Origin of the sequence: Paenibacillus sp. FSL M7-0134, from assembly GCF_038007865.1 — a bacterium.
Taxonomy (GTDB): domain Bacteria; phylum Bacillota; class Bacilli; order Paenibacillales; family Paenibacillaceae; genus Paenibacillus; species Paenibacillus polymyxa_B.
This window is the reverse complement of the sequence record NZ_JBBOXV010000002.1, coordinates 1,384,115-1,441,785: the sequence shown is the minus strand read 5'-3', so window position 1 is coordinate 1,441,785 and position 57,671 is coordinate 1,384,115. Positions and strand designations below refer to the sequence as shown.

Genomic DNA, 57,671 nt, shown 5'->3' with positions numbered 1-57,671 from the left:
GAAAACCAATCGCCGTGCTATCTGCTCCCAACTGGTTCAGTACACGTGATACATTAATTCCCTTACCACCGGGCAGTTTTAAATCACGTTTCATCCGGTTCAAATCACCAAGCTTCAAATCATCAACTTCCACGATATAATCAATGGAAGGGTTCAGCGTTACTGTATATATCATTGTTATCCCTCGATTATCTTAGTTTTCTGAGCGATGGATCGGCGTGACCGTTCTGGCATCGATTCGGTAATAAGTATAGCTTCCTTGAGCTCGAACAGTTTGGCGAAGGTTACTTCTCCAATTTTGCTGGAATCGGCTAACACATACGTTTTGCCAGACAACTGGTGGGCACGCCGCTTGATCAGCGCCTCTTCGGGATCAGGAGTTGTATACCCCATTTCCATATCCACCCCGTTCGTTCCTAGAAAGCACTTGTCGAATCGAAAATTGTCCAAATTTTGTAGGGCAATACTCCCGATTACGGCTTTGGTATGAATTTTCATCATCCCTCCCAGTAGATAGCTTCTGATTCTTTTGCTTACCAGTGCTTCTACGTGGGATAGTCCATTCGTCACGACCGTCACGTCTTTAGCTTCAATGTAAGGAATCATCGCCATCGTTGTTGTTCCCGCATCCAGATAAATACATTCGCCATCCAAAATTTCTTTGGCTGCTATACGGGCCACTGCATTTTTTTCTTGAACGTTTTTGAATGTTTTTTCTTCCATGCCAGGTTCCTGACTTTTCTGATTCAGCAAGGTTGCCCCGCCATGAATCCGCTTGAGCAACTGACGGCCCTCAAGATCTATCAAATCACGCCGAATCGTTGACTCAGAAGCTCCCAACAGATCAGCCAATTCTTGCAACTTTACAACACCACATTCTTGTAAGCGCTGTATTATTAACTTGTATCTTTCTTCCGTCAGCATCATCATTCCCCCAACTGTTCATATCGTACCACAAACTTGACAAAAAACAATCATTTTTCTTCAAAAAGATTCAAAAAAATTCATTTCTAATTCATTTTTTTACAAAATGGTGAATTCCTGATCCAATCATTATGATTGCGTTTACATTTTAAAGAAAATCCATCTACTTTTATGTAAATTCATTCTTCTTACATAGGAATTCAGCAGTAAACGTTCAAAAACGTTCTAAGGCTTCCATCAGTACTATTTTACCATTATGCGCACAATTCGTCCCCATCTTCTCTACTCAGAAAAAAGCTAAACACGAGGACTGATCCCCTTTGTGTTTAGCCAATCGAGACGCTTAGCGTTCAGCCCTTAACGATTCCAATGACGAAACCGTCATACCCCTTGCTCCCCACGGTTTGGATAGCTGTAGCTGTAATTCTTGATTCTTCAGCCAGCATATCATAAAACTTTCTTACTCCCTGCACCTGAGGGTCTGTGCTCAACTTCCTCCTCTTTCATCTGTGCTAACTGCTCCAAAGCTTCTCCCTCCCGAAGTTCCACCATTCCATCCAACTGAGCCAGCGATATATTCGACCGGGCAATTTTAGCATGGATCGGGTTGGCTTCCAGCGTAACTATTTTTCCATCCTTCAGCAACGCCCTTCCCAACCAGATTGTACTGTAGCCTCCCAAAGTACCGATCTCCAGCACGCGTCGCGCTCCCTGCATTTGAGCAAGGATATTTAATAGCTTTCCCTGATTGGGCAATACTTGTTCCAAGATAGCATCATGCGGAACGAGACTCTCCGAGATATACTGGTCTACTTGATCCCACGTGTTCGTTTGATTCATTCGCTCCACTCTCCTTTGGATTAACTTACAATTTGATTGTAAATGAATTATTAGGGAGTGTGACACGTGCCTCTGAACTTTTAAATATTAGCCAACCTGCGATTACCGCCCAGATTAAAAAATTTGAAAAAGAAATATCTCTCACACTGCTCATGCCGCTAGGAAGAGGGATTGCCTTAACGGATGCTGGTAAAAAGCTTGCTGTACTCGCCAAACGGCTCTTTGCCGTCGAACAGCAAATCGAACAATTATCTCAAGATTATCGTGATGGAGTCCATGGTCATATCCGGCTAGCAGCTACTTATTTACCGGCTCATTTTCTCATTCCAACCTGGATTGCAAAATTCAAACAAGAATATGAATATGAATATGTAGAACGCGGCGAGCTGTGCCGGGTATATGTAGAAGACATCCAGCTTCTCAATTCAATCGCCATCTGTACCCGCAAGAACGAACCCCTATCTACCGCTACCCTAAATCTCATTCAGCTCATACGTAACCATTCCTGATGAGCATTAGGCATCTGTGTACACTAGCGCTGTATTTTAAAATAACAAGAGCCATGACTGCGTGCATACCGCATTCATGGCTCACCTCGTTATGATAAATATTCCCCCTCAATAATCTTCTCCAGATAATCTTCCGGCTGTGCAAGAAACTCGGCAAAGCTGCACACATCCGCATATTCCTGATGCTCCTCGTCATAATAACCCAGGCACTTCTGCCTCGGATTCCACACCAATATAATATCCGAGTAATTATCTACTTTTAGAGACAGACGCAACAGCTTTTGCCGACCTACCTTCATCTCAACCGTATCTATGAATGAGAAGAACTCAACAAATTGAATATCAAGATCATTTTCTGGCAGGTCCACACGGAGCTGATCCCCCATCAGAAAGGCAACAATCTCCTTTGGAAGCTTGTAGCTTTTCAAAGCATGTCGTTTATTTTCCAGATTATGAAATGCTGGAGGCTCTACAGACTTTAAATACTCAGCCATTTCTACGTTTTTATTACTTAGTGCAATTGTATATGCCCGTTCTCCATCTTTTTCTGCCAGCGTCACATCAGCGCCTTGCTGAACCAAATACTTCACCATCGCAAAATCATTGTTGCGTGCCGCCACTGTCAAAGGCGTGGCTTTATAAGGATATACCATATTAGGGGCATTGAAATTAATATCTACGCCATGTTCCAATAGTAATGCTACTGTTTTCAGGTCATGCTTACTAACTGCGTTGCGGAGTGTTGCTCCAGCATGCTGCTTCATATCGAGGCCCAGCTCATGGATAAGCAGCATAATGCTTTTGTTACCGTAGTAGGCTTGCTCATAGGCACCGGATTTGACATGATTTTTCCCGTCCAGCTTGGCGCCATGGGCGACCACATAACGGACAATCTCTTCGGTACCATAGCGAACAGCCGTCAGGAATGCGGGATTATCCTTCACATTAAGTTGAACCCCCTCATCGACCAGTAGCTTCAAGACTTCCATTTGCTCAGTGATGAGTGTAATATCCAATGGACTTAATGTCGTATATTTACTGAGTACGATCCCTTGTTCTATATCCCAGCCTTCGGTCAGAGCTTGGCGTAAAGCGGATATATTGCCTTGAACGATATGCATCGCTATCTCAGGAAGAACCTCGAAATTGCCTACATCTTTTAATTTAATCATCGTTATTACCTCACTCTTTATGTATCTACTATCAAACATGCATATCTATTTTATACCAACCTCCCCTTTACATAAATCCGACAGATTCCCCAAAATTCATTATTCACTCTAGCGCAAACAAGTGAGTAATAGAGGTCAAAATACCTCAGAGAAGCTATAATTGTATTATGATTCTGTATACCCTGTGCAACGAAAAGGAGAACATATGAATAGCATTCAATACCTGTCCCAATTTAATTTGCTTCATAGTCTCTCATTAGAAGATTTAATTGAAATGGACCAAATGACCTCCATTACGACTATAGCGAAAAAAAACTTTATACAAACCCCAGAGACCTTTTCCGAGGGACTTTATTTTGTGAAAAAGGGAAAAGTACGTCTGTATAAGCTAAACGCTGACGGAAAGCAATTTACTTTGGATATCCTCAGCGAAGGAAATGTATTTGGTGAAATGGATATGATTTCACTGGGGACAAGGGATATGTATATAGAAACGATAGAAGAATGCGATATCTGCCGGATGGACAAAGACCGATTCGAGCATTTTTTAATAGAACATCCCCGGTTCATGATGAACATGATCAAGGTGTTAAGTGACCGAATCTCAGGAATGAGCAGTCTGGCCCAGCATTTAGCTTTGGGAAATTTACAGGATAAAATTTTGTATGTTCTTCTGAAATTGTCCGATCAGTTCGCCCTCCAAAGCCGTGAAGAGTATTGCAAAATCAATTTTCCTCTCTCCCATCAGGAAATTGCGAATCTGGTCGGGGCCACCCGTGAGGCTGTAACAACTGCTCTTCAGGAGCTTGTCAAAGAAAAGGTCATTATAACCGGCTTTAAGACGATTTACATCCATCGCGAAAAGCTAATGAAGTTGTAAACTACATTACATCTATACTCCTACCCAAAAAAGTATCGTATACCTATCAGACAATTTACGATATGGAGTGAATGAAATGTTACACCGAAAAGGGGCCCGCAAAGGGTCAGATATTCCTAATGATGTGCTTCAGCTGCTACAGCAGGGGCGGCTTGAGACGGTGAATCTCACCGAATGGCTGGCTGTCGATCATGTTGTACTATTGCAAAATACTCTTGATGAATTTGGCTTGCAGCGATCATCCGATGTCTTCATGACCGAATTGAATCAGCTGAAGGAAAAGAAGATCATGAAAATGATACCCGCAATCGCGCGAGCGTGGCTTCATGTGTTTGAGCAACAAGCGATAGAAGAACGTATTCGCATCTTTGATGCGATGGCCTCCCATCTTTCAGACAGCATTCGCTGCTGGGCTGCCTACATCATCGGGATTGATCCCCGTTTAAGTGTAAAGGAAAAATTGGCTGGCATTCGCCCCTTTGCAGCCGATTCCCATTTCGGAGTACGTGAAATAGCCTGGATGGCCGTGAGAGAATCCATATCCTTGCAACTGCTTGAAGGGCTTGCCCTGTTAGACAGTTGGGTGCGAGATGAGGATGCTAACATACGTCGTTTTGCCATTGAATTAATCCGGCCACAAGGCGTTTGGGCCAAGCACATCCCTGAACTAAAAGAACATCCCGAGCTGGCTCTTCCTCTCTTGGAGGCTGTTCAGTCCGATCCGGCCAAATATGTCCAGGACTCCGTTGGTAATTGGTTGAATGACGCCAGCAAAACCAACCCAGAATGGGTTCTTCAAGTTTGTAATGCATGGCTGATGATTTCGGATACCAAAGAAACGAAGCGAATAGTAACCCGGGCCCAAAGAAGCTTGAACAAAGAGAAATAATTGGAAGACTCCTCCCCCATCCAATCCATATCTAGAATATTCACATAAACTATAATATTTATCTGGAATATTAGGAATGGAGGAATTCCTATGTCTATTATTCGAATCTATCTGGAAGCAGACAGTATCGTATCTGGAAACATTGCTATTACAACAAGTATCAATGTCACTCCAGTGGTTAATCGTTACACAGCTATTGTCGTGCTTGGTAATATATTAGGTGGAGTGACCACTATCCCGGCACAAAATTTCACAAATGATAGTGGTACTTCAGTCGCGGCAAACAGTCTTGTTGTTCCGACCAGTAGCGGATACTACAATGTATTTGTAAATGGGACGTTGCAGCGAGGCGGCTTAACAACGCTTTCTGCTACAAATCTAATTATAAATACAGGCCTGATTGTTGGTGCAACAGTAGTCGTTGAGGTTGTTAATTTCAACTCTAGTGCTTCCTCAACCTCTGTCAACAATGTCACAGTAACGACTACCATAAGCGACTGAGAGAATGCCTTCGTAAAATTACTATAAAAAACCGCCAAACACAGGGTTTATCCTCGTCTTTAGCGGTTTATTTCTCTTTGAACCTCGAATATTTAAATCTTGAAGTTCTCTACAAGCACCTGAAGCTTCTCGGCCAGTGATGAGAGGAGCGCTGCGGAGGATTCCACTTCTTGCATGGCAGCAAGCTGTTGCTCCGAAGAGGCGGACAGGGACTCTGCCCCTTTAACCGTATGGTTAGAGACCATTACGGTATTCTGAATGGCTTCAACGAGCTCTTCAGAGATCAGCGCCAGATCCCGAACTGTGGCTGATATTTGCTCGCTTTGGGAAGACATGTCGGAGATGGAGACTTCAATCTCGGAGAAGGAGCGCCCGGCTGATATGATCAACTCCTTGCCCTGCATCATTTCGTTCGTGGAACGCTTCATAGTTTCTCCTGCCTTGTCCATTTGGGCGATAATCAGACTGATCAGTTCGCTGATTTGTGTGGCAGAATTGGCAGAACGTTCGGCCAATTTGCGGACAGAGCCAGCGACAACGGCAAAGCCCTGACCTTCTTCTCCGGCGCGCGCAGCTTCTATCGCTGCATTCAAAGACAGCAAGTTGGTCTCCTCGGCGATGCTGGCAATGGTGCCGACAATGTTCTCAATCTCCTTGGAGTGGCTGCCAAGCGTATGAATAATGCTTGAGAGATCGCCGATGCTTTCGCTGACAACTCCCATTTGGGAGGTGGTGGAATCCATTGATTCCCGGCCAAGGCGTGCTTTCTGGACATTATCCGCGGCCTTGTTCATTGCGATGTCCGCATTGCCAGCAATATCGCTGATGAAGCGGGACATATCCTGAATAGCTTTATAGCTTCCTTCCAGGTTTTGCAATTGGGTATGCGCCCCATCAGCCAACTCAATCGTAACATTCACGCTATGCTCTCCAGCACGGTTCGTTGCCTGTGCGCTGGCAGACAGCTCTTGAGAGGAAGAAGCGACCAGCATAGAGGTGTCATTGACCTGGGTAATCAGGTTGCGCAGGTTCATTGTCATATCGTTGAAGTCGCGGGCCAGCGTCCCGATTTCATCCTTGTTTTTGAAGAGAAGCGGTTCATGGGTAAGGTCGCCCTTGGTAATGGTGTTCACAGAGGCTGACAGCTTGGTAAGCGGACTTACCATATGGCGAATCAACAGGTAAACAACAAGGATAGCCACCATGAAAATGGAGCCGCCAATAATAAAGGGCTGAACAATAATATCCAACGTCCGTTCCTGAATTAACGAGCCGTCAAAATTGATGGCCATCAGTGCAACAATGGGCTTGGTGGGATCATGGTCCTGATAAATGGGGCCGTATCCAGTTTTGAGCGAGGTTCCTTCATATGTATAAACCTTGGAATATGCTGAATGCTTCATGGTAGTTATCATTTCTTTGTCTTCGTCTGTAAAATAGAAGGAATCGCCAGCTTGATAGCCTCTTTGCTTAAAGTTGGCATCGGCGGCCAAAATTTTTCCATCCAAAGAGATAATAAAAGCCTCCTTAAAAATAGGCTTATGTGCTACAATCCAGCCGATCCGGTCTTCAATGGCAGCAAGTTTGCTGTTATCTCCACTGACCAGAGCCGATATATCCGCAGGATCTATAAGGCCAGTCGTAATATTGGCGCAACCCACCAGCTCGATCCCAGCAGCTTCATCCACTTGATGGTAAGCGGTACGATATCCGAAGTATCCAATGGAGGAGCCTACGAGAAGCAGTATGATGAGCATCATCCAAGTTAATTTTGTTGCCAGCTTCATTATTTGAACCACCAATCCTGACTCTAATAAATTTTTGTGACAATCCGTTTTCACTGCTACGATTATAGCCTATCAACACTTACTATAATATGGCATTCCAGCGTCGGAAGATGTCGTTTTTTGTGAGAATAGTCACTGTTTTTTGTAAACGAGGACGTTGCAGTGAACGGCAGTCATTAATGGCGTGGTGACGACTACAATAAGCGACTGAGGTGAGTGCCTCTGTTGAATTACGACAAAAAAACTGCTAAACACAGAGGTTTACCCTCGTTTTAGCAGTTTTTTTGTCTATGAATCAAGTGTTTCATCGGTAACGTATTTTCGATTTTTATAGCTGTATTCAGCTTTATTTTTTGTAGGCTAATAAGAGATTAACTATGGTATCCAATTGAAGCTCCAATGAATAAGGGTCTTCCATCACAAACTCATCCCCTTTATCGCTAAATGAACCGTACATATAAACCTGTCCTTTTTTTACAGCCGGAAGGCCTTTCCATAGCTCACTATGCAGAATCTGATTAGCCCCTTCATCTTCTGAACCGTATACAAAGATGTGATCTCCCATATACTCGGGTAAAACTTCAAGCGAAATATTTTCAAATCCTTCTTTCATGTTCAATGCCTTTTTGGTAGGTGGCAGCTTTAGCATCTGATAAATGGTCGGACTTCCGTAATTGCCGCCTTTTGCTGCCAAAACATATATCGATTTATTGGCGACTTGTACAATTGAAACCGTCTCTCCGTCTTTAACGATACCTTGAATTTTCGTTCTGGCCTCTGCAGCTTTCTTCTCATATTCAGTAATCCACTGCTCGGCTTCTTTCTGCTTGCCAAAGATTTCGCTAATTCTGCGGAATTTATCCAGCGGTCCCGCTGTAGATTCGCCTTCCCAATACGGCAGGAACACAGTCGTTCCTACCTTTTGGTAGCTGTCGATGTTCTTTTCGATTGAACCGATAATTAAATCCGGTTGCAGAACGGTCAGTTCCTCCAAATCCATAGGAAATTCACCGAGATCCTTGATTCCGGCCAATTTCTCTTTGGGATATCCCGATTGATCAATCCAAGCCTCATTCAGCATAAAGCTTCTGACCCCCACCGGAATAATCCCCAGCTTCAAAAGATGACCCATATACTGATCCGATGCCACTCGTTTCGGGTTTGCAGGTACTTCCACATCGCCTTTTAATGTCTTAACCGTTCTTGTCTGTGCTTGCACTGCCGCTTGTCCATCGCTGTTGGATGATGTCGCTGTATGATTAGCCTTCGTTTGCGAGCTTCCATTTGTATTCGTCGGAGCCGAGCAAGCTCCCAGCATCAATGATAAACACAGCATAATCATCATGGCCGTTATTTTGACTCTTCCGTGCATAAACAAATCTCCTTCCGCGTTATACCGATATTGATAATCAATATCAGTATAACGTGCGAAAGATGTCCGCTGAAGGGCATATTTAAGCATCGTTTGGGGCATATCCTGATCTTGCTTCTGAGCATGATGCTCCCGTTCCTTTTTGAATCGTACGGGAGATAGTCCCTTATATTTCTTGAAGCTGCGACTTAAAGAATGGGCATCTGGATATCCCACACGCTCTGCGATCTCCTGCAAAGTGGCGTCTGTCTGCATTAGCAGTTCTGCCGCTCGATCTGCTCTTACTTGGCCCAAGTAATGAATCGGACTGGTATGCATTTTATTTTTGAACAACCTGGATAAATGTCCAATACTGCATTCTAGCTCCTCTGCAATGGCCTCAAGTGCCATAGGCCGACTAAAATGCTCACGAATATAGGCTACAGCCTGCGATACCAGGTCGGGCTTAAGAGGCTCAATGCCCTGCCGATACAACTGCTGCATCAACTCATATACAAATTGTTGAAATAAGGCTTTGACATGCAGTTTGCCAAGTCCGGAAGCTTCACGCCATTCTTGCTCCAACAGCTTCACTTTATCGTACAGGGGCAGTGGGTAATGAGGTGCGAAAGCATACTGGTTCTGAAAAGGATTTTCCTTTTCCAGCAATTGTGCAATCTCTTTGCGGCTAGGCAGGGCCAACGTTGCCTTGTACAAAATGATGTAATATTCAAGCACCTCTTCCGCCAGGATACTCAGGCACATTCCTTTTCCGCCATGCAGTACATGGAAACGCTCTACCCTGTGAAAACTGTTATCCAACCGTACCCGTGCGTTTCCACGAACGGTATACAAGAACGCACTGGCAGGAAGTAAGTAGGTTCGTAGCTCCTCCCCTTCTTCGATCTTCTTATGACGAACATCCATCACCTGTATAAAAACATGATTCCACAGCAAAATGTGATCATTCAACTTCATTGCTTTTGTTCAGCCCCCGATCCAAACCATCCACGTACCTGCTCAAACTCATATTCAAACTATAATATATTATAGTTGATAATTATTCTCACAGGCAATGAAGTGATTTCATACGGAGCCTCTACTTTGGACGGTCCATTTTTCTGACCGCATTCTCCGCAGCCTCCATGATTACTTCTCCCAATGTAGGATGGGGATGAATGGTTAGAGCTAAGTCTTCTACGGTTGCTCCCATCTCGATAGCCAGAGCAAGCTCGGAAATGAGTGTTGAAGCTTCGACGCCGACGATTTGCGCCCCCAGTACGATCCCCGACCCCTGCTTTGCTACGATTTTGATGTACCCCTCTGCTGCCCTTAGCGCCAATGCTCTGCCGTTAATTGCAAAGGAAGCTCTGCCAATGACAATCGGTAAGGCTTTTTCCTTTGCTTCTGTTTCACTTAGGCCAACACTAGCCAGCTCTGGTTCAGAAAAGACAACCAGCGGCATGGCTTTATAATCCACTTTAGCAGCTTGACCTGCAATCGCTTCTGCCGCAATCTTCGCTTCATAGGAAGCCTTATGGGCAAGGGCTGGACCCTCCGTAATATCTCCAATGGCAAAAATATGCGGAATAGCCGTTCTACACTGCTCGTCTGTCTCGATCAACCCCCTGCTCGTCAGTGGCAAGCCAATGTGCTCCAATCCTAATCTGCCATCCGTATTCGGTTTTCTGCCTACAGTAACTAATACAAACTCAGCGGTGACATGATGCTGCTCTTGATCTTTTGAATAATGCAGCGTAATAGTATCCGTATTATGCACGACTTTTTCGGCTATCGCCCCAGTTACGATGCTTGCACCATCTGTTTTCAATTGCTTAACAACAGGGGCCACAAGGTCCGTCTCAAATCCCGGCAGCACCCGTTCCCCTCCCTCCAGAATCATTACCTTTGTTCCAAATTTGGCATACATTTGTCCAAGCTCAACGCCAATATATCCACCACCTATCACGATCAGGCTGGACGGAACCGCTGGAAGCGAAAGCGCCTCTGTAGAGGACAAAATACGTCCGCCAAACGGAAATGCTTTCAGCTCGATTGGACGGGAGCCGGTTGCCAATATGGCATACTTAAAGGATATCGTTTGTTCCGCTCCATTTTGATTGATGATGGCTGTATGCCCATCAACCAAACTTGCCTCCCCTTCCAGAATGCTCACACCTGCCGTTTTCATTAAAAAGCCAACTCCGCCTGCCTGCTTATTCACAATCCCCTGTTTGAAAGCCTGAGCATTCACGAATGACATCGCTGCATCTGCCTGATTTACCTGCCTGAGTATCTCATAGCGATGTGCTTCGGCAATCAAAGCTTTGGATGGAATGCAGCCCACATTCGTGCACACTCCACCTAGCTGACTGCGTTCAACAATCGCCGTTTTCATTCCAAGCTGAGAAGAACGCAATGCTGCCACATAACCTCCTGGCCCTGATCCAATGACCAGTGTTTCTACAGATTCAAGCTTGCTCATAACTAATACCTCCTGTTAAAATGGCATGATTTAAAATATGATGACTATAATATATTATAGTCATCATATTTTAAAAGCGTCAATAGTCTTGATCAGCCTTTCTGAAGTTGTCGTTATAGGAAGACAAATTGACACGTTTTATTATGATGATTATAATATTTTGAAGTTAGCATTATAAACCCGTGGAGTGATTACAATGCCTTATCCAAAAGGCCATAAGATGAAAGTGCGGAGTAAGATCGTTGAAAGTGCTGCCCAAGCTTTCCGTGCCAACGGTATTCAAGATGTAAGTGTGCCCTTTATTATGAAAGGGGCAGGATTAACTCACGGCGGGTTTTATTCACACTTTGATAACAAAGAACAGCTAGTCGCCGAAGCCTGTCGCTATGCCGTCAGTGATACCCTCGCACTGCTTCAGGAGGCCGTTGACCAAGAAAAGCAAGATCCTAAAATTAATGTTGTCATCGATTACTATTTAAGCACCCATCACCGTGATCGAACAGAAATAGGCTGTATTATTCCTGCCCTTTCCGTAGAAATAGCCCGTTCTTCCGAAGAAATCCGGCAGATATTCACGCAGGAGTTGGAAAGAATGATTACGTTTATCTCCAATTTGGGGGGAATGGATCAGTCCAAGGGCAGTGCATTGTTCAGTAGTATGGTTGGTTCTCTTGTGCTTGCACGTTCTGTTAATGATCCTAAACTGAGTGACAGCCTTCTCTCGGCAGGCAAACAGTATGCCAAAGCGCTGGTTAATAGTTGAATGTAAGTATGTTTTACGTATGCAAAAAATCCGCTAAACACCAAGAAATCCTTGATGTTTAGCGGATTTTTCCTAAGAATCTAAACTCAAAACGGAGGTAACGATTTGTCAGAGATTCGAAGTCTCCACCTGCCAAATCTCCGTTATGTTCCAAATCGTTTGCGGTACCCGCATTTTCGGCATAACTCTTCTACCGCTTCTCTCTTAGAGAACCCGAAGTACAGACGGTTTGCACGCTCCCCTTCCACAATGTCGGAAAAAGATTGCTCATGCACGTTACCTAAATTAATGACACCTTCTCCATCCAGACAGCAAGGGACCACCGTTCCATCCACCAATACCGCCGCTTGGCTACGGAGTGCATGGCAAAAGCCTTTTCCGTCATCTTCGGGGGCACTGAGGCTCGGCCATTCAAATTCATGGTCTTGATTCAAATAAACGTTTGGTGCGATTTTGACCCCACTGCCTGGTATCACCTTTTCCTCAATCCGATAGTCCAGTCCAAATTCTTGCTCCAGTCGTTCAAGTGTTTCCCGGTTGCGCTGACGCTGCACATTAGTCAAATTATCTTCAGTCAAGTTCCAGAGACGGAACGAAATAATGACATTGTGTTTCACCGCTTCTCTTACAAACGTGAAAATATTACCCAAATATCCTTCTCGATCCACGGAGCCTTCATGCCCGTCAAAACTGTGGAGAGAGAAGTTCATCTGACGCAGCGCTGGTTGCCCAAGCAGCTTATGTCCGGTCTTCGGCAGCAAGGTACCATTGGTGGTTATATTGACCTTCAAGCCTTTCTCATGAGCACTTTCCAGCAAAAGATCAATTTTCGGATGGAGCAACGGCTCTCCTTTTACATGCAAATAGATGTAATCCGTATGTGGTTTGACCTGATCAAGCACATTTCGAAAGACTTCCGGATCAATAAATTTTTTGACACGCTGTGTTTGAGGACAAAAACTGCATGCGAGATTGCAAATGCTCGTTATCTCAATGTATACCTTTTTAAAAGTTTTCAACATGATTTCCCCATTCTAACCTTCATCCGGAGCATCTTGTTTATGCTCACTAATCTTATGATTATAACGGGTTATCACCGACAGGTAAACTCTCCAGTCTCCCCCTTGGTGTGGGCATCAAATGCTCGACACATACGCCTATCCAAGATTTGATTTGATATTTTCTATTGACCCTAGGTCTGACCTAAGGTTTATAGTGGAGTTATTCAACTATCAGTAAGGAGTCCTGTCATTGAAAGAACACATTACGATCAGCCAGCTTGCTCAGCTCATGAATGTATCTGTACATCAACTGCGATATTTTGAAGAAAAGGGAGTCCTGTATCCATCACATACAGAAGAAAATCAATATCGAATGTACGGGCTTCATGAGATTTATCAGCTTTCGCATATTTTATTATTACGCAAATTAAATGTCCCTGTCGGTCAGATTCAAGAATGTATGACTTCCTATGCTGCCGATGACTATAACCAGCTTTTAGAGCATTCGTTGCAGAAGGTACAGGCCGAAATAGCTAACTTGAAGATGCATGAACAGTTTATTCACAAAGTGTTAGAAGAACATAATAATCGGACCCAGCAGGACGATGAGTATCAGGTCAAACGATTAGCTCCCCGTCATTTAAAGCTATGGTTTGCATTGGAGAATGGTCAAGAGCTCACTGCCGGTAACCTATTTGAACACCGCCCTGCCCCACCTCGATTATTTGAAAATGACCTGCATTACTTGTCTGATGCTGGACAGGCGAAGCTATGTTATGAAACGGCGGATGTGGCTGACTATATTCTGGAAGAGGGCAACTATCTTTATAAGCATCTTTCCGTCATTGAAGAACCAGAGATTGATTATGAAATTAAACAAATGGAACGATATGTAGCTCATCACCAATATAACTGCCAAAGCAAGATTGTTCTAGTAGAAAAATCTTATCTTTCGATGTTCGACAACAACAAGCTGCAATACGAAATTCAGGTTAAAGTAGAATAAATCTTGGAGGGCGTTACATGAGTGCAAAATCCTTTGACATTGTTGCATACCAGAAACAAGACCATGAAGCTGTTTGCAGTCTTTTAGTCGAATCGTTTAAAGCAAAATTCCAATCTCTTGTTACACTGGAGGAGCAAGATATACAGAAGTTGTTAATGCAGGTTTGGGTTCAAAATCCTTATTCTTCATCTATGAAACAATTTGTAGCCAAAGAGAACGAAGATGTTGTCGGTGTTCTTTCCCTCAAATGGAAGGCCCCCTCCTCTTCACTTCCTGAAACAAATCCCATTTCTTTAGCTCCGCTCCTAAAACAGTTTGGTTGCTTCAATGTATTTAAATTTTTGACAGGTATGCATGCGCTGGAGTATACCCCCGCTGCAAATGAGTGTTACATTGATCATTTGGCGATTCGTTCAAGTAATCGTAACCAGGGAATAGGACGCCGTCTTCTAGCTTTCGCACAGCAATTTACGGTTGAATCTGGGTTTCATGCATTGACGCTTCATGTAGCGCATAAGAACCAAGGGGCTATCCGTTTGTATCACAAACTGGCGTTTGAAGTAGAACAATCCAAGTATAATGGGTTACGGCATTTTTGGTTCAAGGAGCCTGTATGGTATCTGATGAGTTGGAAAGAGAACCTGCATTCGAGGAGAGAGCATCGTTGAAAAAAACATTCAAGCTTACTTTTGGTATTGCGGCAACTCTGGCTGTTGCCTTGATACTAATTGTTCTATATCAAAATTCCTACAAGATGACAGAAGAAAAAATACAAATTAAGACACCTAAAGGGCTGTTAACAGGTACATTAGCTTTGCCTAAGAACTACTCGGGAAAGGTTGGATTGGTTGTTTTTGTCCATGGGGATGGTCCTATTAATGACACATATGATGATGGATACAAACCACTGTGGGAAAAGTTCGCTTCCAAGGGTTATGCCTCCCTGTCACTGAATAAGCCCGGTATTAACAGCGCTCCTGGCAATTGGCTCGACCAAAGCATGGAGGACCGCGCACAGGAGATCCGATATGCAATAGACTGGGCAAGAAGCTTACCGATGATTGATAAGCAAAAAATCGGCCTATGGGGAGCCAGTCAAGCAGGATGGGTCATTCCGAAGATCGTTAAAGAGGAGCATGATATTGCATTCAGCATCCTTGTATCGCCTGCCGTGAACTGGATTTCCCAAGGACAATTTAATACCAGAAAAGAAATGGAACAAGAAGGAGCTACTCCGCAAGAAATTCAAAAGACATTGAACTACGATCAAGAAGTTCTACAGTTACTGAAAAAGCATGCTTCTTATGAAGAATATCTAGGCATAGCCGATCCTGACGATATGATTTCCAAAGAAAGATGGAGCTTTATAGGCAAAAATTTTCTGTCTGATTCCACCGAAGAATTAAGTCACTTCCATTCTCCTGTACTCTTGGTTCTGGCTGGCAAAGATATTAATGTTGATGTAAAGGATACCGAGCGAGTCTATCGCCAGAAAATACCTCCAGAACTGCTGTCCGTGATTCATTTACCTGAAGCCGACCATTCCATGATGGATGAAAAAATCGCGCGTTCAAAATCTCTAACTTTCTTAACAGCCGTATTCGCCCCAAGAAAATTGGTGAATGGTGAGTATCTCAAATCCCTTTCCGATTATGTCAGTCAGCGTTAAACAATGATGTTCTTTTTTGCCATACTTCTTTTGATATGCTAATGAAAAAATGCTAATGAAAACCCCATAACTGTTCTCGGTTAGACTGGGAATAGATCTATAAACAACAAAAAAACGGCATCTCTGCCGTTTTTTCTAAAAGGATGGACTCTCAGGGACTCGAACCCTGGACCAATTGATTAAGAGTCAACTGCTCTACCAACTGAGCTAAGAGTCCATAATAAAAGTTTGGTGGAGCCTAGGGGGATCGAACCCCTGACCTCATCGCTGCCAGCGATGCGCTCTCCCAGCTGAGCTAAGGCCCCATCATAAGTAAGTTAATCAACGTTTCAAGCGACTTCTATATCATATAAAATTTTTATTCCTGTGTCAATACTTTTATAAAAAAAATATAATCATCTTCCCACCTTGACCCAAGAAAGATACAGTCAGCGATCAGTCGCTGGCTGTATCTTTAGATAACAATGTTTTCAGTTCCTTCATAAACATATTGATGTCTTTAAACTGACGATAGACGGACGCAAAACGTACGTAGGCGACTTCATCCACTGGGTAAAGCTGTTCCATGACCAGCTCCCCGATCTGCTGACTATCGACTTCTGTGGCTGCTGTGTTGCGGATAGCGTTCTCCACCTGGGATACGATCATATCCAATTGCTCGACGGATACTGGGCGCTTCTCACAGGCTCGAATGAGACCGCGCAGCATTTTATCACGACTAAACTCTTCACGGCTGCCGTCTTTTTTGATGACCATGAGTGGGGTTTCCTCCACCATTTCAAAGGTGGTAAAACGCCTGGCACACTGCTCACATTCACGGCGGCGACGGATGGACTTGTTATCATTCGCAGGTCGCGAATCCAACACTTTTGTGCCATTGTAGGCACAATACGGACATTTCATAATCTCACCACTTTCTTTTTCCAATAAATTCCCGAAGATTTTTAGTAATAATTTTGTCAAAACGGATCATAATATGTTTACCACATCGCGAGGAGGTGAACAACAATGGCACAAGGAAACAATGGCAACTCCAACAATCTGGTAGTCAGCAGATCCTCCGGCGCTCTGGAGCAAATGAAATATGAGATCGCTCAAGAGCTGGGTATCAGCATTCCTCAAGATGGATACCAAGGTAACATGACTTCCTATGAGAACGGTTCGATCGGGGGCTACATCACAAAACGCCTCGTAACGATCGCCGAACAACAATTGGCAGGTCAATACCAATAATCGCGGTAATAATGCAGAAATAACAAGAAAAAGTGTATGGACGGGCTGCTAAAAACAGCCTGTCCTGCGCTTTTTTTCATTTTAAAGCGAAAAGGCTCATCATGTCATTAACTTGTCTTTTAAAAATCATTATAAATTTTCGTGTATTGCCTGTAGTAATAAATGACCCGCTGTACATAATGTCGTGTCTCACCAAAAGGGATTTGCTTAATGGACTCTTCTTTTCCATCCCACACTCCCTTATCGAGCCACTCTTGAACTTTACCCGGCCCTGCATTGTAAGCAGCTACGATTGCTACAGGATTATCCTGAAACTTCATGGATAGGTTATGCAAATACCAGGTTCCCAGCTCTATATTGGTACCAGGCTCGTGCTTGACACTGTCTAGCGGAACCTTTTGAATCTGGGCGCTGTCCATAATCCAATTTGCTGTATTCGGCATAATCTGCATCAACCCCAGTGCACCCTTATGCGATTGCTTACTGGTTTTAAAATTGGTTTCTACGCGGATAATAGACGCCACCAAAAATGGGTCCACTTCATACGTTTGTGAATACTGCCGAATCTCATCCTTATATTGAATCGGATAGAACCAGGACATCCAATTTGAATTGAGGAACAGAATCAGGACAAACCCGACAAACAAAGTGAGCAGGACTCTTTTCTTTCGCAAAATATTCATGCAAGTCCCTTCCGCTGCCAAAATTGATCAATTTGTCGTTTCGTCTCAGACTGTGTTCCGCTATTATCGATAACGATATCGGCCAAGTTTTTCTTTTGTTCAATATCCATTTGTGCGGACAGCCGAAGTCCAGCTTGTTCCTCCGTCAGACCGTCTCTGAGCATCAGACGCTGGAGCTGAATATCACGTGGTACGTACACAACCATAATTTCCTCGTACAAGCTCTCCAGCCCGGACTCGTACATTAACGGGATATCTGCCAAAACAAGCTTGTCCGGCTGTTCCCGTTCATATGCTTCCATACGCAGTCGCATTTCCTCACGAATAGCAGGATGTGTAATATCGTTAAGTGCCTGCCGCTGGGCAGGGTCTCCGAATACAATCTCACCCAGTTTTTTGCGGTGCAGGGTTCCGTCACTGTTCACTATAGCTTGTCCAAAATGCTGTATGACCGCCGCCAGCACCGGATGCCCCGGAAGCATCACTTCCCGGGCAATGGCATCTGCGTCGATCAGCAGCGCACCTTTGGCGACCAAAAGAGCCGACACGGTGCTTTTTCCGGTAGCAATACCTCCGGTTAATCCGATATTCATGCTCTTTCACCTCATAACAGCTTCAATATGCCCATCATAATCAGTAATAATGCCGGCAATACACCCAGCGCCTTCATAAATCGAAATGCTGATAGAAAGAAGCCTGCCTTCATCCCTGCAATCAAAAATGTTCCACTGAATAACGTAATAGCCAGCGCAGTAGACAGTGGCTGAAAACCAAGCATAGCTGCCCCTAATCCCGCTCCGAACGCATCGACCGATAATGCAATACCCAGCCAAACCGCTTCGGTAGCAGATATACTGCCAGAACGGTCCATATCCGCAGCAGACGGGCTTCGAAGAATCCGAATAACAAGTCCCCATTTGCGGAACTCCAGAGAAAATAGCGTTCGCTCCTGCTGCTCTACAGAAGCTTCTGCCGACAGATCTTTTCTTGAGCTAAGGAAAGCCTCTGTATCAGCATCCTCTATACTCTTCTTCTCTCCAAGAACAGATCTGCTCACTGGATCAGTCTGTTCTGTAAGAAGCAGCCCCCGAGAGGCCTCCGCTGAATCCTCTAGCGAATCCTCTTTGCGGTGCAGAGCTTGAAACAAAGAGTAACAGCCGATACAGATCAGGATGACAGCGCCGAAAACGGTCGTATATACAGGAGACAGGACACGAGATAGTAATGCGCCCAATTGCATGGATATGCCAATCACCAAACCTGAACATACGGAGATGATAGCAATCGACAACAGTGGAATTTTCATTTTGCGCAGACCATATGTAACACCGACTCCGAAACTGTCCAAACTTAGCGCAAATGCCAGTAACAGCAGGGCTCCCCAATGATTAGCCACTCCAATTCCCTCCCATTGCGAAGGCAGGGCCTTATAACAACCGAAACCCTCCGCAGTATTGGTACTTGGAACAATATATGAGAGGGATGGGCTTGGGGTGACTGTGCCTGTTTAGCGCAGAGGCTGGCAGACCGGACAATGATGTGTGCCACGTCCGGCTACGACAGATTTTTCGATCAATGTGCCACAGTTAATGCAAGGCTTCGCGTTACGTCCATAGATTTGCAATTGATGCTGGAAGTCGCCCGTTTTGCCCTGTCCATTAACGAACGATTTAATGGACGAGCCTCCAACCTGAATCGACGCACCCAGCGTGGAGACAATAGCTTCATGCAAGACATGAAATTGGCTATCCGTTAGGCTTTTGGCTGGCTGTGCTGGATGAATCCCCGCCTTAAACAACGATTCATCTACATAAATATTCCCAATGCCCACCACATATGACTGGTTTAACAGCGCTGCCTTGATCGAAGTCGAACGAGTTCCAACAGCGACACGCAGCATTTCGGGTGTAAAGGCCTCGTCCATCGGTTCCAAACCAAGCTTGTTCAGCGGCTTTTCCAGCAAATCCTGTCCTGCCGGAAATAAGTGCATCGTGCCAAACTGGCGCACATCCTGATAACGCAGCTCCGTACCATCTTTAAAATGAAAGATGACATGGGTATGCTTTTCCACAGGATCATGTTGCGAATACAATCCATATCGCCCTTCCATTCGAAGATGGGAGACCAACACCAGCCCGTCCAGCAAAATCCGCAGAAACTTTCCGCGTCTCTCCACCCCTGTAATCCGGTGATCGGCCAATTCCATCGCAAAAGCATGGATATCATCGGGCCGTTGAATGATCCGCGGTAAATTCACGGTGACATGATCTATATGTTTATCAACGATAAGCTCGTTTAGCGTTCGTTTAATTGTTTCTACTTCCGGTAATTCCGGCATGATGTCTTCACCTCACCCTATATTATAACGGAAGCAGCGTCAAATTGGGACTATCTACTCATTGAAATATCTTACTTGGCCTCATACCAATTGCTTCCATAGCTTACTTCGGCTTTGAGCGGCACAGCCAGCTTTAATGCAGCTTCCATGGTAGCCGGGACAAGCTCTTTCATCGTCTCCATTTCCTCAGGCGGAACCTCGAACACAAGCTCATCATGTACTTGGAGCAGCATTCTGCTGCGAAGATTACGTTCACGTAGCGCCTTATCCATCTGTACCATCGCCAACTTGATAATATCGGCAGCGGTACCTTGAATCGGCGTATTCATCGCTGTACGCTCAGCGAATGAACGCAGGTTGAAATTGCTGGCGTTAATCTCCGGCAAATAGCGTCTGCGTTCCAACAGCGTTTTTACGTAGCCGTCCCGCTTCGCATCCTTCACAATATCATCCATGTAACGGCGAACGCCTTGGAACACATCAAAATACTGGTCGATAAAGCGAGCCGCTTCCTTCCGTGTAATATTCAAATTTTGTGACAGACCATAATCACTGATTCCATAGACAATCCCAAAGTTGACTGCCTTCGCAGAACGCCGCATGTTGGAGTCCACATCTTCCGCTGCTACACCAAACACATCGGATGCGGTCTTGGTATGGATGTCCATATCGTGGACAAAGGCTTCCTTCAAACGTTCATCATCCGAAATATCAGCTAGCACCCGCAGCTCAATCTGTGAGTAGTCTGCCGCCAAAATAGACCAGCCCGGTTCGGACGGAACAAACACTTTGCGGATTTTACGACCCTCTTCAAGACGAATCGGAATGTTTTGCAAATTCGGAAATTGACTGCTCAAGCGTCCAGTTGCTGCAACCGTCTGCCGGAAATACGTATGCACCTTACCCGTTTTCTCCGAAATTTCTTTCAGCAATCCTTCGACATACGTCGATTGGAGTTTGGCAATAGTGCGGTACTGCAAAATATTTTGCACAATATCATGATAGGGGGCCAGCTTTTCCAATACCTCCGCATCGGTCGAGTACCCCGTTTTCGTCTTTTTAATGACAGGCAAACCCAGTTTATCAAACAAAATCTCACCCAGCTGTTTAGGTGAATTCAGATTGAACTCTACTCCGGCAATGCTGTAGATTTCACCCACCAACGTTGCAATCTGGGCTTCAAATTCTTTCCCCAAAGCGCGCAGTTCTTCTACGTTCACCAAGATGCCCTGCTTCTCCATATCCGCCAAAATGCGGGACAACGGCATCTCCAGCTCATGAAACAGCTTGTGCATTTCCGTTTTTTCCAGCTCCGCCTGCTGCACAGGCACCAAAGCTTCAATCACCGCTGCCTTACGCGCCACATGATCGGACAGTACATCCACGTCAGGGACTTTATATTTAGCTCCTTTGCCGAACACTTCTTCGTCTGGACGGATCGAAGACAAGCCATATTTGGCTGCCAATCCGCTCAATGTCTGGTTTGCATCGGTTGGGTCCAGCAAGTACCCTGCCAGTTGCACATCAAACTCGGCACCTGCAAACTCAATTCCATGCCAGTGTAAAGCCAAATCCGTTCGATGCAGATCATGACCGCGTTTTTTGCGTTCAGGGTCAGCAAGCCATGCGCGAATAGGTGTAGCTGCATCGCTTTGCAGTGCATCCAGTGTCATAAAAAATTGCTGTCCCGTTGCGGCAAATATCAGACCTACAATGTCAGCATGATGCGGATTATCACCATGCGTCTCAACATGCAGCACATCCACACGATCCAACACTTCTACCAATTCGCTAATCCGCTGCTCATCCAGCACTGTTACGTCAGCCTCGGCTTCCTCTACGTCTACCCCAGTACTTCCAACCTCACCTGAAAAGGATAAACGCTCCAGCAAGGACTTGAACTCCAGCTTCGCCAGAGCTGGCCCGGCCGTTTCTGCTTGCAGCCCGCCGAAGGCCACATCTTCCAGCTGCTTGTCCAACGTTACATCCCGATAAATGGTCGCCAAATCTTTGCTCATTCGCGCATCATCAGCATGTGTCTCTACACGTTCTTTCATTTTGCCCTTCAGCTCATTCGTGTGCGCCAGCACTTCTTCGACTGAACCGTATTGATGCAGCAGCTTGAGCGCTGTTTTTTCTCCCACGCCAGGAATACCAGGAATATTGTCCGACGTATCGCCCATCAGACCCTTAAGATCAATAATTTGCAGCGGCTTCAGGCCATATCGTTCCTGAATTTGCTCAGGTCCATACGTCTCCACCTCAGTAACCCCTTTGCGGGTCAAGCCGACTGTGACATGGTCTGAGGCCAATTGGAGCATATCCTTGTCCCCAGTCACGACCAGCACATTAAAACCGGCTTCGTCCGCTGTCTTGGACAGGGTGCCTATAATATCGTCCGCCTCATAGCCATCCAGTTCAAACTGGGCAATGCCGAAAGCGGTCAATAGCTCTTTCAGCAACGGAAATTGCTGAGACAGCTCTGGCGGTGTTTTCTCCCGTCCACCTTTGTAATCCTCGTATCCTTTATGGCGAAACGTTATTTTGCCGGCATCGAAGGCAACCAGAATATGTGTTGGTTTGTGCTCCTCCAAGAGCCGCAATAACATCGTCGTAAATCCGTACACCGCGTTCGTCTGCTGCCCGCTCGAATTCGTTAACGGTGGCATAGCAAAAAACGCCCGGTAAATGATACTGTTACCATCTATAAGCATGAGTTTATCCATTTAGCACCTCGCAAGTTCATCAATGCATTCGTAACGTTCTTACGTTTTACGCATTCCTCTTCCTATCTTAACATACAAGACTCCTTTTTCAGAAAAAAACGGCTGCTTCCTAACCAAATTTGCCTTTTGCTCAAAGACAAGTCTGGGTCAGAAACAACCGCTATATACCTGAAAGCTCTACTGGTTCAAATCTGGTCTCTCCCCTGTCACGAGATATACAGTACTTTCACCGATATTCGTAGCATGGTCACCAATTCGTTCAATGTATCGTCCTACAAGCAGTTGCAGCATGGCTTGTGAAGCCTCTGCCGGCTTTTCTACCATAAAGGCGTACAGATCGCTGATCATGTGGCTATACATGGAATCCACACGATCATCCTCTTTGGCCATTTTGTAGGCCAGATCTGTATTTTCATCCAAATAGGATTTGATCGCATCATCTATCATTTCTTTAACAATGGAAGCCATGTGCGGAATATCCACCAGAGGCTTAATGATCTGCTGCCCTTCCAAACGAAGTGTCACCTTGGCAATATCAAGTGCCAAATCGCCCATTCGTTCCAGATCACTGGAAATTTTAAATGCAACAATGATCCGGCGCAAATCCTTCGCTACCGGTTGCTGGGTAATAATGAGCTTGGAACCCATATCGAGAATATTCTCTTCCAGCGTATTGAGGGATGCATCATTTTTGACCACCTGCTGAGCCAATTCTATATTTTTGGTCTGCAAACATTCAATGGCCTGATCGAGCGCCTTCGAAACGTGTGCACCCATTTCGCGCAGTACGGCTCTCAGCTCATCTAACCCTTCATCAAAACCTTTTCTACGTATCATTTCGAAGTCACCCCTTCTGGCATATTCATCTGGTAGGCTTTAGCCAAATCGCCCTGAAATATAATCTTCTGTACGTGAATCTTGCGGCGTGGAAAACATCGTCTCTGTATCCGCCGCTTCCACCACAACACCATTTAAAAAGAACGCAGTTCGACCGGACACACGCGCTGCCTGATGCATGTTATGCGTCACCATGACGATGGTATATGTGTCTCGCAATTCCTGAACCAGTTCTTCAATTTTCATCGTGGAGATCGGATCTAGCGCAGATGTCGCCTCGTCCATAAGCAAAATATCTGGCTGTACAGCAAGCGCCCGGGCAATGCACAACCGCTGCTGTTGTCCACCGGACAAGCTCAGAGCTGAACGCTTCAGAAAGTCCTTGACCTCTTCCCAGAGTGCCGCCTGCCGCAGGCTTTGCTCGACCAATTCGTCCAACTTGTCCTTTTGCCGAACTCCATGCAGACGTGGGCCGTAGGCCACGTTATCATAAATCGATTTGGGAAATGGGTTAGGCTGTTGAAAAACCATTCCTACCTGCTTACGCAGAGTTTCTACTTCCATAGTTTCGCCGTATATATCCTGACCTGCGATACTCACGGTGCCTTCAATACGCGTTCCCGGTATCATGTCATTCATCCGGTTCAGCGTACGCAGCAGGGTCGATTTGCCGCAGCCGGACGGGCCGATAAAGGCAGTTACCGTTTTTTCAGGAATATCGAGGTTTATATGTTTCAGCGCGTGAAATTTCTCATAATATAAATTCAGCTTATCAATCCGGATTACGGAATCATTCATGGATTTATGATCTCCTTCGTGTTGCAGTTATGATCCTCAAGCATTGCACCTGATTTGCACAATATGAAGATTATATAAGCTGTGTGTAAATTTAGTGTGGTGGATTTGTTAACGGTATGTAAAATGATCAAGAACTTAGCATGAGTTCAAGCTCCTGTGCAATTTCGGCTGCATTCAAAGCCGCTTCCTCTGCGGAATGGGACATTTCGCTGTTTTTGGCTTCAATTTCATCGACAGCCTGCAATAGTTTGGCAAAAGTTTGTGTTCCAGCAGAAATATATTGAGAGCCTGTATGAATCTGCTGCATACTCGTATCCGTCAGTTCAGCAGTGTCACGCAGCATCTGCTCGATATGGGTGAGTAAGCCTGTAATCTGCGTGGAAAAAGCTTTCGTCTGGAGTGACATATTCCTCACCTCCTGAGACACAATCTGGAAGCCTCGTCCGTGTTCGCCAGCATGCGCCGCTTCAATGGACGCATTGATCGCCAGCAGTCCGCTTTGATCTGCCAGTGCACGAATGGATGAGGCCATGCCCGCAATGTCATTCAGCGATTGGGTCAACGCCGTCATCTGCTCATGCTGGCGCTTCATTTGCTCCGTGACCGCACGATAGGAGAGCAAAACATCCTCCAATTCTACTTTGCCACGGCGGGATAATTCACTCATTGAGCGGGTTAGCCGCACACTGTCATCGGCCTCTTTAGCTGCATCCAGCACAGTCAGCTGAATACGCTGGACTCCGTCATAGCTATGCCGAATCACATCGCCCCGCTCTTCGTCCGCTTCTCTTTGCATTCGCTGCACGACGGACAGGATATCACGAATCGTGAGTACGCCGAGTAATCGTGTGCCTTCCTTAATCAACACACAATCGTAAAAACGCTGTTCTTCACGCAACATCGCCAATTCCACAATGTCCGATGCCCGGCTTTTTAAATCCACAATTAATGTATCGGGGTCGGCAAATATGGCCGCAGGCTTGTCATAGAACAACGCCGCAGCAAATCTGCCCGTAAAATGGCGATTGTACGCATCTCTCATAATAATGCCCAGTGGAAGATCATTTTTATCCACAACAATAACACAAGGTATATCTTCCTGTGTTTTCATAAGTGCTAACAGTTCTTTACAAGACATGTCCGTACCAATGATCGGAACCTCCCGGCATGGCACATAGGTAGTAATCGGCTTGTATGCTTCACGTTCAATCACGGCAGTGGAACTCGGCTGGGTCTTTGGTTCCGTTATCATCGTTCTGAAGTCCCCTTTTTTTAACTACTTGGAGTGACGGGAACATCATATCGGTCATTTGTTGATTCTAGCGACTAGTTTTGTTAATGAAATGTAAAATCACGAAATGGACACAAAAGCGCCGGAAACTGCTTTGGACAAAGAAAAACGCTCCTCATTTATAATAAATGAGAAGCGCTTCTTTTTTTATTTACAACCAGCTTGTACCCCACTCCACGGATCGAATCAATATGAACCGAGTCGGGATCTAGCTCCAGCTTTTTACGTAAGGAACTGACGTGCACATCCACGGTCCGTTGACCGCCAATGTAGTCAAAACCCCAAACAGCATTCATCAGATCATCTCGGGTCAATACCACACCCGGCTTGCGGGACAAATAAAGAAGCACCTCAAATTCCTTTGGTCTGAGGCTGATGGACTGACCTCCAAGAATGACTTCATATTTTTCGGGGTAAATCTCCAGCTCGCCCAATTGAATTTTGGAGCTATCTTTCTGATCAGACAACACTCCTTCATCCCCGCCGGAAGTTCTTCGCAGCACAGCCGTCACGCGGGCCAACAGCTCAGAAACGCCAAAAGGCTTCGTGATGTAATCATCCGCACCCGACTTCAGCCCTTGAACAACCTCTGCTTCACCGTTTTTGGCCGTTAAAATAATGATAGGCGTCGTCAGCCCCTGATGGCGAAGTCTGCTCAGAATGTCCAGTCCGTTCATTCCCGGCAACATCAAATCCAGCAGGATCAAATCGTAGGACTCTCTGGAGGCTTTCTCAAACCCGGCACTGCCATGATCCTCCGTGTCCACTTCGAAGCCTTCTTGTATCAAATTGTAGGATAGCAATCTGGCAAGCGTTGGTTCATCCTCAATAACCAGCAAGCGTTGTCCCATAAATAACTTCATCTCCTGTTTACCTGTTAAAGGCGCATTGGTCAAAATCCTGAAACCTTTTCCATACTCATGCGACACCCGTTTATTTTATCACGGCATTGTTAACAGAATGTAAAAAATGTTCTAGTTCATTCTTCCTGTTGCAATAGTGGTAATTCAACTGTAAACGTGGTACCCAATCCAAGCTCACTTTCCACCGAAAGGGTGCCATGATGCAAATCGACCAAGTGTTTGACGATCGACAATCCCAGCCCCGTTCCGCCAGAGTTGCGCGAGCGTCCTTTGTCCACCCGGTAAAAGCGCTCAAAGATACGTGGCAGGTCCTTCTTCGGAATTCCAATACCTGTATCACTGACTGTAAATACGACCTTTTCCGTGTCATTCTCCCGCTGTATCGTTAGAACCTTAATCTTTACCTTGCCACCATCAAGTGTATAGTTGATGCCATTAGACAAAAGGTTCAAGAAAATCTGCTGAAGCTTATCTTCATCTGCCTCCATAAACAACTCATCCGGGATATCCATGTGTAGCGTAATTCTTTTTTTGGCCGCAACATTGTTCAGTTTTTCCAGCAATGAATCTATGAACGACGAAACGTGCACCGGCGAGCAATCCAGCGGAGAACGCTTGGATTCAATTTTGGATAGCTCCAGAATGTCACCGATCAGCCGATTCAATCGTTCGCTTTCATCATATATAATTTGCAAAAATGAGCGGGCCGTTTCTTCATCTTTAACCCCGCCACCGAGTAACGTCTCGGCAAAGCCCTTGACCGCGGCAATCGGTGTTTTTAGCTCATGAGAAACGTTAGCCACAAATTCACTCCGCATATTTTCCAACCGTCGAATGGCCGTAATATCCTGTAAAAGGAACAGCATCCCGCGGTATCCGCCTTCATCCTCATACATCGGGACACCGTCCAGCAACACGAGTCTCTCCTCGGGATTGTACAAATGAACCTCACCATGCAACCTCTCTCTGCTTTGTATGCTGCCCTCAATTAGCTTTGTGAGCTCATAGTGCTTTTTCAACTCATGATACGGCTTGTCCGTCACCCGTTTACCCACGACACCAAGCATTCGCTCAGACTCACGGTTTACAAGCGCAATACACTCACTTGCATCAATCATTAGAATTCCGCCTGTCATATTACTCATGACGCTCTGGAGTAGATCCTCATTGTCGCGTATCGTTTTCATTTGGTTTTGGAGACTGTCAGCCATACGATTAATGGCTTCACCCAGTTGCCCTACCTCATCCCGGCGCTGTACACCGACTCTTGCGTCATAATCCAGCCCTGATATGCGGTTGGCTACCCCTGTAATATGTTCAATGGGCGAGGTGAGGCTGCGAGCAATACGATAGCTCACCAGTCCAGCAGCAATAAACAGCAACACAAGACCAATCCCGATGGCCGTCCAGCCACGCCGTACTCCCTCCTCCACCGCTTTCAGGCTCATAGACAAACGGATATACCCATCAAAGCCCTTGTCCGATACAACAGGTTCAGCGACGTATAGCATGTTTCGTTGCAGAGTTTCGCTGTAGCGTATTGTCCGACCGATTCCTTCCGCCGTGGCTTGCCGTATTTCATCACGAGATGCGTGGTTTTCCATCTTACGAGGATCACTTAACGAATCGCCAACCACCGTCCCGTCCTTGCGAATGAAGGTCACCCGCGATTCCGTCAGACGAGCAATTTCTTTCGCCTTTTGAGAATAATAAGAGACATAATCCGTACTGGACAGGGCATCTGCATTAACAAAAGGGAATGTAGCCCGAAGAAGGTCAATCTCCCGTCCCATGTTCTCCTCTAGCACCTTCATATTCGAATTTTTAAAAATTTGTCCCATCGTGATTCCAGCAGCAAGGACAGATACGCCAATCAAAATCAGCATGATCAGGGTAAGCCTGAAACGAAACGATTTCATAAAATATGCCCATCCTTTATGTAGGTTAAGTCTCATTCTACAGGCTACTTTCATTATGTTCCACTGTGAAAAGAAAAAAAGGCCAGGGCATAACACGCCCCCAGCCTTTCCTTTATCCTCTTATCCGTTTATAACTTCACCGCCGTTGATATGAATAACCTGCCCGCTTACATATGAAGAATCGTCTGAAGCAAGGTACACATAGGCTGGCGCCAATTCTTCCGGCTGGCCCGGACGCTTCATTGGCTGTGCTCCTCCAAACTCGCTGACCGTCTTGGCATCAAATGTAGACGGGATTAACGGCGTCCAGATTGGCCCTGGTGCTACAGCGTTCACCCGAATACCTTGATCCGCCAAATTGAGTGAAAGGGAACGAGTAAAGGATGTGATTGCCCCTTTCGTCGATGAATAATCAATGAGTGTCTTGTTCCCAGCGTACGCGGTAATCGATGTTGTGTTGACGATAGTGCTTCCTTTCTTCAAATGCGGCAATGCTGCTTGCGTCAGGAAGAACATACCAAAAATATTCGTACGGAAAGTACGCTCCAACTGTTCTTTGGTAATATCCTCCAGCTTTTGCTGTGGATGCTGCTCTGCCGCATTGTTCACAACGATGTCGAGCTTGCCCAGCTCGTGAACCGTCTGTTGAACCGCTTTTTTGGCAAATTGGTCATCTCCGATATCGCCAGGAATCAACACACATTTGCGTCCCTCCTGCTCTACCTGACGTTTTGTTTCTTCCGCGTCCTTGTGTTCATTCAAGTAAATGATAGCTACGTCCGCACCTTCTTTGGCATACGTGACAGCTACAGCCCGTCCAATTCCACTGTCTCCACCAGTAATAAGTGCAACTTTACCTGTTAGCTTGCCAGCAGCTTTGTAAGTTGGTTTTTCAAACTGGGGTGCAGGCGACATTTTGGACTCAATCCCCGGTTGCTGGTCCTGATGCTGTGGGGGCAAGGTTTGCTGAGGTTGGTTACTTTTAGGCATTGTACATTCTCCCTTCAAAATCAGATATTTTTTAGGATGCAACATTTGCATCCACTCTACTCCTGATTTACCACACAAAGTTATTCGTTAAACGAAAAATGTAGTTATTTGAGCGCACAAAAAAACGACCTATGCTTATTCAGCACAGACCGTTTTTTCAATTTAGCATTTGTCATCATTCGATTACAGGCTCTCACCAAATGCATAATTAAATAATATGGCTGTATACCATTAAAAACGTAATTAAAATCAGGAAGACGGCAAGCAGCGTACTGAACATTCGCATTTTGCCAGCGTATTGCGTAATAGGCTGTTGGCTACGAATCGCTTCCAGCGACAGCCGTAACGGCTTACCCATGGCTCCCGCGATACCAGAAATGGCGAGAAACAACAGCAAAACGACAACGATCCATGCTACCGAATAAGAACCCCAGGGAAAAATCATATAGATACCGCTAACAAGCACAAGGATCAGTGCAAATTGAGCCAAACGGTTCAATAGCTGAACAGCCGATATCGTTCCCTCCTGCACGCTAGGAGCCAATTTGTCGATTTTGCCCACAACGAAGGGGAGCAATAAATAAAAACCCATTGCCAGTGATCCAATAATGTGAATAAAAAACATTCTTTACAACCTCCATTTCTTTGTTTTCTTACAAACTTTTTTTCCATAGAACGATCATATTCCAACGAATGACTACCATCTTTTCAGTGTTTTGGGACATGCTTTTCTATGTCAGGATTTTGCAAAATCCTCATGTAACTATCAATACATATGACTCTATTATACCGGGGAAGTGGGTCAAAGCAAAGGAATACAGAAGAAAACGAATAGATTACTTAAAAGTAAAAGAGGTGTCCAGCGGCCATGACTATGGCTTGGGGACACCTCTTCAAGTAAAAGTATACCGTCTTAGTAGAAAATTGAATCTATACGGTAACTATTTTAATCACACTGCGGACCGATTCGGCGGATTGATTGAGCGCTGCTTTTTCTTCGGCTGTCAATTCCAACTCGAACACTTTTTCGATGCCATTGCCGCCAAGAAGTGTCGGTACGCCAAGGAATAAATCCTGATAGCCGTACTCTCCCTCCAGGTAGGCAATGACCGGAATAATCCGTTTTTTATCTTTTACAATCGCTTCTGTCATTTGTGCAAGCGAAGCTGCCGGAGCATAATATGCGCTACCATTACCCAACAGATTAACGATCTCTCCGCCACCGCCGCGTGTACGTTGTACGATTGCTTCGATACGTTCCTGCGAAATCAGGGTTTCGATAGGTATACCTCCAACGCTGGAATAGCGTACCAGGGGCACCATATCATCACCGTGACCACCCATAACGAAGCCGCGCACGTCTTCGACAGAAACGTTCAGTTCTTGTGCAATAAAGGTACAATATCGCGCTGTATCCAGCACACCTGATTGGCCAATAACCCGATTTTTCGGGAACCCAAGCGTTTGATAGGCAGTATAGGTCATAGCATCTACCGGATTACTCAGAATAATGACGATAGAATCCGGCGCATACTTCTTCACGTTCTCACAAACGGATTTTACAATTCCTGCGTTCGTATTTACCAAATCATCACGGCTCATACCCGGCTTGCGTGCAATCCCGGCTGTAATAATGACGATATCCGAGTTAGCTGCATCCTCGTAATTGGAAGTGCCCGTGATCTGGCTGTCAAATCCCTGTACCGGACCGGCCTCCAAAATATCAAGCGCCTTGCCTTTGGTCGGATTCTCTAGTTGCGGAATATCGATGAGTACGATATCACCTAGCTCCTTTTGAGCCAGCAGCAATGCGGTAGTGGCACCGGTAAAACCGGCGCCAACAATGGATATTTTTTTACGTTGAATGGACAAGTGGTATTCCCCTTCCTTACAGGTTACTAATAATGGTATCTGCGAACTCGGAGCATTTCACTTGTGTAGCACCATCCATCAGACGAGCAAAGTCATAAGTTACAATCTTCTTATTAATGGACGTCTCCAGCCCTTTGTAAATCAGGTCAGCCGCTTCTTGCCAACCCAAGTGTTCAAGCAACATTACGCCCGACAGAATTACGGAACCAGGGTTCACTACGTCTTTGTCGGCGTATTTTGGAGCTGTACCATGTGTAGCTTCAAAGATAGCATGCCCTGTTACATAGTTAATGTTCGCACCTGGCGCAATACCAATTCCACCAACTTGGGCAGCAAGAGCATCGGACAGATAGTCCCCGTTCAGGTTGAGCGTAGCAATCACATCAAATTCAGAAGGACGAGTCAGTACTTGCTGAAGTGCAATATCAGCAATCGCATCCTTGATAATGATTTTGCCTGCATCTTCAGCTGCTTTTTGAGCTGCATTCGCCGCATCCTCACCGTCTTTTTCCTTGATTACATCATATTGGGCCCAAGTAAATACTTTATCTGCAAATTCTTCCTCAGCCACTTCATAACCCCAGTTTTTGAAGGCACCCTCGGTAAATTTCATAATGTTACCTTTGTGTACGAGCGTTACACTCTTGCGTCCGTGGTCAACAGCATACTGAATGGCAGCCCGCACCAGACGCTTTGAACCCTCGGAAGAAACTGGCTTAATGCCAATACCAGAGGTTTCAGGGAAACGGATTTTGTTCACACCCAGCTCTTGTTGGAGGAACTGAATAACCTTTTTCACGTCTTCAGACCCTTCAGCATACTCGATCCCCGCGTAAATATCTTCTGTGTTCTCACGGAAAATAACCATGTCTACCAATTCAGGACGTTTCACTGGAGAAGGAACACCGTTAAAATAACGAACAGGACGCAGACATACGTATAAATCCAGTTCTTGACGCAATGCCACATTCAACGAACGGATACCACCGCCAATAGGTGTCGTAAGTGGTCCTTTGATGGCTACAATATACTCACGGATGGCTTCCAAAGTATCGTTAGGGAGCCATTCGCCGTATGTATTGAAAGCTTTCTCACCAGCGAATACTTCATACCAGGCAATCTTTTTGCTGCCGTTATATGCTTTTTCTACAGCTGCGTCCAGTACGCGTTTGGAAGCTTTCCAGATGTCGCGACCCGTGCCGTCACCTTCGATAAACGGAATTACCGGATGGTTCGGAACCTGTAGTTGACCGTTATCAATCGTAATTTTTTCGCCTTCAGTTGGGAGCTCAAACTTTTCAAATTTCGCCATAAGTTCCTTTTCCTCCTCAGATATGAATGGGTACAGGACGAAAGACATGATCTTTATCACTGACAAAAACGTACATCTCTCGTCGTCCCCTCTATTGTACCTTATTTTTTAAATTCAGGGTATACAACCTCAATCTTCCTTCGACAAGGGGCTAGCGCAACTCTGGTGATACATATTTTTGATCCATTGGACCTGTATATTCGGCGCGAGGACGAATCAGGCGGTTATTTTCATACTGCTCTAAAATGTGTGCGGTCCATCCAGATACACGACTCACAGCAAAAATAGGTGTAAACAGGTCTCTCTTGATACCCAGTTGGGTATACACAGAGGCAGAATAAAAATCCACATTGGGCTTCAAGCCTTTTTGCCCTGTTACAATTCCTTCAATTCGAACTGACATATCAAACAACGTTGTGTCACCGTTCATTTCCCCCAACTCGCGGGACATTTTGTGCAAGTGCTTGGCACGCGGATCACCGTTTTTATAGACTCGGTGTCCAAAGCCCATAATTTTTTCGCGGTTATCCAGTTTCGCCTGAATATAGGAGTCCACCTGATCTAAACCACCAATCTCCTCCAGCGTTTTGGCCACAGCCTCATTGGCCCCACCATGCAGTGGTCCTTTTAAAGCTCCAATTGCAGACGTGATTCCAGAATAAATATCCGACAATGTGGCTACCGTTACACGCGCAGCAAAGGTAGAAGCATTTAATTCATGATCGGCGTGCAGCACGAGAGCCTGATTGAACGCTTTAATAGCCGTCTCCTCTGGATCCTTGCCAGTCAGCTGATACAAAAAGTTTTCAGCGATGGAAATACCTTTTTTAGGCGCAATCGGCTCCAAGCCCTCGCGTATACGTGCTATCGCTGCCACAATGGTGGGCAATTGCGCCTGAAGCTTGACGGTTTTAGTCACATTAGACTCTCTCGACATATCATCCGCCTCTGGGTCATACAAAGCGAGAGACGATACGGCTGACCTCAAGGCAGCCATCGTGCTCAAATTTTTCGGGTATAACTTTAATTGAGTAACAATTTCATCCGGAATAGCAGCGTATTCGCTTAACTGGTTGCGAAGCTCCTGCAATTGCTCTTTATCAGGTAATTTTCCAAACCACAACAAATAAGCTACCTCTTCAAAATCGGCGTTAACAGCCAAATCATCAATGTTATAACCCCGGTACGTGAGAACGCCATCTACGATAGAGCTTATGGAGGAAGTGGTCGCTACGATCCCTTCCAGACCTTTAGTCGCTGTCATCGTTACATCTCTCCTTTGTAAAAACATTGTGAACGGACTTGCAATGTAAACATTTTCAAAAGTAAGATATGTCTTTTAAATAGCTGAGTAATGTTAACGCCATATGTCAATATTTAAACCTTCTTTCACTATACTGGATTTTGTCGTTTATGTGAACATTGAGGGCTATTCCAACACATTCAAATGTTTTATCGCTTCCATAAATAAATTTTTGAAACCCCTTACAAAAAATATTGATTTATTTGCACTTTTTTACACAGGTCTTGTCTCCCCCCTTTCCCGCATATGTATAGTAGAGCATTTATTTTATGAAAAACTATCGCAAAAGAAAGGAGCCGTGAGAGCTTGAGCCGATTAATCCTGAATCGCATATTTCGTGCTATATGGGTGGCAATCGTGATTGTAGCTCTGTTACTGGGCATATATGCGCTTTTCCCTCTCATCTATCCTTTCCTATTCGCCTGGCTTGTGGCTTATGCCATGAATCCACTGGTTAGTTTTCTGCGTAACAAAGCCCGTATGCCACGTTGGACGGCTGTCACGGTCTCATTATTTGTATATTTAGGTGGAATTGCAATTATCCTTTCTGCGGCAATCACCCGCATGGTCCGAGAAGTTATAAAGTTGGCCATGACTTTCGACGGACATATTGAGCGTTTTAAAAGTCTGTTTATCGATTGGACACAAAGCGATTTGATTCAAAATGTAATTATTGAAATTAACCATTTTATCCGGGATAATCCGGATTACCAACATACCATTAACAGTAATATTGATAAGACAACTCAAACCGTGAGTTCGGCTGTCACTACGCTAGTCGCTCAATTTTTTAATGGAGTTTTGAACTTGCTAACCTCTCTGCCTAATATGGGAGCAGTTCTAATGGTTATTGTATTAGCAGCCTTTTTTATTAGTAAGGACTGGGACCGACATAGTCGGATGCTCTCAAATACGGTTCCTGATACGATTCGCAAACCATTGTCAGATATATGGCACGATCTGCGTAAAGCACTGTACGGCTATTTGCGTGCACAGTTTATTATCATCTCCATTACGGCATTAACAGTCATTGTTGGGCTGTTCATATTGCGTGTGGAATCCGCCTTTACCATCGGTTTGATGATCGGGCTAGTGGACTTGCTACCTTATTTGGGGGTTGGCATTGTGATGATTCCGTGGATACTGTATGCGTATATGTCCGGTAATTTGGCACTAGGGGTAGGATTGTCGATCCTTTATATCATCCTGTTGATTGGACGACAGATCGTGGAGCCTAAGGTGCTGGCCAGCAGCGTGGGCTTGAACCCGCTTCCCACCCTCATCGGTATGTTCATCGGGCTCAAGCTGTTTGGCGTTTTAGGATTAATTATCGGACCTGTATCACTAATTGTCGTTGATGCACTGAATCGTGCGAATGTCATTCAGGACTTGCGCAACTATATTCTCGCTGGAAGAGTCCGATAGATCATGGATAGGAAAAACGGCAGCTCACGTCAAAACCGCCGAAACGTAATACTGCCGTTTTTCATTTTTTTCTCCAGCCACTTCAATAAAAAGCGTCGGTACAACGCTCGTGTTAAAGGGAATACCAACGTAAAACCAATAATATCTGTTAAAAATCCGGGGATAAGCAGCAAGCTCCCACCGAAAAAGACACATAATCCATCCAGCATTTTACGGCCGGGCATTTGTCCCCGGTTCATTTCGTTTTTCGCATCGGCAATCACCTTACGACCTTCAAATTGCATCATGGCAGCCCCGATTAGGGTCGTCAGAATGATGAGTAAAATCGTTTTGCCCGCTCCAATCCAATGACTTACCCATATAAACCCGTACAGCTCCGCCAAAGGAATGAGCAGCAGCAACAGCCATAGACGTTTACGCATCATCATGACTTCTGCCCCTCCCCGCCTGTAAAAGCAAACCTTAATGCAGTGTACAGCTCAGGTAGCGCCTGATCTAGTCGAACAGGCTTCCATTCGGTGTTCAACCATACATGACGTGTCATCCCTGTGACAAGCAGTTCTCCCGGTAGCGTGTCTGCCTGGGTCCATACCTTTCCCAGATACCTTTGATGCTCATCGTCCGTTACCCGTCGAACCTCATAGGTATAGTTTAGACGTAGTCTAGAGAAGTCCGTAATTGCCGTATAAATGGTAATTAAATCATCATATCGAGCAGGACTCGCATATTTCGCATTGATTTCAATAACTGGCAGCAAGACTCCTCGTTCCTCCATGCTCCGATAGTTAAAGCCCGCCTGCCGGATCATTTCGGTACGCCCGATCTCAAACCAGTTCAAATAATTTGCATGATATACGACCCCCATCTGGTCGCTTTCCTGATAACGGACACGTAGCGGTGCGCCATACCAGCGTAATTCCGTTTGTTTCTCCTCTTGAGTCATACAAGCTCTCCTATCTTTGTGCATCTTTATCTCTATTTTGCCCTCTCTCCATTAAACCATATTTACAGCCCAGGAACAAAAAGAGGGCAGACCGACCGGTCCACCCTCGCAAATCATATATAATAATGCCTTTATTATTGTGGCAACGGCTTGGACAGTTTATAATATCCGCTATCCGAAGCCAGCTTAAGCAAACTCTTAGCCTGGCTTCCCGCCCAGGCGTAACCAAGTCGTCTTTCCTCACTAATTTTCATGATGTCGGTATACTTTTTGCCATCCCGGTCTGAAAAGAAATACTTATTGTCTTCCACATTATAGAAACGATACCACATTACGCTCGATGCATCCTTTTGGAAAAACTCCGGACCTTGACGATTGTATTTGATACCGTCGATTCGGTTCGCGTCGAACCATTTCAAAGCGCTCTGAGCCGCTTTTTTCACTTCAGCGGTTTGCGGCTGGGACATGAGAAAAGCAGTAATGCCTACTGATTCCGTAGTTGTTTTGGAAGGTAGCTCAAATGCCCGGGCTTCAACAGATGCATAAGTAGCCGGATCGTGCTGTGCACCCCAGATTGTCGGTGTACCATTATTTACAATTTGAGACTTAATTGTGTACTGGATACCTTTGTTTAGCGCTTGCTGAAGTCTGGAGCGAGATGCATCGTCCAAAATATCGCTATCAAACGGCTGCTTCTTGTTCACAATATCGTCAGCCAAAACCATAACTCTAACCATCGCATCATCATTATAAGTTACAGCATCGGAATAATTACCACGTTTAGGGTATACTTGCGGCCAGCCACCGGAGGAATACTGAGAGGTTAAAACGAAGTCAATTGCTTTTTGTACACTGTTCTTAATGTCTTTATTTTTTGTTTTTTTGTATACATCCGCCAAAAAGCGAATCTCGGTTGTCGTGGCCTCGTTATCGAACGTTCCGAGCTCAACACCATCCTTGCTCTTCCATGTGGAGCGTGCAGTTTTGCCATCCCATTTGGATTTATAATTCTTTTCCATAGCTTTGAAGAATCCGCCATGTGGTAATTGCCAGGATACAATATTTAAGGCAAGTGTAGTATCCTTGGATGTATTCCCCGTAGAGAACTTGCTAAAGTCGCGCATTTTGTTCAGGAGGCTGTCTGTATTCACAACAGCGGTTGGCTTCGTCACAGCCGACAGCCCAAATAATTGCTCACGATCCAAAACACCTGAATTTACACCGTCACCATAAACGTCCCGTCCCACAGCTGAATCTGTGGTAAGCTCATAAGAAGCAGTCGCCGATTCACGTCCTGAATCATATGTAGCCGGCACCATCTCCTGTGCCGCAGCCCATGAGGGACTTAGGAGTCCTGACGTTACTGTAATCGCCAAACTTGAGAGCGCTATCATCTTTACGGTTGGACACATCTTCTTCTTCATTTGAACCTCTCCCTTATTTTGAGTTGGGTAATTGCGTTCAGTTTAACCCTATATATTCTTGCTGAAGATTCTTTTTGATAGCGAAGGGAACTGAACCACTATTTATGCATGATAAATAGTTAGTTGTATTATATGAAAATATATCCAAACGATCAATATATTTTAATTTACTAATAGATTAAAAAAGTTACAAAACGTTGAAAACAATAAAAATCCTCTTACTAATGCTGGATTAGTAAGAGGATTTTACGTGCAGCTAATATATAGTAGGTCGATGAGCAACATCGCTTAACCAAATCGACCCATGATGTACTCCTGAGTCAGCTCATTTTCAGGATTCGTGAAAATATCGTTCGTTTTCCCATGTTCAACCAGACTTCCGATATAAAAATAAGCAGTATAATCGGAAATTCGTGCAGCCTGCTGCATATTGTGCGTCACAATAACGATGCGCAGTTCTTTTTTTAATTCGGTAATGAGCTCTTCTACCTTGCCTGTAGACACAGGGTCCAGCGCGGAGGCTGGCTCGTCAAGCAATAGAATTTTCGGTTGAACGGATAGTGCACGTGCAATGCAAAGCCGCTGCTGTTGCCCGCCAGACAGCGCCAGAGCGGAGTCATGAAGGCGATCCTTGACCTCATCCCATAATGCTGCTTTACGCAGGCTGCTTTCGACGATTTCATCAAGCTGTTTCTTCTTGCGCACCCCACGGTATTTGGGACCGAAGGCGATATTATTGTAAATAGATTTGTAAAAAGGGTTGGGACGCTGCCACACCATGCCAATTTGCTGACGCAGCTTGATCACGTCCGTTTCCGGTGCTGTCAAATCCTGTCCATCCATCCAGATGTGACCCGTTGTAGAGGAAGATGCAATCTCATCATTCATTCGATTAAGGGAGCGCAAAAAGGTCGATTTACCGCAGCCGGAAGGCCCGATCAGGGCAGTCACAGTCTGCTCGGGAAAGGCCAGATTCACTTTTTTCACAGCCTCAAAGCTGCCATAATAAATACTCAAATCCTCAGTACTGAACGGATGCGGCGGTTGCCCCGCAAGCTGTTCCGAACGCGTAGACTGAACGGATGTTGCTGGTGCGGCGGTTTTTGCCGTTCGCGTAATCACATGTTCCATTGTTCTCCATCCCCTTTCTAATCCATACGTTTGGCAGCTGTCAGACGGCGGTATACAACTCTTCCGAACCATCTTGCACTCAAGTTGAATGCAAGCACAAGCAGCACCAGTACGGCAGAAGCGCCTGCAGCAATATCTTTGGAGTCAGGAGCAATCCCCTCACTGTTGACCTTCCAAATATGAACAGCCAATGTTTCAGCAGGTCGCATCGGGTTAATAGGCGATCTGGCATGCAATGGATTCCAATCGGTAAAATCAAGCGGCGGCGTACTCATCCCTGCTGTAAACAGCAGTGCGGCGGCTTCCCCGAAAATACGGCCTGCGGCCAAAATCGTACCCGTAATCAAGCTTGGCAGCGCAGCTGGCAACAAAATGGAGGTGATGATTTTCCACTTGGATAATCCAAGCGCGAGTCCAGCTTCCTTTTGCTCCTTCGGCACAGCTCGGAAAGCCTGCTCAGTTGTGCGAACCATCAGCGGCAGGTTGAATACGGCCAAAGCCAAGGCTCCTGATAAGAGGGAAAAGCCAAAATCAAACGTATTTACGATAAGTAGTAGTCCAAACAATCCGATGACGATAGACGGGAAGGAGGACAATACTTCGACGACAAGTCGTATAAAGTCCGTAATTTTCCCCGGCTTTGCATACTGCGCCATGTAAATACCTGCGCCCCAGCCAATCGGAATGGTGATAATCAAAGTTAAGATTAACAAAAATACGGAATTAAATAGTTGTGGGCCAATGCCACCGCCTGCACGTAATGTTTGGGGAGCACTGGTTAAAAAGTCAAAAGAAATATGACTGACTCCGCGGGCCAAAATGAAGCCCAGTAATCCCACCAAAAGTGCAACAATGAACAAGGCGAAGAAACAGATTACAAATGTAGCGATCTTGTCGGTCGTTTTAGCTTTCATCAAACCCGGTTTCTCCTTTCAAGCAGCCTTACCAGCAGCACGAAAATGAATGTCATGAGCAGAAGAACAAGCGCCATGCTCCAGAGAGCATTGTTATGAACGGAGCCCATCGCTGTATTCCCCATGCTAAGTGTAATGACGCTGGTCAAGGTCGAAGCGGATTCCAGCAAGGAATGCGGTATGTGCGGAGCATTCCCGATTACCATCTGTACAGCCAACGCTTCTCCGAAGGCACGAGCCATACCGAGAATAATTCCTGTTAAAAGAGCAGGCAGCAGCGTCGGAATAATAACACGGGCAATTGTCTGCCAGCGGGTAGCACCCAAAGCATAAGAGGATTCACGCAGCCCCCCCGGTAAGGAAGACAATGCATCCGCCATAATACTCGTAATCGTCGGCAAAATCATGACTGACAACACTAGGCAGCCTGCCAGAATGCCAATGCCTTGTCCTCCAAACACGTTCCGCAGCAGCGGGACGATGACGGTCAAGCCGACAAAGCCATATACAACCGACGGAATACCAGATAATAATTCAATCGCGGGTTGAAGGATACGTTTACCCGATTTCGGCACGATTTCCGTCATAAATAAAGCCGCACATAAGCTGAGCGGACTGGCAATTAAAGCCGCCAGTATGGTTACTGCAAAAGAACCCGTAATAAACGGAAGCGCTCCGAAGGACTTAGGCTCGCCATCCGGGCTCCATTTGGTTCCAAAGAAAAACTCTCGCAGACTGACTCCATTCACCGCAAATGTAGCTACACCTTTGGAGGCAACAAAATATACGATGGAGACAATGACTGCAACTAAAAAAACGACACAAACCGACGTATATATGCGGCCGGTCCATTCTTCCCAGTAATGTCTTTCTTTCATAACTCGGGATCGTTTATTCTGTTCCATGTATGCCTTCCCTTCAATTGGTTCCATACTGTAACTCCTTTAACCGAAGAATAGAGGCAGGACGCTAGTCCGCCTCTTCTTCGTGAATATACTCGCGTTAGCTGCGTTCATCGAACAGGAGGTGTGGCTCTCCTTATTTCGTGATATTACCGTCAGCATCACGTTTCACTTGCATACCTGCTACTGGAATGTATCCCAAGTCTACGACATCCGTTTTTTGGATTTCATCTGACAGAATGTAGTCAAGGAATGCTTTTACATGCTCTTTTGGCTCACCTTTAGTGTACATATGCTCGTAAGCCCATACTGGATATTTACCTTGTTCTACATTTTCAACGTTAGCTTCAACGCCATCATATTTCAAAGTAGTTACTGTGTTGTCGATGTAGGACAGAGCCAGATAACCAATCGCACCCGGTGTTTCAGCAATCAGTTTTTTCACAGTACCGGAGGAATCTTCTTGAATGGAGCCCGGCAGATCTTCCGTTTTTTGTCCCAATGCGTATTTTTCAAATGTTGCACGAGTACCGGAGCTGCTTGGACGGTTTACGATAACGATTTTTTGATCTGCACCGCCAACTTCTTTCCAGTTCGTGATTTTACCTGTAAAGATTTGTACCAATTGATCTTTTTTCAGGTCTGTAACGCCTACTTTAGGATTCGCTACCGCTGACATGGCTACAACAGCTACTTGGTGATCGACCAGTTCATCTGCGCCGCTCTCCAGTTTTTCTTTTGCAAACACGTCGGAGTTACCGATGTCCGCTTGTCCGCCGGAAACTTGAGTCAAGCCAGTACCGCTACCGCCGCCCTGTACTTGAACTGCAATGCCTTTATATTTATCGACAGCCATAAATTTTTGTCCCGCTTGCTCTACCAATGGTTGAAGTGCAGTGGAGCCAACAGCCAGAATATTTCCTGTCAGTTCAGCAGCTGCTTTATTGTCTGTTCCTGTAGCAGCTTCTCCTTGTGGTGCAGCATTGTTACCTGATCCGCAAGCTGCAAGTGCAAATACCATGGTGAGAGTCATCAGAATGAACGGCCATTTTTTCAACATTTTTTATTGTCCTCCCCTTAGTTAAGTGACGGTTTTTTATTTATGACCATCAACACTTTTACATTGTAGGCCTGGAATGTTAGACGAACGACGTGGTTTTGTAAAACAAATATAAAATATTGATAGATAAATTATTTTTCGGTATATAATTAATCTATAGTTTGAAATTCACATATGAACGACATATAAGGAGAGCTGCTGGATTCCATGAATATTCTAAAATTGCGTATCTTGATGCTGATCGACAAATTCCATAAGGCAACGGATGTGGCCGAAGCTTTGCAAGTCAAACAACCTACCGTCAGCTTTCATATGAAAAGCTTGGAAAAGGAAATGGGTGTTTCCCTATTCTCTCTTCAACAAGGCAGGATTATGCTAACGGAAGCTGGAAAAAAATTATTACCTTACGCAAAACAGATCATCTCTCTGGAGCAAGAAGCTAGACAAGCTGTAGATGAACTGACAGAAGAGTCACAGAGTCAATTACATCTGAGTGCAGAGTCGATATCAGGTACCTATCTCCTCCCCACCTTGATGGCTAAGTTTGCTCAACGATATCCAGATTGTCGTATTCAGTTGGAGATTCAATCCCCGGATGCCATTAAGCAGCTACTGAAACAGGGAGAAATTGATTTTGCTTTTCTCGACGATAGAGATTCTCTTCCAGAGTATACGGTGGCAGAGCCAGTGGCTTCAGATCAAGTAGGAGTTATCCGTTCTGCATCTGCACTTGCACCTGCATCCATATCAGAGGAGTTCGATGGACCCGATATGCTGGACAAGCACAAATGGGTAAAATATAGCGGTTCATCAGTTGTAGATCAGTATTCCTCGCTAGTTAAGCCTCATCTGGAAATCAACTCTTGGGAAGCGGTAAAGCAAGTCGTAAGCGGCGGAGAAGCGCTTGCCTTCTTTCCTGCAAGTGGAGTCGATAATAATGAAAATGCTGTTCCCTCGGTGGAATGGCTTCCTTATCCCGAGGCTGATAACAAAAGGAGTCATTATCAAATAAACATCGTGTACCAACAAGATACACACATGAACTTGACGCAACAGGCATTCCTTGATTTCATACGACGAGAAGGAATGGAAATGAAAAGCTAGAGAACATAAAAAAAGAGCATCCAAGTCTTATTGACTTGAATGCTCTTTTGCTTGTTGTAACGAATACATACAGCCTCGGTATTATTTCGAGACTTTAATTACGCTTGTGCTGGAACGCAGCTAATTTTGATCAGGTTCGTAGAACCGGAATCACCAAGAGGTACGCCCGCAGTAATCACAACCAAATCGCCCTCTTTAACGAGGCCAGATTTGCGACCGCCTTCCAGCGCATTGTCAAACAGACTATCTGTTGTGTCAACGACTGGTCTGCCTTGTACTGCATGTACACCCCAGATCAGAGCCAAACGGCGAACTGTTCTTTCCTGTGTTGTAACAGCTACAATCGGAGCTTCAGGACGGTATTTAGAAATCATACGCGCCGTTGTTCCGCTTTGTGTGGACGTCAAAATCGCTTTGGCATGCAGGTCAAGTGCAGAAATAGAAACGGATTGGCTGATTGCTTCTGTAATACTAATTTCTTGAGCCGTTCTTTGTTTTTTGAACAAATCACGGTAGTTCAAAGAAGACTCAGCTTTTTCTGCAATACGTGACATCGTCAATACGGATTCTACCGGATATTTACCCGCAGCTGTTTCGCCGGACAGCATAATTGCGTCTGTTCCGTCAAAAATAGCATTCGCCACGTCACTTGCTTCCGCACGAGTCGGACGCGGGTTACGTTGCATGGAATCCAGCATTTGTGTTGCCGTAATAACAGGCTTGCCAGCTACATTACATTTGTTAATCATCAATTTTTGCGCCAGAGGCACTTCTTCAGCAGGAATTTCCACACCGAGGTCACCACGAGCAACCATCAGGCCATCCGAAGCTTCCAAAATTTCATCCAGGTTGTCAACACCTTGCTGATTTTCTATTTTGGAGATGATTTGAATATGACTTGCGTTGTGTTTCGCCAGCAATTCGCGGATTTCCAGCACATCACTTGCTTTACGAACAAAAGAAGCCGCGATGAAATCAATGTCCTGCTCAATACCGAAAATGATATCATTAGCATCTTTTTCCGTAATACCAGGCAAAGAAATAGCGACGCCTGGAACGTTAACGCCCTTCTTGCTCTTGATCGTTCCGCCATTAACAATGCGGCATTTGATTTCAGTGCCTGATACTTCAATAACGGTGAGTCCGATCAGACCATCGTCGATCAGAATGGTGGAGCCGGGCTCCACGTCCGAGGGAAGATCTTTGTACGTAATAGAAATACGATCTTGCGTACCGAGAATTTCTTCCGTTGTCAGCGTAATGAACTCGTCCTGAACAAGCTCAATAGGTTCAACTTCGAGCTTTCCTGTCCGGATTTCCGGCCCCTTCGTATCGAGCAAAATAGCAACGTTCTTGTTAAGCTCCTTACAAGCTTGACGGATGTTTTTAATCCGGTTGCCATGCTCCTCGAAATCACCGTGAGAGAAATTCAGGCGGGCTACGTTCATACCAGCCAAAATCAGTTTCTTCACATTTTCCAATGACTCACTGGAAGGACCGATGGTACATACAATCTTAGTTTTGCGCATTTGGGTTTTTCCTCCGTTTTCAAAGGTGCTACTCTTTATATCTTTTTCCAACAATTAAATCTACTACACTTTTTCCTATTTGTATAGGAAGTTCGTCATATTTATTGTTACCCGTTTACAGCGTATTACAACATAGGCTCAGATTCCGAAGACTTCAAGAAGGTGTATTGACCTATTTTTCGGAATTTTTGATACCGATCTTCCCTCAATTCATCGCAGCTCATATTCGTAAGGTCTGCCAAATGACGTTCCAATAGCTCCTTGATTGCGGCAGCGGTCACTTCATAGTTACGATGCGCGCCCCCTTTCGGCTCCGGCACAATATCCTCGATAATTTCCATGCGCAGGAGGTCATTAGCCGTGATCTTCATGGCTTCAGCTGCCTGATCGGCCTTGGAAGCATCTTTCCATAGAATCGAGGCAGCACCGTTTGGAGAAATGGCCGAATAAATGGCATGTTCCAGCATCAGCACACGGTTACCAACTGCAAACGCAAGCGCACCGCCGCTTCCACCCTCGCCGATGACCACACAAATAACAGGCACCGAAAGCTTTGCCATCTCCCGCAAGTTGCGGGCAATCGCTTCCGATTGACCTCTCTCCTCTGCTGTATTACCCGGATAAGCGCCCTTCGTATCAATGAATGTAATAATAGGGCGTTTGAATTTATCAGCCTGCTGCATAAGACGCAAGCCTTTACGAAATCCTTCCGGATGAGCACTGCCAAAGAAACGTGCAATGTTATCTTTCGTATCCTTACCACGCTGTTGACCAATGACGGTCACCGGAATACCATTTAGCTTGGCAATTCCGCCCACAACCGCCAGATCGTCTCCAAACAAGCGGTCGCCGTGTAATTCAATAAAGTCCGTAAACACCTGCTCAATCAGATCAAGAGACGTTGGTCTTTGATGATGACGGGCCAAATGCATTTTTTGTGGTGCTGTAATGTTCGAATATATTTCTTCTTCCATCTCGAGATAACGGTCCTCGAGACGGTTGATTTCATCTGTAAAATCAATTTGCTTATCCTGTCCGAATTGCTTGAGTTCTTCGATCTTCTGTCGCATCTCGACCAGGGGCTTTTCATAAGGCAGTTCACCAGCCATCTATTCCACCCCTTTCACACTGTGCAGATCAAGCAGTTGCCCGAGGGTATCACGCAGTTCCTTGCGGTGTACAACCATATCCAATTGTCCGTGCTGCAAATTAAATTCGGATGTTTGAAAATCATCCGGCAACTTCTGTCTGATTGTCTGTTCAATTACAATACGCCCTGCAAAGCCGAATACAGCTCCTGGCTCCGCAATATTAATATCTCCAAGCGTAGCAAAGCTGGCGGATACTCCGCCTGTAGTCGGGTCGGTGATAACAGAAATATAGAGCAAGCCCTGCTCATCCAGACGAGCAAGAGCAGCACTTGTTTTGGCCATCTGCATCAAGCTTAAAATACTTTCCTGCATACGTGCCCCGCCAGAAGTTGAGAAAATAATTAGCGGCAGACGCTTGTCTATTGCTTGCTCAATGGCGCGGGTAATTTTCTCTCCTACGACTGAACCCATACTGCCAGTAAAAAAGTCAAAGCTCATCACAGCAACGACAACAGGATGTCCATAAATAAGGCCGTCGCCTGTAACGACAGCCTCTCGCAAGCCAGATTTCAGGGTCTGTTGCTCCAGCTTGCTCGCATATCCCGGAAAGTCCAGCGGGTCAACCGAAATCATATCTGCATCATATTCCGTAAATGTGTCTTCGTCGAGCACCATGCGAATGCGATCCATTGCATTCAAACGCATATGGTATCCGCACACCGGACACACTTTCAAATTTTTCTCTAGTTCTTTGCTGTATTGAATACTTCCGCACTTGCCACATTTGGTCATAAGACCTTCGGGAATTTCCCGTTTGGGACGATCCGGCATGTCCGCTTGATCGCCGCTCAGCGCCCGTTCCGAAGGGATGGTCGCGTATTTACGCTTCTTTTGGAATAAATCTTTAAACACAACTACACCTCTCCAGCCGTTTATTTGTCAGCCGTAACCGATACAAGGTCCTCTGCCGTCTATGCGGCACCTCTAAGCATTATGTTCATACACACGTCAACGCCTGTTACTAAAACATTACCGCCGATCGTGCATCCTTTGTTCCACTCATGCTGCTGTATCACTTCCGCCGTTCCGGACTCAAGGGCGCAAAATCGAATTAAGCACTTCCTGTATTTCTTCGACTTCACCCGAAGGCACAAGTATCTCAAACTGTTGCTTGGATGCGCTGATGGCCCGGGCCTGCACCATAAAACCTTCTTCAGACAGTTTGAGCTTAATCATGTCAGCCAGTCTGGCCGTCGGTGCAATATAAATCACCGTCCACATGCCTTGTTTCTACCCCCTAAGCCTCAAGTTTTGAGCCCATATAATAGACTCATGATAACATACCTTACTTTTTTCCCGCAACAAAAGCCCTCCTGATCATTCAAGTTCCGTCGGAGGGCCTAGAAAATCATCAACTCTGTCCACACAGGTCAATTAAGCATCCAATGATGCAGGATAATGCTTAGCATGGAGGCTCCGATGTGCAATGCGCGAAGAAGCAGCGGCAGCCAGTCCGGCGACAAGATCGTCTAAAAACACATGAATACCACTGCCTTTTTGGTTCAGCTGTTCAATAATCCCCGTCTTTTCCTTATCCAGATAACCAAAACTGGTTAAGCCGATCATACCGTACACACTCGTAATTCCAAGAGCCAGTGTCTCGTCCACTCCGTACAGCGGTTCGTCAGCCTCCATAATGGCTTGCAATGGCTGGGGGAGAAGTTTTTTTTCGGCCAGTTCATCAAGCGCAATACCTGTGAGCAACGTATATTGAACCTCGCGCTTTTGCAAAACCGCTTTGACACTGTCTATACATTCTTCCATCGTCAAATGAGGATAATATTTTAGCTGAAGCTGAAAAACAATGTCCGCAATGGACTCGATCCGAATGCCTCTGCGATTTAACAAAGTTTCTGCATATTCATAGGACATAATTTCCCTCCCGCTTTCACCGTGCAGTTCTATTCTTTCACCGTACGGGACCTTATGGTGCAGGGTACGTGTTGAATCTCCTGTTCCGCCAGTTTTCCAAGTGTATGCTGGAGGGAAGGAAAATGTTCATTAAACCGTTACAATAAGGGCGCTTTGCTGTGTGCCTATCATTTGACTTTCACCGTGCCTTCACCCAACATCGACTCCATTTGATCAAAAAGCTGAGGAGAAGGCTTAATGTTGTAAGCATCGCTCAACGCAAGCAGACGCTGGTTGCTCTCATAAAAAAGCACGGTAGGCATAGCACCGGGATGCTCCTGTAGTAGTGCCTTGAGACTGACCAGCAAGCTGGCGTCCTCCTCGGCCTGGCGGGTGATTTTGACAAACACCCGCTGACGAGTGGTCGGCTCCACGCTGCGCGGGACCGGCACCTGTTCACCGCGATCCGCTTCGGCTCCGCGCGGTGAAGCAGCCGTCACGGGACGGGCCGCCTTCGGCTGAGGCGAAGCAGATGCAGTGGCTGCCGAAGGCGAGGGTGACACACGCGGCGCTCTCCCGCCTGGGCCGCCAGCAGCAGAACCAGCAGCTGGTACGGATGCTCCAGCTGTGGCGGACGAGCGCGTACTGGCACGTCGGCGCTGGAGGAGCCGTGCCAGCGAGTCTTCCGCCAGCGGGGCGGTCTCATCCGCAAGGAGCTTGAAGTGCTCGTCCTGCTGCTGCATCTTGGCTCGAAGCGTAAGCAAAGCTCCCTTTTCAATCCACTGCTGGCTTCGCTTCCATACCTCAGGAAACAGCACAACCTCACAGCGCTCAATCTGATCCTCCAGCTCAATAAAGGCCATAGCCTTACCCTGCTTGGTCGTAATCGTTTTGAGTGACACTACCATGCCTGCAGTCACAACAACCGTTTCATCAGGGACATCGCCCAGCTCCATCAAACGATCCGCCTCGCTGCTTTCCAACAGCGACTCAAAATCATCCAACGGATGCCCCGATAAATACAGTCCCAGCAGTTCACGTTCCAGCTCTAATTGCTGGCTGGCACTAAATTGGGGTACATTGGGATATTCGATATCCCAATTGGGCATTTCCACAAAACCAAACATATCAATTTGCAAGTCATCCCGTTCCTTGCGCCATTTGACGGCTGCATCCACCGTTTCATCCAGCATGGCAAGCAACTGTGCCCGATGACCCGTCAACGAATCAAAGGCCCCTGCCTGAATAAGCGATTCAATTACTCTCTTATTACATACCCGCAAATCGACACGTCGACAAAAATCGAGCAGGCTGTCGAAAGGCCGTTCCTTGCGAACAGCGAGAATGCTCTCCATCGCCTGTGTGCCGACATTTTTAATTGCAGCCAGGCCGAAGCGGATGCCTCCCTGCTGTAACGGAGTAAACAGCACCCCGCTCTCATTCACATCAGGTGGCAACACTGCGATATCCATACGACGGCATTCGACAACATATTCAGCCACTTTTCGATGACTTCCCATCACCGCTGTCAGCATTGAAGCCATAAATTGTACCGGATAATGGGCCTTTAAATAAGCCGTCTGAAATGCTAGCACACCATAAGCAGCTGCATGGGCACGCGGGAAGCCGTAGTCAGCAAAACGGACAATCATATCGTAAACCCTTCCGGCCTCCTCCTCCGTATATCCCTGCTTGATACTGCCTTCGACAAAATGCCCGCGCTCCAGATCCAGCACTTCGCGCTTTTTCTTGGACACAGCTCGGCGCAACAGATCGGCTTCTCCCAGGGAAAAACCCGCCATGCGTGAAGCAATCTGCATGATTTGCTCCTGATACACAATAATACCGTACGTGTCCTTTAAGATCGGTTCCAGGTCAGGATGCGGATAAGAAATCTCAATCTGACCATGCTTGGCCTGTATAAAGTTAGGAATAAAGCCCATCGGGCCCGGACGATACAAAGCCAGGACAGAAATGATATCCTCGAATACACTCGGCTTCAAATCCTTGAGTACCCGGCGTACACCGGCCGACTCCAGCTGGAATACGCCTCCTGTATCTCCTTTGCCCAGCAAGTCATAGGTATGTGGATCATTATCGGGAATACGGCTAAAATCAGGCGTTTCTCCATGGTCTTCCGCAATCCAGTGTATGCACCGTTCAATAATGGAGAGTGTACGCAGCCCAAGGAAATCCATTTTAAGCAAACCAATGCGCTCTAGATTTTCCATCGAGTACTGCGTCAAAGGTACCCCTTCACTCCCCTCTTGAAGCGGAACCGCATCGGTCAATGGAGTCCGCGAAATGACAACACCTGCTGCATGTGTCGAAGCATGACGAGGCATTCCTTCAACCTTGATCGCCATATCCAGCAGTTCACGTGTCTTGGGCTTCGTTTCATATAGCGTTTTCAGCTCCGGGGTAATTTCCAACGCATGACGGATATTAATGCCTAGCTGCGCCGGAATCAGCTTGGCTGCCTTGTCCACCTCGCCATATGGCACGTTCAATACACGACCGACGTCACGGACAGCGGCTCTTGCCGCCAGCGTTCCAAAGGTAATAATTTGCGCTACATGCTCATTTCCGTACTTTTGTACTACATAGTCGATAACCTCGTCACGCCGTTCATCACTAAAATCAATATCTATATCCGGCATACTAATTCGTTCGGGATTCAGAAACCGTTCAAAGAGCAGGTTGTATTTCATCGGATCGACATTCGTGATGTTAAGCACATAGGCAACCAAACTGCCTGCTGAGGAACCCCGCCCCGGTCCCGTTGCTATCTTATGCTTATGAGCGAAGGCAATAAAATCCCATACAATCAGGAAATAATCGCTGAAACCCATACTGTCAATGGTATTTAACTCATAGTTTAGCCGTTGGTTCAGCCTTTCCCGTTCTTCCGGCTGCTCCCATCCGGGATCGCTTCCATAGCGATGCTCCAGCCCTTGCACGCACAAATTGCGTAAATAGGAAGAAGAGGTCATTCCTTCCGGCAGCGGACGATATTCAGGCAAAATGGATTGACCGAATTCCAGCTCCAGTTCGCATTTTTCAGCAATACGCACCGTGTTGGCGATGGCTTCTGCCACATGCGGGAATAAACGAGCCATATCCTCCTGACTTTTCAGATACAACTGACGTGTTGGTATACGCAAGTGCTCCTCATCGTCAACTGTCTTCCCTGTCCCGATACAGATCAGAACGTCCTGCACGTCTGCATCTGGCTCAGTCAAGTAATGCACGTCATTCGTCGCCACCAGTGGAATATCCAGTTCCTTCGCCAGTGCGATCAAGAGAGGATTTACGCGTTTTTGCTCCGATAGACCATGATCCTGGAGTTCCAGATAAAAATCATCGCCAAAAATGTTACGATATCGCTCCGCTGCTCGTCGTGCTTCAGCTTCCCGACCATGCAGTAAATGCTGCGGCACTTCACCGCCCAAACAAGCGCTCAGGCATATGATGCCTTCATGATGGGCAGCCAAAGCCTCCATGTCGATGCGCGGCTTGTAGTGAAAGCCCTCCAAATGGCCGATGGAGCACAGCTTCATCAGATTTTGATAGCCTGTTTTATTTTTGGCGAGCAAAATTAAATGATATATGGGCTGATCCTTCCGGCTGCCACGCTCCTTGCGCGATCCTGCCGTCATATAGGCCTCACACCCGATAATCGGCTTAATGCCGTTCTCTACACACGCTCTATAAAAAGGAATGGCACCGTACATGACCCCGTGATCTGTAAGGGCCAGCGCCTTCATTCCGTAAGCTGATGCCTGTTTGACCAACTCCGCGGTACGAGCCGCGCCGTCCAGCAGGCTGTACTCGCTATGAACATGCAAATGCACAAATGAACTCATGCGCTTCTCTTCCTTTCACCGCTTGATTTTCTTCAAACTATTTTATCATATCCGCGTTAGTAGCGCCCATAGAATAAAAGTACAGACCTCGGCGGACAAGCGCCGTCCTGATTCGTATACCTAAGGAGGAAAAGAGCATGAGCACTTTTATATCCAAAGCGATTCTCGACTTCTTCATTGCCTTCGGCATCGTGCTCGGGGGAGCCATGCTCGGCGGAATGGGAGCTGTGGTATCGCTTCAGCCGCCTACCCAGACGATGCTGGAGGTTGCTGGAAGAATTAAAATATGGGCGCTTGCCGCTGCTGTGGGGGGGACGATGGACCCGATCCGGGTCATTGAAAGCAATATGTTAGATGGTAATTTGTCACCTGCCATTAAGCAGATATTGTATTTGATTTTCGCCTTTTTAGGCGCTCATATGGGTGCAGAGCTGGTCAAGTGGGTATGCGGCAACGGACGGCCGTGAGGTGAAACGACTATGAGAGTCCCCCCTTTTGAGCGCCTGCGCCCTTTTATGCAATTATCCTCCGTCTTTGTACTCGGTATGATTACGGGAGGAATGATCTACAATGCCATCTGGCATGCCAGCTTCAATCAGCTATGGACGAACAACCAGGATCTTCAATTCCAGCTCCAGCAAGCCGAGGAGGACAACAAAACATTGCGCAAATACAGCAAGCGCCAAACCGTTGTCAAAGAGATCAAGCTGATTCCGGAGGAAGCTTCGGCCGAAAAAATTGATTCTATCAACCTAAAGGAACTTCTGCGCCGTGTCAGTCGTGATCTGGAGGTGCTGCGTGGCAGAGATATGTTTGAGATTGACTCTGACAGCAAGCTGGTACGTATGTTGCTGCACCAAAAAAAATACACCGTTCGTGACAAGGAGTATACGATCCAGGTCAAAACGATGCTTGTAATGGAAGGTGTGCTGCAAATTTGGCTGGAAGCAAAAGAAAGATTGCCTGAAAGCCACTAAGTCGATCTATTCGCCTTCACACCTTGCTCCAATCCATTGGTAGACTAACCATGTTCAATGGATTGAAGCGTCATCACTGCTTTGCATACCAAATGATTTTCCCGTGAAATTGCAATTTCTAGCTTGCAGGTACGGCGACTCATCTCAAGCAACAACGGACGAAGAACGACAGCATCCTCTATCTGTACGGGTCTAATAAAATAAGTCGTTAAATTGTCCAGCACATAATCCTTGCCGGTCATGTCTCTAGCTGCCCGGTAGCCCGCTTGTGTCATCACGTTGACCAGTACGCCTTCCGAGATCGTACCTAAATTGGTCGCCATTTGCGGAATGATAAAACCGCGGAAAAATAACGATCCATCCTCATTACGCTCTTCAGCAAACCCGTTCCAGATCAACTGGTCGAACGTCTCGCCAAGTTGTGGCTGCTTTTGGGCGTTACGCAGCGCCTCCAGCACCTCACGCCGTGTAACGGACCCGAGCAGCTTGCGGTTGCGGTCCACGACCGGCAAGTAATCCACACCTTCCCACGCCATCATTTGCGCGGCTGAAGCCAGCGAGGTCTGGTAAGTGACCGTTATCGGATTGCGGATCAGACATTTATCCATCGTATGCTCAGGTTGAAGCCCCTCAACATCTTTGCGGCTGACGATACCAATTAAACGATTCCATTCATCCACTATTGCAAAATGATGATGTCCAGTCGTCACCGAAAGTTCTTCAAACTCGGTAAGCGTGCTGTTGATTTTCAAGGTCAACGTTTTCGGTTTGCCTGCCGCAATGTCTTCAATCAGCATAATTTTCTTTTTGATCAAGCGGTCAAATATGGCTCTATTAATCATAGATGCCACTGTAAAAGTATCATGGCGTGAGGAAATAATCGGCAGACTGATCTTGTCTGCGAGCTGCTTAACCTCTCGGCTCGTACCGAATCCCCCTGTAATCAGCACACCTGCCCCCTGCTCCAATGCAAGTGAATGCGCATCCTCACGGTTACCAACGATCAGCAAACTGCCAGCGTCAATATAACGGGCCATAGCTTCCTCGCGCATCGCCCCAATAACATACTTGTGCAAGGGCTTCTCCAGCCCCTCACTTCCGCCCAGCACATGTCCCTCTACAATATTCACGACATCTGCAAAGGTCAGCTGCTCGGACAAGCCGCGCGGACGCTTCTCTACTCGTACTGTTCCGATCCGTTCCTTGGTAATGACAATTCCCAGGTTCTCGGCTTCCTTCACGGCCCGATAGGCCGTTCCTTCGCTGACGCTCATTTCTTTAGCCAACCTGCGCACAGAAATTTTGGAGCCTATTTTCAACTGCTCGATATGTCGCAATAGCTGCTCATGCTTCGTAACTGTTTCATCTAGCCCGTCCAACTCTGTTACACCCCCAACGTTCAATCTGTATCATTCTGTATCTATTATAGCACAAAATACCTTTATTTTAGACCTTTGTTCATTTTGAGTTTTCTGCTTCGGAAATAGCAAAAAAGCGATCCCCTCTATTACAAGGACCGCTTCTTACTATGATTGATTTGTATCTGGGGGCAATCCCAGGACAAGCTAAAAAAACTCACTGCATGCTACCTTTGTCAGCTTTTTTATCCCATTTCATCTGCCACTGCTGCATTTTGGCCCGCCGCACACGCTCCAGCGTTTTGCGCTTTTCCTCATCCACACCCAGCAAAAAATGCATGTTCGCCCCGATGACTAGCAGCGCAAAAAGTACCCATACTATCCCAAAGCCGTTGACCCAGTTCAAACCGCCTGCAAGCGAGATGCGTGGTAACGCAACCAAGACCATAGCCAGCGCAATCAGTGTGTACAAACCGTGTTTCCATTTTTTAAAAGAACCCAATCGTATCCCTTCCTCTCCCTGTGACTCTATGTATCTAGTCTATGAGAGGACAGGAAGGAATATGAGACAAACTTACAGAGATGAACCGTACAAATCTTGAAGACTGTCTGCAATAATTTTGTTAACATCCTCAATAATCACGCTCAAGCGGCGTTCAGCGTCGAACAGGCGTCGGATGTTGAGGTTCAAGCTAAGTACCTCAAACAGCTTCTCCATCTTTTCCATCTCTTCCTGTGCTGGCATATCGCCGCTCATCATCCGTTGCTGTACTTCCATTTGGCGTTCACGGAAATCGTCGAGCATTTTCTTAGCTTCTGGATCGGTTTCGATCAGCTTCATCGCTGACGTAATTTCCTCTACCTCTTTGCTTTCCTTCAATGCTTTCGCTAAATCATGGGCTTTGTCATAGATGTTCATGATTGTTTATTCCTCCAATACAAGTTTAGTGTCAACATTTCACATTGTCCGTCAATCACCAAGGGATATATGTCCTCATATGATGAATCAGTGCTATTACAGCCCATTCACGTTTCCCGTTACTTTCAAGACATCAAGTTGCTGCCCGGAAGGAGATCCACGATGTCCATCAAAAAAACAACGATTCAAATCATCGGATCGGGCATCTTGCAGGATGACGTACTCATGGTCGGCGAGTCCCTGCTTCGCAAATGGAAAATATCCGCTGGCCACCCCGTTCAGCTCGCCTTCGGTTCGTTCCGCCAAGAGGTTACCGTCATATCGGTGCCCCGCTACAGCGGCCTACGTGTGGGAAGCGTGCTAGCCCGAAAAATGGGGCTTCATGCCAATTGTGATCTGCGAGTAACCTACAGCCGAGGTCGCCGGACACTTCGAGTGGGCCCACTTATTAGCGTGCTGGTCAGTCGGGACTATCCCGAACAGCCCGACAAGCCTTTCGGGTCGATCACCCTGTTCTGCCGTGAACTAGTCGGGGAATGCCGCAGACAAGGAGCATATGTGTATTTTTTCACCCCGGAGCATATCGGAAGTCAGCCCGGGCGAGTTCAGGGATGGGTGTATGACGGAGGCTGGAAAAAGACGGTCATGCCCGCCGGCGATGTCGTCAATAACCGTCTTACCTCCCGTAAACTCGAGAACAGAACTAGCGTACAGCATTTCATGAAAGAAGTAAAATCGCAGTACGGCACGACCATTTTTAACGAAAAGTTTCTGGATAAGAATGAAGTATTTGATGCGCTTAAATCAAATTCTTCCCTGCGCAAGTATTTACCCGAGTCCCACTTGCTGCAAACCTTTGCTGTTTTCAAAAAAATGTGCAACCAGTATCCCGCTGTTTTTCTCAAGCCAGTGCGCGGAAGCTTGGGTAAAGGCATAATGCGCATTAACAAGCAAACCGATGGCACCTTTTCGGTGTTATCCACAACAGCGGGCACGCCCCGCAAGCAAACGTATGCCAACGTAGATAAGCTGTACAAAAGCTTAGCGGGAAAAATGAAAACAACACGCTTTCAACTCCAACAGGGACTTACCTTGATTGATCACGGTAAGCGTCCGGTCGACTTTCGTGCGCTTGTACAGAAAAATTCGTCCGGAACCTGGACCGTAACATCCATTGTCGCCCGGATCGCTGGAGGAAGCCACTTTGTGTCCAATCTGGCAAGAGGCGGCACGCTGAGCACAGTCAAGGAAGCACTTGCCAAAACCACGCTGCCCGCAACCGTTAAATCGAATGGGCATACCTCTCTGAAAACAGCAGCACTGGATATCGCAAGCGGAGTGGAAAAAGAAATTCCCGCCCATTTCGCGGAATTTGGTATTGATCTGGCAATAGATAGCACAGGGCGCATCTGGTTGCTGGAGGTCAATTCGAAGCCATCAAAGAATGACAACACGCCGTTAAATGATCAGAAAACTCGCCCGTCCGTTAAAAAAATGATTGAATACTGCTGTTATTCAGCCGGCTTCAAATGAATTCATCTCTTCCAGAGTCTGGCTGCCAAAGGAGCTGTTGTCGGTGTCTCTTGTTGTGCCAGGTACGCTGGGCGTGCTTGTTAGCCGGAATCAGGCCGTCACTCCCCCTATTACCGAAGCCGATTTTTGCCGCAGGCTAAGTCTGTTGGGCAGGCGCTCTGGTCTTAGCGTAATGGCGTTTACCGCCGAAGGAGTCTCACCTGAAGATCACTCCATACGAGGTTATGTTTATCGTAACGGAGTATGGACATCCGGTCGCTTTCCGTTGCCGGACATTGTGTATAACCGCTGTCTCCATGTCCACGAGAGCCAGAATGTCAGGCGCACACTGGAAGACATGGCGGAGCAAAAATCGCGCAAGCTCATCTACTGGTCGCGTAACTTACCTGGCAAATGGCAGGTGTATCGCGCTTTGCATGCGGTAGATAAAGTGCGTCCCTTTGTGCCGCCTACGGCGCCTTACCGGGACACGACTCAGCTTGTGGAATGGCTACGACGCCATTCGGAGCTGTTTATGAAGCCACAGACCGGAACACATGGCAAGAGCACACTGTATCTCCGGCTGGCAGAAGGAGGTCAGGGACTACTTGTACAGGGTAGAGACTCCCGTAACCGCCCGTTCCGGCGCTCGTTTTCCGAATTGGATGCAGGATTGTCATGGATCCACGGAATTGCACACAAACGCGCTTATATCGTGCAGCCTTATTTGAAATTAACAAGCCAAAGCAATCATCCCTTTGATGTTCGCGCACTCATGCAAAAGGATGGAAACGGCTATTGGTGCCTGACGGGCTTTGCCGTAAGAGAAGGCAGAAAAGGAACCCTGACTTCTAATCTGCACGGTGGAGGCGAAGCCCATCCTGCTGAGCCTTACCTTCGTGAACAATTTGGCGCGGACACCACGCGTCTCATCATCAGGCAGATGATGACGCTGTCCTTGACCATTACCAGGGCGCTGGAGGAACGTTATGGCCGCCTTGGCGAGTTGGGAATTGATTACGGTATTGACCGGATCGGGAACATCTGGCTATTGGAGGTTAATTCCCGACCTGGGCGGGCCTCCTTTTTTCAGACCCGTCAGCCAGAGTGCGCTTTCCAGTCGGTCAACCGCCCGCTCGAATATGCTCGATATTTAATGACCCATTCCAAAGCGACAGGGCCAAAGGGCGCGGACGCCTCCCTTGAACATACGGTATAGGAGGATAAACAGATGAGTTTAACGCATTGCAATGTGCATTTCTCACAGCAGCCCGACAAGGTGGCGTATATATCCACTGCCTTGTTGAAAAGCCTTAAATTATCCGGAGCCAAGTCCGTTCGTCTGCGGCTCGGTAAGGATCAGATCCCCGCTACAGTAAAACCAATTCAGAAGGCGGGACGCCATCTATACTTGACCTCCGGCTTACGTAACGCAATCCGTGTTCCCAAAAGCGGGTCCATCTATTTGCGAAATCTGGATGGTGATATACAGCTAGGGCCGTTGATTGGCGTGCTGTCTGACGGTACCACCTCCACCACTCGCCCTTTCGGATCACGCACAGGCTTTATTAAGCAACTGCTGAAGGAAGGTAGCAAAAAATCGTATATTTTTGCCTTCACCCCTCGGGATATCAACTGGCAAAATGATACGATTAACGGCTAT

The 57,671-nt window shown here is 46.3% G+C and carries 55 protein-coding genes, 2 tRNA genes and 1 pseudogene (2 of these 58 running past the window's edge); 16 read left to right on the top strand and 42 right to left on the bottom strand.

From position 1 onward, the window contains the following. The 3 genes and pseudogenes from pfkB to NSQ58_RS22175 form a co-directional block, all read right to left on the bottom strand. Positions 1-175, bottom strand: the 5' end (the start) of a protein-coding gene (gene pfkB / locus NSQ58_RS22185; protein WP_028542879.1) for a 1-phosphofructokinase. 737 nt of this gene lie to the left of the window's left edge; only the first 175 of its 912 coding nucleotides appear in the window; it begins with the start codon at positions 173-175; the stop codon falls past the left edge of the window. Positions 176-177: 2 nt separating this feature from the next. Further along, positions 178-924 carry a DeoR/GlpR family DNA-binding transcription regulator gene (locus NSQ58_RS22180; protein ID WP_023987941.1) on the bottom strand — a complete coding sequence of 249 codons (747 nt, stop codon included), beginning with the start codon at positions 922-924 and terminating at the stop codon, positions 178-180. Between the two features lie 350 nt (positions 925-1,274). Next, a pseudogene (locus NSQ58_RS22175) lies at positions 1,275-1,764 on the bottom strand (O-methyltransferase). Positions 1,765-1,796: 32 nt separating this feature from the next. Between NSQ58_RS22175 and NSQ58_RS22170 the strand changes: the two are divergent. Next, on the top strand, positions 1,797-2,273 hold the full coding sequence (locus tag NSQ58_RS22170; RefSeq protein ID WP_316243508.1) for a LysR family transcriptional regulator: 477 nt from the start codon (positions 1,797-1,799) through the stop codon (positions 2,271-2,273). A gap of 89 nt (positions 2,274-2,362) precedes the next feature. Here the strand turns inward: NSQ58_RS22170 and NSQ58_RS22165 are convergent, their stop codons facing one another. Beyond that, positions 2,363-3,445 (bottom strand): ankyrin repeat domain-containing protein, encoded by a 1,083-nt coding sequence (locus NSQ58_RS22165; RefSeq protein WP_279831331.1) that lies wholly within the window; start codon positions 3,443-3,445, stop codon positions 2,363-2,365. Between the two features lie 205 nt (positions 3,446-3,650). Here NSQ58_RS22165 and NSQ58_RS22160 point away from each other — a divergent pair, with 205 nt between their 5' ends. The 3 genes from NSQ58_RS22160 (at position 3,651) to NSQ58_RS22150 (ending at position 5,715) form a co-directional block, all read left to right on the top strand. Beyond that, positions 3,651-4,325 carry a Crp/Fnr family transcriptional regulator gene (locus NSQ58_RS22160; RefSeq protein WP_279831333.1) on the top strand — a complete coding sequence of 225 codons (675 nt, stop codon included), beginning with the start codon at positions 3,651-3,653 and terminating at the stop codon, positions 4,323-4,325. 76 nt (positions 4,326-4,401) lie between these two features. Further along, positions 4,402-5,214, top strand: a complete 813-nt coding sequence (locus tag NSQ58_RS22155; protein ID WP_028542884.1) for a DNA alkylation repair protein — start codon at positions 4,402-4,404, stop codon at positions 5,212-5,214. Between the two features lie 90 nt (positions 5,215-5,304). Then, positions 5,305-5,715 carry a DUF4183 domain-containing protein gene (locus NSQ58_RS22150; RefSeq protein WP_023987937.1) on the top strand — a complete coding sequence of 137 codons (411 nt, stop codon included), beginning with the start codon at positions 5,305-5,307 and terminating at the stop codon, positions 5,713-5,715. 92 nt (positions 5,716-5,807) lie between these two features. Here NSQ58_RS22150 and NSQ58_RS22145 read toward each other — a convergent pair whose 3' ends face one another. From NSQ58_RS22145 to lpdA, 3 genes are all read right to left on the bottom strand, one after another. Continuing rightward, complete coding sequence (locus NSQ58_RS22145) at positions 5,808-7,502, bottom strand: methyl-accepting chemotaxis protein (protein WP_023987936.1); 1,695 nt, start codon at positions 7,500-7,502, stop codon at positions 5,808-5,810. Between the two features lie 346 nt (positions 7,503-7,848). Further along, entirely contained in the window at positions 7,849-9,831 is a 1,983-nt protein-coding gene (locus tag NSQ58_RS22140; protein WP_341058201.1) for an AraC family transcriptional regulator, read from the bottom strand. A gap of 121 nt (positions 9,832-9,952) precedes the next feature. Beyond that, on the bottom strand, positions 9,953-11,338 hold the full coding sequence (gene lpdA, locus NSQ58_RS22135) for a dihydrolipoyl dehydrogenase (protein WP_053325104.1): 1,386 nt from the start codon (positions 11,336-11,338) through the stop codon (positions 9,953-9,955). 196 nt (positions 11,339-11,534) lie between these two features. On the opposite strand from lpdA, the gene NSQ58_RS22130 reads away from it, so the two are divergent. Next, positions 11,535-12,101, top strand: a complete 567-nt coding sequence (locus NSQ58_RS22130) for a TetR/AcrR family transcriptional regulator (RefSeq protein WP_023987933.1) — start codon at positions 11,535-11,537, stop codon at positions 12,099-12,101. Between the two features lie 143 nt (positions 12,102-12,244). Here the strand turns inward: NSQ58_RS22130 and NSQ58_RS22125 are convergent, their stop codons facing one another. Continuing rightward, positions 12,245-13,123, bottom strand: coding sequence for a radical SAM/SPASM domain-containing protein (locus NSQ58_RS22125; RefSeq protein ID WP_025719701.1), 879 nt, complete (start codon positions 13,121-13,123; stop codon positions 12,245-12,247). Between the two features lie 229 nt (positions 13,124-13,352). Here NSQ58_RS22125 and NSQ58_RS22120 point away from each other — a divergent pair, with 229 nt between their 5' ends. Genes NSQ58_RS22120 through NSQ58_RS22110 form a run of 3 tightly spaced genes read left to right on the top strand, consistent with a single transcriptional unit; the run spans position 13,353 to position 15,777 of the window. Continuing rightward, the gene (locus NSQ58_RS22120) at positions 13,353-14,108 is read left to right on the top strand and encodes a helix-turn-helix domain-containing protein (protein WP_023987931.1); all 756 of its coding nucleotides are present in this window, start codon (positions 13,353-13,355) and stop codon (positions 14,106-14,108) included. Positions 14,109-14,125: 17 nt separating this feature from the next. After that, positions 14,126-14,776, top strand: coding sequence for a GNAT family N-acetyltransferase (locus NSQ58_RS22115; protein ID WP_023987930.1), 651 nt, complete (start codon positions 14,126-14,128; stop codon positions 14,774-14,776). Further along, positions 14,773-15,777: an alpha/beta hydrolase family protein gene (locus tag NSQ58_RS22110; RefSeq protein WP_264453952.1), complete on the top strand. Its 1,005-nt coding sequence runs from the start codon at positions 14,773-14,775 to the stop codon at positions 15,775-15,777. Before NSQ58_RS22115 ends, NSQ58_RS22110 begins: the two co-directional genes overlap by 4 nt. 144 nt (positions 15,778-15,921) lie before the next feature. On the opposite strand, the gene NSQ58_RS22105 is transcribed toward NSQ58_RS22110, so the two are convergent. The 3 genes from NSQ58_RS22105 to nrdR all read right to left on the bottom strand — a co-directional run bounded on the left by NSQ58_RS22105 (position 15,922) and on the right by nrdR (position 16,680). Then, positions 15,922-15,994: transfer RNA gene (locus NSQ58_RS22105), tRNA-Lys, on the bottom strand. Between the two features lie 12 nt (positions 15,995-16,006). Continuing rightward, positions 16,007-16,082: transfer RNA gene (locus NSQ58_RS22100), tRNA-Ala, on the bottom strand. Between the two features lie 130 nt (positions 16,083-16,212). Further along, positions 16,213-16,680, bottom strand: coding sequence for a transcriptional regulator NrdR (nrdR, locus tag NSQ58_RS22095; protein WP_013309614.1), 468 nt, complete (start codon positions 16,678-16,680; stop codon positions 16,213-16,215). Between the two features lie 105 nt (positions 16,681-16,785). Between nrdR and NSQ58_RS22090 the strand changes: the two genes are divergently transcribed. Next, positions 16,786-17,010, top strand: a complete 225-nt coding sequence (locus NSQ58_RS22090; protein WP_013309613.1) for an alpha/beta-type small acid-soluble spore protein — start codon at positions 16,786-16,788, stop codon at positions 17,008-17,010. Positions 17,011-17,129: 119 nt separating this feature from the next. Here the strand turns inward: NSQ58_RS22090 and NSQ58_RS22085 are convergent, their stop codons facing one another. The 15 genes from NSQ58_RS22085 to citZ all read right to left on the bottom strand — a co-directional run bounded on the left by NSQ58_RS22085 (position 17,130) and on the right by citZ (position 33,903). Then, positions 17,130-17,693 (bottom strand): lytic transglycosylase domain-containing protein, encoded by a 564-nt coding sequence (locus NSQ58_RS22085; RefSeq protein WP_023987928.1) that lies wholly within the window; start codon positions 17,691-17,693, stop codon positions 17,130-17,132. Then, positions 17,690-18,286 (bottom strand): dephospho-CoA kinase, encoded by a 597-nt coding sequence (gene coaE / locus NSQ58_RS22080; RefSeq protein ID WP_023987927.1) that lies wholly within the window; start codon positions 18,284-18,286, stop codon positions 17,690-17,692. Before coaE ends, NSQ58_RS22085 begins: the two co-directional genes overlap by 4 nt. An 11-nt stretch (positions 18,287-18,297) precedes the next feature. Beyond that, entirely contained in the window at positions 18,298-19,089 is a 792-nt protein-coding gene (locus tag NSQ58_RS22075) for an MntP/YtaF family protein (RefSeq protein ID WP_075154009.1), read from the bottom strand. Between the two features lie 111 nt (positions 19,090-19,200). After that, a complete protein-coding gene (gene mutM / locus NSQ58_RS22070; protein ID WP_023987925.1) occupies positions 19,201-20,031 on the bottom strand; it encodes a DNA-formamidopyrimidine glycosylase in 831 nt (276 codons plus the stop codon). 71 nt (positions 20,032-20,102) lie between these two features. Then, positions 20,103-22,757 carry a DNA polymerase I gene (gene polA / locus NSQ58_RS22065; protein ID WP_053325101.1) on the bottom strand — a complete coding sequence of 885 codons (2,655 nt, stop codon included), beginning with the start codon at positions 22,755-22,757 and terminating at the stop codon, positions 20,103-20,105. Positions 22,758-22,934: 177 nt separating this feature from the next. Next, on the bottom strand, positions 22,935-23,594 hold the full coding sequence (gene phoU, locus NSQ58_RS22060) for a phosphate signaling complex protein PhoU (protein ID WP_023987923.1): 660 nt from the start codon (positions 23,592-23,594) through the stop codon (positions 22,935-22,937). A gap of 39 nt (positions 23,595-23,633) precedes the next feature. Then, positions 23,634-24,392 carry a phosphate ABC transporter ATP-binding protein PstB gene (gene pstB / locus NSQ58_RS22055; protein ID WP_341058199.1) on the bottom strand — a complete coding sequence of 253 codons (759 nt, stop codon included), beginning with the start codon at positions 24,390-24,392 and terminating at the stop codon, positions 23,634-23,636. 127 nt (positions 24,393-24,519) lie between these two features. Beyond that, positions 24,520-25,644 (bottom strand): methyl-accepting chemotaxis protein, encoded by a 1,125-nt coding sequence (locus NSQ58_RS22050; RefSeq protein WP_023987921.1) that lies wholly within the window; start codon positions 25,642-25,644, stop codon positions 24,520-24,522. A gap of 158 nt (positions 25,645-25,802) precedes the next feature. After that, the gene (locus NSQ58_RS22045) at positions 25,803-26,534 is read right to left on the bottom strand and encodes a response regulator transcription factor (protein ID WP_013309604.1); all 732 of its coding nucleotides are present in this window, start codon (positions 26,532-26,534) and stop codon (positions 25,803-25,805) included. 128 nt (positions 26,535-26,662) lie between these two features. Then, a complete protein-coding gene (gene pnpS / locus NSQ58_RS22040) occupies positions 26,663-28,465 on the bottom strand; it encodes a two-component system histidine kinase PnpS (protein WP_028542891.1) in 1,803 nt (600 codons plus the stop codon). A gap of 120 nt (positions 28,466-28,585) precedes the next feature. Further along, positions 28,586-29,455, bottom strand: a complete 870-nt coding sequence (locus tag NSQ58_RS22035; protein WP_023987919.1) for an SDR family oxidoreductase — start codon at positions 29,453-29,455, stop codon at positions 28,586-28,588. 208 nt (positions 29,456-29,663) lie between these two features. Next, positions 29,664-30,080, bottom strand: a complete 417-nt coding sequence (locus NSQ58_RS22030; protein WP_023987918.1) for a hypothetical protein — start codon at positions 30,078-30,080, stop codon at positions 29,664-29,666. 305 nt (positions 30,081-30,385) lie between these two features. Then, on the bottom strand, positions 30,386-31,327 hold the full coding sequence (gene mdh / locus NSQ58_RS22025) for a malate dehydrogenase (RefSeq protein ID WP_023987917.1): 942 nt from the start codon (positions 31,325-31,327) through the stop codon (positions 30,386-30,388). Positions 31,328-31,343: 16 nt separating this feature from the next. Then, positions 31,344-32,639 carry an NADP-dependent isocitrate dehydrogenase gene (icd, locus tag NSQ58_RS22020; protein WP_023987916.1) on the bottom strand — a complete coding sequence of 432 codons (1,296 nt, stop codon included), beginning with the start codon at positions 32,637-32,639 and terminating at the stop codon, positions 31,344-31,346. Positions 32,640-32,790: 151 nt separating this feature from the next. After that, positions 32,791-33,903, bottom strand: coding sequence for a citrate synthase (gene citZ, locus NSQ58_RS22015; protein WP_028542893.1), 1,113 nt, complete (start codon positions 33,901-33,903; stop codon positions 32,791-32,793). Positions 33,904-34,248: 345 nt separating this feature from the next. On the opposite strand from citZ, the gene ytvI reads away from it, so the two are divergent. Continuing rightward, complete coding sequence (ytvI, locus tag NSQ58_RS22010; RefSeq protein WP_028542894.1) at positions 34,249-35,367, top strand: sporulation integral membrane protein YtvI; 1,119 nt, start codon at positions 34,249-34,251, stop codon at positions 35,365-35,367. Positions 35,368-35,396: 29 nt separating this feature from the next. Here ytvI and NSQ58_RS22005 read toward each other — a convergent pair whose 3' ends face one another. From NSQ58_RS22005 to NSQ58_RS21975, 7 genes are all read right to left on the bottom strand, one after another. Next, the gene (locus NSQ58_RS22005) at positions 35,397-35,795 is read right to left on the bottom strand and encodes an FxsA family protein (protein ID WP_013309596.1); all 399 of its coding nucleotides are present in this window, start codon (positions 35,793-35,795) and stop codon (positions 35,397-35,399) included. Further along, positions 35,792-36,310 carry an acyl-CoA thioesterase gene (locus tag NSQ58_RS22000; RefSeq protein ID WP_023987913.1) on the bottom strand — a complete coding sequence of 173 codons (519 nt, stop codon included), beginning with the start codon at positions 36,308-36,310 and terminating at the stop codon, positions 35,792-35,794. The genes NSQ58_RS22005 and NSQ58_RS22000 overlap by 4 nt, the downstream gene beginning before the upstream one ends. Positions 36,311-36,444: 134 nt before the next feature. Further along, positions 36,445-37,734, bottom strand: coding sequence for a pectate lyase (gene pelA / locus NSQ58_RS21995; RefSeq protein ID WP_028542895.1), 1,290 nt, complete (start codon positions 37,732-37,734; stop codon positions 36,445-36,447). Between the two features lie 288 nt (positions 37,735-38,022). Further along, a complete protein-coding gene (gene pstB / locus NSQ58_RS21990; protein ID WP_023987911.1) occupies positions 38,023-38,865 on the bottom strand; it encodes a phosphate ABC transporter ATP-binding protein PstB in 843 nt (280 codons plus the stop codon). Positions 38,866-38,882: 17 nt separating this feature from the next. Then, entirely contained in the window at positions 38,883-39,779 is an 897-nt protein-coding gene (gene pstA / locus NSQ58_RS21985) for a phosphate ABC transporter permease PstA (protein ID WP_023987910.1), read from the bottom strand. Further along, entirely contained in the window at positions 39,779-40,711 is a 933-nt protein-coding gene (gene pstC, locus NSQ58_RS21980) for a phosphate ABC transporter permease subunit PstC (protein ID WP_013370343.1), read from the bottom strand. The genes pstA and pstC overlap by 1 nt, the downstream gene beginning before the upstream one ends. A gap of 106 nt (positions 40,712-40,817) precedes the next feature. Further along, a complete protein-coding gene (locus tag NSQ58_RS21975) occupies positions 40,818-41,741 on the bottom strand; it encodes a phosphate ABC transporter substrate-binding protein PstS family protein (RefSeq protein WP_025722004.1) in 924 nt (307 codons plus the stop codon). Positions 41,742-41,948: 207 nt separating this feature from the next. Between NSQ58_RS21975 and NSQ58_RS21970 the strand changes: the two genes are divergently transcribed. Next, positions 41,949-42,845, top strand: a complete 897-nt coding sequence (locus NSQ58_RS21970; RefSeq protein WP_341058198.1) for a LysR family transcriptional regulator — start codon at positions 41,949-41,951, stop codon at positions 42,843-42,845. A gap of 98 nt (positions 42,846-42,943) precedes the next feature. On the opposite strand, the gene pyk is transcribed toward NSQ58_RS21970, so the two are convergent. The 6 genes from pyk to NSQ58_RS21940 form a co-directional block, all read right to left on the bottom strand. Next, positions 42,944-44,374, bottom strand: coding sequence for a pyruvate kinase (gene pyk / locus NSQ58_RS21965; protein WP_023987907.1), 1,431 nt, complete (start codon positions 44,372-44,374; stop codon positions 42,944-42,946). Between the two features lie 125 nt (positions 44,375-44,499). Then, complete coding sequence (locus tag NSQ58_RS21960; protein WP_023987906.1) at positions 44,500-45,483, bottom strand: acetyl-CoA carboxylase carboxyltransferase subunit alpha; 984 nt, start codon at positions 45,481-45,483, stop codon at positions 44,500-44,502. Continuing rightward, the gene (accD, locus tag NSQ58_RS21955) at positions 45,484-46,377 is read right to left on the bottom strand and encodes an acetyl-CoA carboxylase, carboxyltransferase subunit beta (protein ID WP_013309586.1); all 894 of its coding nucleotides are present in this window, start codon (positions 46,375-46,377) and stop codon (positions 45,484-45,486) included. Positions 46,378-46,557: 180 nt separating this feature from the next. Next, complete coding sequence (locus tag NSQ58_RS21950; RefSeq protein WP_013309585.1) at positions 46,558-46,746, bottom strand: hypothetical protein; 189 nt, start codon at positions 46,744-46,746, stop codon at positions 46,558-46,560. A 153-nt stretch (positions 46,747-46,899) separates the two neighbouring features. Beyond that, positions 46,900-47,397, bottom strand: coding sequence for a phosphatidylglycerophosphatase A family protein (locus tag NSQ58_RS21945; protein ID WP_023987905.1), 498 nt, complete (start codon positions 47,395-47,397; stop codon positions 46,900-46,902). A gap of 167 nt (positions 47,398-47,564) precedes the next feature. Further along, the gene (locus NSQ58_RS21940) at positions 47,565-51,242 is read right to left on the bottom strand and encodes a DNA polymerase III subunit alpha (RefSeq protein WP_341058196.1); all 3,678 of its coding nucleotides are present in this window, start codon (positions 51,240-51,242) and stop codon (positions 47,565-47,567) included. 137 nt (positions 51,243-51,379) lie between these two features. On the opposite strand from NSQ58_RS21940, the gene NSQ58_RS21935 reads away from it, so the two are divergent. Further along, positions 51,380-51,709 (top strand): YtrH family sporulation protein, encoded by a 330-nt coding sequence (locus NSQ58_RS21935; protein ID WP_013309582.1) that lies wholly within the window; start codon positions 51,380-51,382, stop codon positions 51,707-51,709. Positions 51,710-51,721: 12 nt separating this feature from the next. After that, entirely contained in the window at positions 51,722-52,219 is a 498-nt protein-coding gene (locus NSQ58_RS21930) for a hypothetical protein (protein ID WP_023987904.1), read from the top strand. Between the two features lie 44 nt (positions 52,220-52,263). On the opposite strand, the gene NSQ58_RS21925 is transcribed toward NSQ58_RS21930, so the two are convergent. From NSQ58_RS21925 to NSQ58_RS21915, 3 genes are all read right to left on the bottom strand, one after another. Next, on the bottom strand, positions 52,264-53,598 hold the full coding sequence (locus NSQ58_RS21925; RefSeq protein ID WP_013309580.1) for a DRTGG domain-containing protein: 1,335 nt from the start codon (positions 53,596-53,598) through the stop codon (positions 52,264-52,266). Positions 53,599-53,794: 196 nt separating this feature from the next. Next, the gene (locus NSQ58_RS21920; RefSeq protein ID WP_013309579.1) at positions 53,795-54,079 is read right to left on the bottom strand and encodes a hypothetical protein; all 285 of its coding nucleotides are present in this window, start codon (positions 54,077-54,079) and stop codon (positions 53,795-53,797) included. Positions 54,080-54,151: 72 nt separating this feature from the next. Beyond that, positions 54,152-54,496, bottom strand: a complete 345-nt coding sequence (locus NSQ58_RS21915; protein ID WP_013309578.1) for a YlbF family regulator — start codon at positions 54,494-54,496, stop codon at positions 54,152-54,154. Between the two features lie 162 nt (positions 54,497-54,658). Here NSQ58_RS21915 and NSQ58_RS21910 point away from each other — a divergent pair, with 162 nt between their 5' ends. The 3 genes in view from NSQ58_RS21910 to NSQ58_RS21900 are tightly spaced (at most 43 nt apart) and all read left to right on the top strand, a layout consistent with a single transcriptional unit that may run on beyond the window. After that, positions 54,659-56,029: a YheC/YheD family endospore coat-associated protein gene (locus NSQ58_RS21910; RefSeq protein ID WP_023987902.1), complete on the top strand. Its 1,371-nt coding sequence runs from the start codon at positions 54,659-54,661 to the stop codon at positions 56,027-56,029. 43 nt (positions 56,030-56,072) lie between these two features. Continuing rightward, the gene (locus NSQ58_RS21905; RefSeq protein ID WP_069080141.1) at positions 56,073-57,227 is read left to right on the top strand and encodes a YheC/YheD family endospore coat-associated protein; all 1,155 of its coding nucleotides are present in this window, start codon (positions 56,073-56,075) and stop codon (positions 57,225-57,227) included. 12 nt (positions 57,228-57,239) lie between these two features. Beyond that, a protein-coding gene (locus NSQ58_RS21900) for a YheC/YheD family endospore coat-associated protein (protein WP_013309575.1) crosses the window boundary here: on the top strand, positions 57,240-57,671 show its start. Its footprint extends 939 nt past the window's final position; the window shows 432 of its 1,371 coding nt (coding positions 1-432); its start codon is at positions 57,240-57,242; the stop codon falls past the right edge of the window.

What these genes read in the sequence shown, in the direction of transcription:
- pyk (WP_023987907.1), bottom strand. Translation starts at nt 44,374, where the DNA reads ATGCGCAAAACTAAGATTGTATGTACCATCGGTCCTTCCAGTGAGTCA.
- NSQ58_RS22160 (WP_279831333.1), top strand. Translation starts at nt 3,651, where the DNA reads ATGAATAGCATTCAATACCTGTCCCAATTTAATTTGCTTCATAGTCTC.
- NSQ58_RS21910 (WP_023987902.1), top strand. Translation starts at nt 54,659, where the DNA reads ATGTCCATCAAAAAAACAACGATTCAAATCATCGGATCGGGCATCTTG.
- NSQ58_RS22145 (WP_023987936.1), bottom strand. Translation starts at nt 7,502, where the DNA reads ATGAAGCTGGCAACAAAATTAACTTGGATGATGCTCATCATACTGCTT.
- NSQ58_RS21935 (WP_013309582.1), top strand. Translation starts at nt 51,380, where the DNA reads ATGAGCACTTTTATATCCAAAGCGATTCTCGACTTCTTCATTGCCTTC.
- pstB (WP_023987911.1), bottom strand. Translation starts at nt 38,865, where the DNA reads ATGGAACATGTGATTACGCGAACGGCAAAAACCGCCGCACCAGCAACA.
- pelA (WP_028542895.1), bottom strand. Translation starts at nt 37,734, where the DNA reads ATGAAGAAGAAGATGTGTCCAACCGTAAAGATGATAGCGCTCTCAAGT.
- phoU (WP_023987923.1), bottom strand. Translation starts at nt 23,594, where the DNA reads ATGATACGTAGAAAAGGTTTTGATGAAGGGTTAGATGAGCTGAGAGCC.
- NSQ58_RS21975 (WP_025722004.1), bottom strand. Translation starts at nt 41,741, where the DNA reads ATGTTGAAAAAATGGCCGTTCATTCTGATGACTCTCACCATGGTATTT.
- NSQ58_RS22085 (WP_023987928.1), bottom strand. Translation starts at nt 17,693, where the DNA reads ATGAATATTTTGCGAAAGAAAAGAGTCCTGCTCACTTTGTTTGTCGGG.
- mutM (WP_023987925.1), bottom strand. Translation starts at nt 20,031, where the DNA reads ATGCCGGAATTACCGGAAGTAGAAACAATTAAACGAACGCTAAACGAG.
- pstC (WP_013370343.1), bottom strand. Translation starts at nt 40,711, where the DNA reads ATGGAACCAATTGAAGGGAAGGCATACATGGAACAGAATAAACGATCC.
- NSQ58_RS21915 (WP_013309578.1), bottom strand. Translation starts at nt 54,496, where the DNA reads ATGAACATCTATGACAAAGCCCATGATTTAGCGAAAGCATTGAAGGAA.
- NSQ58_RS21945 (WP_023987905.1), bottom strand. Translation starts at nt 47,397, where the DNA reads ATGTCCTATGAATATGCAGAAACTTTGTTAAATCGCAGAGGCATTCGG.
- NSQ58_RS22035 (WP_023987919.1), bottom strand. Translation starts at nt 29,455, where the DNA reads ATGCCTAAAAGTAACCAACCTCAGCAAACCTTGCCCCCACAGCATCAG.
- NSQ58_RS22045 (WP_013309604.1), bottom strand. Translation starts at nt 26,534, where the DNA reads ATGGGACAACGCTTGCTGGTTATTGAGGATGAACCAACGCTTGCCAGA.
- NSQ58_RS22130 (WP_023987933.1), top strand. Translation starts at nt 11,535, where the DNA reads ATGCCTTATCCAAAAGGCCATAAGATGAAAGTGCGGAGTAAGATCGTT.
- NSQ58_RS21960 (WP_023987906.1), bottom strand. Translation starts at nt 45,483, where the DNA reads ATGGCTGGTGAACTGCCTTATGAAAAGCCCCTGGTCGAGATGCGACAG.
- NSQ58_RS21930 (WP_023987904.1), top strand. Translation starts at nt 51,722, where the DNA reads ATGAGAGTCCCCCCTTTTGAGCGCCTGCGCCCTTTTATGCAATTATCC.
- nrdR (WP_013309614.1), bottom strand. Translation starts at nt 16,680, where the DNA reads ATGAAATGTCCGTATTGTGCCTACAATGGCACAAAAGTGTTGGATTCG.
- icd (WP_023987916.1), bottom strand. Translation starts at nt 32,639, where the DNA reads ATGGCGAAATTTGAAAAGTTTGAGCTCCCAACTGAAGGCGAAAAAATT.
- NSQ58_RS22125 (WP_025719701.1), bottom strand. Translation starts at nt 13,123, where the DNA reads ATGTTGAAAACTTTTAAAAAGGTATACATTGAGATAACGAGCATTTGC.
- coaE (WP_023987927.1), bottom strand. Translation starts at nt 18,286, where the DNA reads ATGAATATCGGATTAACCGGAGGTATTGCTACCGGAAAAAGCACCGTG.
- NSQ58_RS22000 (WP_023987913.1), bottom strand. Translation starts at nt 36,310, where the DNA reads ATGACTCAAGAGGAGAAACAAACGGAATTACGCTGGTATGGCGCACCG.
- NSQ58_RS22090 (WP_013309613.1), top strand. Translation starts at nt 16,786, where the DNA reads ATGGCACAAGGAAACAATGGCAACTCCAACAATCTGGTAGTCAGCAGA.
- pnpS (WP_028542891.1), bottom strand. Translation starts at nt 28,465, where the DNA reads ATGAAATCGTTTCGTTTCAGGCTTACCCTGATCATGCTGATTTTGATT.
- NSQ58_RS21950 (WP_013309585.1), bottom strand. Translation starts at nt 46,746, where the DNA reads ATGTGGACGGTGATTTATATTGCACCGACGGCCAGACTGGCTGACATG.
- NSQ58_RS21940 (WP_341058196.1), bottom strand. Translation starts at nt 51,242, where the DNA reads ATGAGTTCATTTGTGCATTTGCATGTTCATAGCGAGTACAGCCTGCTG.
- NSQ58_RS22180 (WP_023987941.1), bottom strand. Translation starts at nt 924, where the DNA reads ATGCTGACGGAAGAAAGATACAAGTTAATAATACAGCGCTTACAAGAA.
- NSQ58_RS22140 (WP_341058201.1), bottom strand. Translation starts at nt 9,831, where the DNA reads ATGAAGTTGAATGATCACATTTTGCTGTGGAATCATGTTTTTATACAG.
- NSQ58_RS22155 (WP_028542884.1), top strand. Translation starts at nt 4,402, where the DNA reads ATGTTACACCGAAAAGGGGCCCGCAAAGGGTCAGATATTCCTAATGAT.
- NSQ58_RS22150 (WP_023987937.1), top strand. Translation starts at nt 5,305, where the DNA reads ATGTCTATTATTCGAATCTATCTGGAAGCAGACAGTATCGTATCTGGA.
- NSQ58_RS22165 (WP_279831331.1), bottom strand. Translation starts at nt 3,445, where the DNA reads ATGATTAAATTAAAAGATGTAGGCAATTTCGAGGTTCTTCCTGAGATA.
- NSQ58_RS22005 (WP_013309596.1), bottom strand. Translation starts at nt 35,795, where the DNA reads ATGATGATGCGTAAACGTCTATGGCTGTTGCTGCTGCTCATTCCTTTG.
- pstB (WP_341058199.1), bottom strand. Translation starts at nt 24,392, where the DNA reads ATGAATGATTCCGTAATCCGGATTGATAAGCTGAATTTATATTATGAG.
- lpdA (WP_053325104.1), bottom strand. Translation starts at nt 11,338, where the DNA reads ATGAGCAAGCTTGAATCTGTAGAAACACTGGTCATTGGATCAGGGCCA.
- pstA (WP_023987910.1), bottom strand. Translation starts at nt 39,779, where the DNA reads ATGAAAGCTAAAACGACCGACAAGATCGCTACATTTGTAATCTGTTTC.
- polA (WP_053325101.1), bottom strand. Translation starts at nt 22,757, where the DNA reads ATGGATAAACTCATGCTTATAGATGGTAACAGTATCATTTACCGGGCG.
- NSQ58_RS22030 (WP_023987918.1), bottom strand. Translation starts at nt 30,080, where the DNA reads ATGTTTTTTATTCACATTATTGGATCACTGGCAATGGGTTTTTATTTA.
- NSQ58_RS21970 (WP_341058198.1), top strand. Translation starts at nt 41,949, where the DNA reads ATGAATATTCTAAAATTGCGTATCTTGATGCTGATCGACAAATTCCAT.
- citZ (WP_028542893.1), bottom strand. Translation starts at nt 33,903, where the DNA reads ATGACAGCGACTAAAGGTCTGGAAGGGATCGTAGCGACCACTTCCTCC.
- NSQ58_RS22115 (WP_023987930.1), top strand. Translation starts at nt 14,126, where the DNA reads ATGAGTGCAAAATCCTTTGACATTGTTGCATACCAGAAACAAGACCAT.
- NSQ58_RS22050 (WP_023987921.1), bottom strand. Translation starts at nt 25,644, where the DNA reads ATGATAACGGAACCAAAGACCCAGCCGAGTTCCACTGCCGTGATTGAA.